45 protein-coding genes (1 of these 45 only partly in view) are annotated in these 47,523 nt (G+C 73.5%); 8 read left to right on the top strand and 37 right to left on the bottom strand.

The annotated features are described in order from the left end of the window. Positions 1 to 393: 393 nt before the first annotated feature. From tyrS to RF647_RS04675, 6 genes are all read right to left on the bottom strand, one after another. Positions 394 to 1,704 carry a tyrosine--tRNA ligase gene (gene tyrS, locus RF647_RS04700; RefSeq protein ID WP_368810707.1) on the bottom strand — a complete coding sequence of 437 codons (1,311 nt, stop codon included), beginning with the start codon at positions 1,702 to 1,704 and terminating at the stop codon, positions 394 to 396. 67 nt (positions 1,705 to 1,771) lie between these two features. Next, positions 1,772 to 4,030 (bottom strand): UvrD-helicase domain-containing protein, encoded by a 2,259-nt coding sequence (locus RF647_RS04695; RefSeq protein WP_368810706.1) that lies wholly within the window; start codon positions 4,028 to 4,030, stop codon positions 1,772 to 1,774. Positions 4,031 to 4,148: 118 nt separating this feature from the next. After that, on the bottom strand, positions 4,149 to 4,685 hold the full coding sequence (locus RF647_RS04690; protein ID WP_031282693.1) for an adenine phosphoribosyltransferase: 537 nt from the start codon (positions 4,683 to 4,685) through the stop codon (positions 4,149 to 4,151). Between the two features lie 24 nt (positions 4,686 to 4,709). Then, on the bottom strand, positions 4,710 to 5,390 hold the full coding sequence (locus RF647_RS04685; RefSeq protein WP_368810705.1) for a DNA-3-methyladenine glycosylase: 681 nt from the start codon (positions 5,388 to 5,390) through the stop codon (positions 4,710 to 4,712). After that, the gene (gene argH / locus RF647_RS04680) at positions 5,387 to 6,835 is read right to left on the bottom strand and encodes an argininosuccinate lyase (protein ID WP_368810704.1); all 1,449 of its coding nucleotides are present in this window, start codon (positions 6,833 to 6,835) and stop codon (positions 5,387 to 5,389) included. The genes RF647_RS04685 and argH overlap by 4 nt, the downstream gene beginning before the upstream one ends. 139 nt (positions 6,836 to 6,974) lie before the next feature. Further along, a complete protein-coding gene (locus tag RF647_RS04675) occupies positions 6,975 to 8,186 on the bottom strand; it encodes an argininosuccinate synthase (RefSeq protein WP_368810703.1) in 1,212 nt (403 codons plus the stop codon). Positions 8,187 to 8,497: 311 nt separating this feature from the next. Between RF647_RS04675 and RF647_RS04670 the strand changes: the two genes are divergently transcribed. Continuing rightward, positions 8,498 to 10,174, top strand: a complete 1,677-nt coding sequence (locus RF647_RS04670) for a catalase (RefSeq protein WP_368810702.1) — start codon at positions 8,498 to 8,500, stop codon at positions 10,172 to 10,174. Between the two features lie 109 nt (positions 10,175 to 10,283). On the opposite strand, the gene RF647_RS04665 is transcribed toward RF647_RS04670, so the two are convergent. Then, complete coding sequence (locus tag RF647_RS04665; protein WP_368810701.1) at positions 10,284 to 11,804, bottom strand: long-chain fatty acid--CoA ligase; 1,521 nt, start codon at positions 11,802 to 11,804, stop codon at positions 10,284 to 10,286. Between the two features lie 194 nt (positions 11,805 to 11,998). Here RF647_RS04665 and RF647_RS04660 point away from each other — a divergent pair, with 194 nt between their 5' ends. Further along, the gene (locus tag RF647_RS04660) at positions 11,999 to 12,442 is read left to right on the top strand and encodes an ankyrin repeat domain-containing protein (protein ID WP_368810700.1); all 444 of its coding nucleotides are present in this window, start codon (positions 11,999 to 12,001) and stop codon (positions 12,440 to 12,442) included. Positions 12,443 to 12,475: 33 nt separating this feature from the next. Here RF647_RS04660 and RF647_RS04655 read toward each other — a convergent pair whose 3' ends face one another. The 7 genes from RF647_RS04655 to argC all read right to left on the bottom strand — a co-directional run bounded on the left by RF647_RS04655 (position 12,476) and on the right by argC (position 20,110). After that, positions 12,476 to 13,981 carry a long-chain fatty acid--CoA ligase gene (locus tag RF647_RS04655; RefSeq protein WP_368810699.1) on the bottom strand — a complete coding sequence of 502 codons (1,506 nt, stop codon included), beginning with the start codon at positions 13,979 to 13,981 and terminating at the stop codon, positions 12,476 to 12,478. Positions 13,982 to 14,095: 114 nt separating this feature from the next. Continuing rightward, on the bottom strand, positions 14,096 to 14,590 hold the full coding sequence (locus tag RF647_RS04650) for an arginine repressor (protein WP_368810698.1): 495 nt from the start codon (positions 14,588 to 14,590) through the stop codon (positions 14,096 to 14,098). Further along, positions 14,587 to 15,567: an ornithine carbamoyltransferase gene (argF, locus tag RF647_RS04645; RefSeq protein ID WP_368810697.1), complete on the bottom strand. Its 981-nt coding sequence runs from the start codon at positions 15,565 to 15,567 to the stop codon at positions 14,587 to 14,589. The genes RF647_RS04650 and argF overlap by 4 nt, the downstream gene beginning before the upstream one ends. Continuing rightward, positions 15,564 to 16,877, bottom strand: a complete 1,314-nt coding sequence (locus RF647_RS04640; RefSeq protein ID WP_368810696.1) for an acetylornithine transaminase — start codon at positions 16,875 to 16,877, stop codon at positions 15,564 to 15,566. The genes argF and RF647_RS04640 overlap by 4 nt, the downstream gene beginning before the upstream one ends. Beyond that, positions 16,874 to 17,803, bottom strand: coding sequence for an acetylglutamate kinase (gene argB, locus RF647_RS04635; protein ID WP_109243429.1), 930 nt, complete (start codon positions 17,801 to 17,803; stop codon positions 16,874 to 16,876). Before argB ends, RF647_RS04640 begins: the two co-directional genes overlap by 4 nt. 46 nt (positions 17,804 to 17,849) lie before the next feature. After that, entirely contained in the window at positions 17,850 to 19,064 is a 1,215-nt protein-coding gene (gene argJ / locus RF647_RS04630) for a bifunctional glutamate N-acetyltransferase/amino-acid acetyltransferase ArgJ (RefSeq protein WP_368810695.1), read from the bottom strand. After that, positions 19,061 to 20,110 (bottom strand): N-acetyl-gamma-glutamyl-phosphate reductase, encoded by a 1,050-nt coding sequence (gene argC / locus RF647_RS04625; protein WP_368810694.1) that lies wholly within the window; start codon positions 20,108 to 20,110, stop codon positions 19,061 to 19,063. Before argC ends, argJ begins: the two co-directional genes overlap by 4 nt. A 332-nt stretch (positions 20,111 to 20,442) precedes the next feature. On the opposite strand from argC, the gene RF647_RS04620 reads away from it, so the two are divergent. Then, positions 20,443 to 21,411 carry a quinone oxidoreductase gene (locus RF647_RS04620; RefSeq protein ID WP_336649996.1) on the top strand — a complete coding sequence of 323 codons (969 nt, stop codon included), beginning with the start codon at positions 20,443 to 20,445 and terminating at the stop codon, positions 21,409 to 21,411. After that, positions 21,408 to 22,775 (top strand): M1 family metallopeptidase, encoded by a 1,368-nt coding sequence (locus RF647_RS04615; protein ID WP_368810693.1) that lies wholly within the window; start codon positions 21,408 to 21,410, stop codon positions 22,773 to 22,775. Before RF647_RS04620 ends, RF647_RS04615 begins: the two co-directional genes overlap by 4 nt. A gap of 87 nt (positions 22,776 to 22,862) precedes the next feature. Here RF647_RS04615 and RF647_RS04610 read toward each other — a convergent pair whose 3' ends face one another. The 3 genes from RF647_RS04610 to pheS all read right to left on the bottom strand — a co-directional run bounded on the left by RF647_RS04610 (position 22,863) and on the right by pheS (position 27,298). Beyond that, entirely contained in the window at positions 22,863 to 23,480 is a 618-nt protein-coding gene (locus tag RF647_RS04610) for a hypothetical protein (RefSeq protein ID WP_368810692.1), read from the bottom strand. Positions 23,481 to 23,671: 191 nt separating this feature from the next. After that, entirely contained in the window at positions 23,672 to 26,224 is a 2,553-nt protein-coding gene (pheT, locus tag RF647_RS04605; protein ID WP_368810691.1) for a phenylalanine--tRNA ligase subunit beta, read from the bottom strand. Positions 26,225 to 26,227: 3 nt separating this feature from the next. Then, positions 26,228 to 27,298, bottom strand: coding sequence for a phenylalanine--tRNA ligase subunit alpha (gene pheS / locus RF647_RS04600; protein WP_368810690.1), 1,071 nt, complete (start codon positions 27,296 to 27,298; stop codon positions 26,228 to 26,230). 302 nt (positions 27,299 to 27,600) lie between these two features. Here pheS and RF647_RS04595 point away from each other — a divergent pair, with 302 nt between their 5' ends. Continuing rightward, the gene (locus tag RF647_RS04595; protein WP_368810689.1) at positions 27,601 to 28,029 is read left to right on the top strand and encodes a DUF4157 domain-containing protein; all 429 of its coding nucleotides are present in this window, start codon (positions 27,601 to 27,603) and stop codon (positions 28,027 to 28,029) included. Positions 28,030 to 28,125: 96 nt separating this feature from the next. Here RF647_RS04595 and RF647_RS04590 read toward each other — a convergent pair whose 3' ends face one another. The 6 genes from RF647_RS04590 to RF647_RS04565 all read right to left on the bottom strand — a co-directional run bounded on the left by RF647_RS04590 (position 28,126) and on the right by RF647_RS04565 (position 31,942). Further along, on the bottom strand, positions 28,126 to 28,578 hold the full coding sequence (locus tag RF647_RS04590; RefSeq protein ID WP_368810688.1) for a (deoxy)nucleoside triphosphate pyrophosphohydrolase: 453 nt from the start codon (positions 28,576 to 28,578) through the stop codon (positions 28,126 to 28,128). A gap of 4 nt (positions 28,579 to 28,582) precedes the next feature. Then, on the bottom strand, positions 28,583 to 29,497 hold the full coding sequence (locus tag RF647_RS04585; RefSeq protein WP_368810687.1) for a TrmH family RNA methyltransferase: 915 nt from the start codon (positions 29,495 to 29,497) through the stop codon (positions 28,583 to 28,585). A gap of 14 nt (positions 29,498 to 29,511) precedes the next feature. Then, complete coding sequence (rplT, locus tag RF647_RS04580) at positions 29,512 to 29,901, bottom strand: 50S ribosomal protein L20 (RefSeq protein WP_031282709.1); 390 nt, start codon at positions 29,899 to 29,901, stop codon at positions 29,512 to 29,514. A gap of 94 nt (positions 29,902 to 29,995) precedes the next feature. Beyond that, positions 29,996 to 30,190 carry a 50S ribosomal protein L35 gene (rpmI, locus tag RF647_RS04575; RefSeq protein ID WP_017832891.1) on the bottom strand — a complete coding sequence of 65 codons (195 nt, stop codon included), beginning with the start codon at positions 30,188 to 30,190 and terminating at the stop codon, positions 29,996 to 29,998. Positions 30,191 to 30,346: 156 nt separating this feature from the next. Then, positions 30,347 to 31,294 (bottom strand): translation initiation factor IF-3, encoded by a 948-nt coding sequence (gene infC, locus RF647_RS04570; RefSeq protein ID WP_368810725.1) that lies wholly within the window; start codon positions 31,292 to 31,294, stop codon positions 30,347 to 30,349. Between the two features lie 351 nt (positions 31,295 to 31,645). After that, entirely contained in the window at positions 31,646 to 31,942 is a 297-nt protein-coding gene (locus RF647_RS04565) for a DUF503 domain-containing protein (protein ID WP_017832893.1), read from the bottom strand. 105 nt (positions 31,943 to 32,047) lie between these two features. Between RF647_RS04565 and RF647_RS04560 the strand changes: the two genes are divergently transcribed. Beyond that, positions 32,048 to 32,458 (top strand): DUF1844 domain-containing protein, encoded by a 411-nt coding sequence (locus RF647_RS04560; protein WP_144836326.1) that lies wholly within the window; start codon positions 32,048 to 32,050, stop codon positions 32,456 to 32,458. A gap of 44 nt (positions 32,459 to 32,502) precedes the next feature. On the opposite strand, the gene RF647_RS04555 is transcribed toward RF647_RS04560, so the two are convergent. The 7 genes from RF647_RS04555 to RF647_RS04525 form a co-directional block, all read right to left on the bottom strand. After that, complete coding sequence (locus RF647_RS04555) at positions 32,503 to 33,357, bottom strand: SseB family protein (protein ID WP_368810686.1); 855 nt, start codon at positions 33,355 to 33,357, stop codon at positions 32,503 to 32,505. Further along, on the bottom strand, positions 33,354 to 34,106 hold the full coding sequence (gene priA, locus RF647_RS04550) for a bifunctional 1-(5-phosphoribosyl)-5-((5-phosphoribosylamino)methylideneamino)imidazole-4-carboxamide isomerase/phosphoribosylanthranilate isomerase PriA (protein WP_017832896.1): 753 nt from the start codon (positions 34,104 to 34,106) through the stop codon (positions 33,354 to 33,356). The genes RF647_RS04555 and priA overlap by 4 nt, the downstream gene beginning before the upstream one ends. Before the next feature lie 60 nt (positions 34,107 to 34,166). Further along, positions 34,167 to 34,328 (bottom strand): hypothetical protein, encoded by a 162-nt coding sequence (locus RF647_RS04545; RefSeq protein WP_017832897.1) that lies wholly within the window; start codon positions 34,326 to 34,328, stop codon positions 34,167 to 34,169. Next, the gene (gene hisH, locus RF647_RS04540; protein WP_368810685.1) at positions 34,325 to 35,074 is read right to left on the bottom strand and encodes an imidazole glycerol phosphate synthase subunit HisH; all 750 of its coding nucleotides are present in this window, start codon (positions 35,072 to 35,074) and stop codon (positions 34,325 to 34,327) included. The genes RF647_RS04545 and hisH overlap by 4 nt, the downstream gene beginning before the upstream one ends. After that, positions 35,071 to 35,700 (bottom strand): imidazoleglycerol-phosphate dehydratase HisB, encoded by a 630-nt coding sequence (gene hisB, locus RF647_RS04535; RefSeq protein ID WP_368810684.1) that lies wholly within the window; start codon positions 35,698 to 35,700, stop codon positions 35,071 to 35,073. The genes hisH and hisB overlap by 4 nt, the downstream gene beginning before the upstream one ends. Before the next feature lie 143 nt (positions 35,701 to 35,843). Continuing rightward, positions 35,844 to 36,947: a histidinol-phosphate transaminase gene (locus tag RF647_RS04530; RefSeq protein WP_368810683.1), complete on the bottom strand. Its 1,104-nt coding sequence runs from the start codon at positions 36,945 to 36,947 to the stop codon at positions 35,844 to 35,846. A 62-nt stretch (positions 36,948 to 37,009) separates the two neighbouring features. Continuing rightward, on the bottom strand, positions 37,010 to 37,438 hold the full coding sequence (locus tag RF647_RS04525) for a hypothetical protein (RefSeq protein WP_095651565.1): 429 nt from the start codon (positions 37,436 to 37,438) through the stop codon (positions 37,010 to 37,012). A gap of 344 nt (positions 37,439 to 37,782) precedes the next feature. Between RF647_RS04525 and lexA the strand changes: the two genes are divergently transcribed. Continuing rightward, positions 37,783 to 38,562: a transcriptional repressor LexA gene (lexA, locus tag RF647_RS04520; RefSeq protein WP_368810682.1), complete on the top strand. Its 780-nt coding sequence runs from the start codon at positions 37,783 to 37,785 to the stop codon at positions 38,560 to 38,562. A gap of 146 nt (positions 38,563 to 38,708) precedes the next feature. Here the strand turns inward: lexA and RF647_RS04515 are convergent, their stop codons facing one another. Next, a complete protein-coding gene (locus tag RF647_RS04515; protein WP_368810681.1) occupies positions 38,709 to 40,787 on the bottom strand; it encodes an ATP-dependent DNA helicase in 2,079 nt (692 codons plus the stop codon). 4 nt (positions 40,788 to 40,791) lie between these two features. Further along, a complete protein-coding gene (hflX, locus tag RF647_RS04510; protein WP_368810680.1) occupies positions 40,792 to 42,420 on the bottom strand; it encodes a GTPase HflX in 1,629 nt (542 codons plus the stop codon). A gap of 140 nt (positions 42,421 to 42,560) precedes the next feature. Here hflX and RF647_RS04505 point away from each other — a divergent pair, with 140 nt between their 5' ends. Continuing rightward, positions 42,561 to 43,223 (top strand): class I SAM-dependent methyltransferase, encoded by a 663-nt coding sequence (locus RF647_RS04505; RefSeq protein WP_368810679.1) that lies wholly within the window; start codon positions 42,561 to 42,563, stop codon positions 43,221 to 43,223. A 64-nt stretch (positions 43,224 to 43,287) separates the two neighbouring features. Here RF647_RS04505 and dapF read toward each other — a convergent pair whose 3' ends face one another. The 5 genes in view from dapF to recA are tightly spaced (at most 50 nt apart) and all read right to left on the bottom strand, a layout consistent with a single transcriptional unit that may run on beyond the window. After that, complete coding sequence (gene dapF, locus RF647_RS04500; RefSeq protein ID WP_368810678.1) at positions 43,288 to 44,277, bottom strand: diaminopimelate epimerase; 990 nt, start codon at positions 44,275 to 44,277, stop codon at positions 43,288 to 43,290. 50 nt (positions 44,278 to 44,327) lie between these two features. Continuing rightward, on the bottom strand, positions 44,328 to 45,248 hold the full coding sequence (gene miaA / locus RF647_RS04495) for a tRNA (adenosine(37)-N6)-dimethylallyltransferase MiaA (protein ID WP_368810677.1): 921 nt from the start codon (positions 45,246 to 45,248) through the stop codon (positions 44,328 to 44,330). After that, the gene (gene miaB, locus RF647_RS04490; RefSeq protein WP_368810724.1) at positions 45,245 to 46,774 is read right to left on the bottom strand and encodes a tRNA (N6-isopentenyl adenosine(37)-C2)-methylthiotransferase MiaB; all 1,530 of its coding nucleotides are present in this window, start codon (positions 46,772 to 46,774) and stop codon (positions 45,245 to 45,247) included. The genes miaA and miaB overlap by 4 nt, the downstream gene beginning before the upstream one ends. 29 nt (positions 46,775 to 46,803) lie before the next feature. Further along, positions 46,804 to 47,436: a regulatory protein RecX gene (locus RF647_RS04485; protein ID WP_368810676.1), complete on the bottom strand. Its 633-nt coding sequence runs from the start codon at positions 47,434 to 47,436 to the stop codon at positions 46,804 to 46,806. Positions 47,437 to 47,444: 8 nt separating this feature from the next. Continuing rightward, positions 47,445 to 47,523, bottom strand: the end of a protein-coding gene (recA, locus tag RF647_RS04480; RefSeq protein ID WP_017832910.1) for a recombinase RecA. Its footprint extends 1,034 nt past the window's final position; the window shows 79 of its 1,113 coding nt (coding positions 1,035-1,113); the start codon falls outside the window, past its right edge — the gene reads right to left on this strand; the stop codon is at positions 47,445 to 47,447.

The raw sequence follows: 47,523 nt of genomic DNA, 5'->3' as shown, positions 1-47,523 counted from the left end.
AACCAATCAACCGAATAAAACATCCGGTATCAACAAACATGGCACACTATTGAGTTCTCAAACAACAGACCAGCAACCAGGCACCACACCCGGAAACCGTGTTGGAATTTTCGGTGCCCTCCGCGTCGGAACTTCGTTCCCCGCCTCAGGCAGCTCGACCATCATACGCAGTCCGTTCTCGGCGTGTCAACTTGCGTTGTTCCGGGTATGGACCGACCTGGACGGTCGCTCCCGCATGAACTAGGCAGCACCTGTCGGTCCTGCTGCTCTTTGCGGTGTCGTCGCCCGCCGGCCTCTCGGCCCTGCCTGACGACTCGATGAACACTACACCCCCGCCCAGGGGCCTGCAAGCTCGGCTCACGGACGGGGGTGGTGGGCGGATCGGAGCCCGGATCAGGCCTCCACGGTGACGGCGGCGAGGTGCTTCTTGCCGCGGCGCAGCAGCGCCCACCGGCCGTGCAGGAGCTGGTCGGGCGCGAGCTCTGCGTCCTCCCCGACGACCTTCTCGTTGTTGACGTACGCCCCGCCCTCCTTGAGGGTCCGGCGCGCGGCGGACTTCGACTCGGACAGCCCGGTGGCCACGAGGAGGTCGGCGACCTGCAGCGCTCCGGAGGACACGCTCGCACCGGGCAGCTCCCGGGCGACCGAGTCCAGGGTCTCGGCGTCGAGCTCCGTGAGCTCGCCCCGTCCGAAGACGGCGGCCGAGGCCGCGATCGCCTTCTCGGTCGCTTCCTCCCCGTGCACCAGCGAGTTGACCTCCCAGGCGAGGACCTTCTGGGCCTGCCTCTTGTAGGGCTCCTCCTCGACGGAGCGCGCCAGCTCCTCGATCTCCGCCCGGGTCTTGAAGGTGAAGACCTTGAGCCGGTCGACCACGTCCGCGTCGGCCGTGTTGAGCCAGAACTGGTAGAAGGCGTAGGGCGAGGTGAGCTCCGGGTCCAGCCACACGGCGTTGCCCTCGGACTTGCCGAACTTCGTACCGTCCGAGTTGGTGATCAGGGGCGTGCCGACGGCGTGCACGGACACGCCCTCGACCTTGCGGATCAGGTCGGTCCCGGAGGTCAGGTTCCCCCACTGGTCGGAGCCCCCGGTCTGCAGGGTGCACCCGTGGTCGCGGTAGAGGTTCAGGTAGTCCAGTCCCTGCAGGATCTGGTAGCTGAACTCGGTGTAGGAGATGCCCTCCTCCGAGTTCAGCCGCTTGGCCACGATGTCCTTCTTGATCATCGTGCCGACACGGAAATGCTTGCCGATGTCCCGCAGGAAGTCGATGGCGGAGAGCTGGGAGGTCCAGTCCAGGTTGTTGACCATGACGGCCCGGTTCTCGCCCTCGAAGGAGAGGAAGCGCTCGACCTGGGCGCGCAGCAGGTCCACCCACTGCGCGACGGTTTCCCGGGAGTTTAGGACCCGCTCGGAGCTCTGCCGCGGGTCCCCGATCAAACCGGTGGACCCGCCCACGAGCCCGATCGGGTGGTGGCCGGCGAGCTGGAGCCGACGCATGAGCAGCAGCTGCACCAGGTGCCCGAGGTGCAGGGACGCCGCGGTGGGGTCGAAGCCGCAGTAGTAAGTGACCTTCTCCTCCGCGAGCGACCGCTCAAGGGCCGCCTCGTCGGTCGACACGTGCACGAGGCCGCGCCACTGCAGCTCCTGCCAGACGTTGGCGAAGGACGGATCGTTGTGCTGGAGGTCCAGATCTATTGCGTTCGACACGGCTTCCAAGGTACCAGGACGCGGAGGGGGTTCCCCTCCGCGTCCCGGTGCCCCCGGCGGCCCGGGGTCAGAACCGGTCGAGGCCGGCCGGCAGCGGCCGGGCGGCGACGATGCGCAGCCGCTGGGTGGGCCGGGTCATGGCCACGTACAGGTTGCCGACCCCGCCGCCGACCTCCTCGACGAGCGCCTGCGGCTCGACGACCACCACCGAGTCGAACTCCAGTCCCTTGGCGTCCCACGCGGAGATCACCACGACCTGCCGGTCCAGCCGGCGGACCCCGGCACCCACGAGCCCGGGCAGGGCCCCGGCGAGCGCCGTGCCGATCTCCTGCACGCGGTCCTCGGGCACGATCACGGCCACGAGCCCGCCGCTGACCAGCTCGAGCTCCGTGCGCACCTGGTCGAGGACGCCCTCGACCACGTCCGCGGCGCCGACCCGCTGCACGATCGGCGGCTCGCCCTCCCGGACGGCCCGCGGGGCGGAGATGTCCAGGCCGGCGGCCCGGGCGACATCGACCGCGGCCTCGGCGATCTCGGCGGGGGTGCGGTAGTTGACCGTGAGCTCGTCGAGGACGAACCGCTCCCCCACGAAGGGCTCGAGGGCGTCCTGCCAGCTGCGGGCGGCGGTGGCCGAGCCCGCCTGGGCGATGTCGCCGACCACGGTGAACGACTTCATGGGGCACCGGCGCATGAGCACGCGCCACTGCATCGGCGAGAGCTCCTGGGCCTCGTCGACCACGACGTGCCCGTAGGCCCATGTGCGGTCCGCGGTCGCGGCCTCGGCGGCGGTCATCCGGTGCTGGGTGACCGCGTTGAAGTCCGTGAGCTGGGCCGCGGTCACGATGCCGTCCGCGCCGACGTCCTCGAGGCTCTGGTGCATGTTCGCCAGCGCGTGCTCGGCGTTGTCCGTGGCCTTGCGGTGCTCCCGGTCCGCCTCGGCCCGCCGGCGCACCCCGGCCTCGTCGAGGTCGCCCAGCAGCTCGGCGGCCTCGTCCAGCAGCGGCACGTCGGCCACGGTGAAGGGGTCGTCGGCCGGGCGCAGCAGGGCCTCGACCTGGGCGGCGCTCAGGTGCGGGGCTGCGGACTCGAGGTAGTGCCTCTTGCTGAACAGCTGCGCGACGAGGGTCTGGGGCGACAGCGGCATCCACGCGAGGTTGAGCGCGATCCGCACGTCCCGGGACTGCCGGATGTCCTCCGCGAGGTAGGAGCGGTCCATGACGTTGCCGCTGGTGGTGTTGAGGTGCTCGCCGAGCTGCTCGGTGAGCTCGCGCAGGGCGATCTTCACGAACGTGTTGCGCGCCTCGTTGTGCGGCTTCCCCGTGGCACGGGCCTTGTCCCGGGCACGCTTGACGGTGCGCGGGGTCAGCGTCACGCGGTGGGAGTCGACGCGCAGGACCTGGTCCGCCGCCGGGACCTTCTGCCGGTCCCGCACGGCGCGGGCCACGACCTCGGCCATGTCGAGGCCGGACTTGAGGCGGGCGGTCTGGGGATCGCGCTCCGGAACGGCCGCCACGCCGGGGAACAGCTCGGACAGGGAGGACATCACGACGCCGGTCTCCCCGAGCGCCGGCAGCACCCGTTCGATGTACCACATGAACGACGACGACGGGCCGACGATCAGCACTCCCGCCTTGCGCAGCCGCTCCCGGTGCTCGTAGAGCAGGTACGCCGCCCGGTGCAGCGCCACGGCGGTCTTGCCGGTGCCGGGCCCGCCCTGGACCACGCGGACGCCGGGCAGCGGGGCGCGGATGATCTTGTCCTGCTCGGCCTGGATGGTCGCGACGATGTCCGACATCCGTCCGGTGCGCTTCTGGTTCAGCGCCGCGAGCAGGGCCCCCTCGCCGTGGAGCACGCCCTCGTCCTCGAGCATGTCCGGGTCGAGGACGTCGTCCTCGAGGGCGGCGACGTCGCGGTCCTCCAGGATGAGGTGGCGGCGGCGCCGGATGCCCATGGGGTTCTGCGCGGTGGCCTGGTAGAAGGCCGCGGCCTCGCGGGCGCGCCAGTCCACCATGAGCCGCTGGTGGTCCGCGGTGGCCAGACCGATGCGCCCGACGTAGCGGCGGTCTCCGTCCTGGCCGTCCAGGCGGCCGAAGACGAGCCGGTGGTCCACGGCCTCGAGCTGGGCGAGCCGGTCCTCGTAGTGGGAGGCGAACGCGTCACGCTCCGCGCGGTTCTGGTGGTTGCCGAAGGACTCGCTGCGGCGCACGGCCGCGAGCTCGGCGGTCTTCTCGGCCCGCAGCTCGTCGAGCCGGTCGTAGAGCATCGCGACGTACGCGCGTTCGACAGCAAGTTGCTCGGCCGCCATCGTGGCGACGGTCTCTGCCATGGGTGGACACCTCGTTCCGGATCGAACAGACCATCGATTCTACCGGTCCGCGGGCGTTCCGACAGCGATCCGGCGGCGCGGTGCGTCACAGTGCTTCGCCGGGGTGCTTCGCTCCTGGTCAGACCCGGTACAGTGCCCGCACCCGGTGGCCGCCGAGCTGGCTGCGGCCCCGCAGGTCGGTGAGCTCCATGATCAGCCCGAACCCGGCGACGTGCAGCCCGGCCCGGTGCAGCAGCTGCGCCGTGGCCCCGAGGGTGCCGCCGGTCGCGAGGATGTCGTCGAGCACGAGCACGCGGGCCCCGCGCGGGACGTCGTCGGTGTGGATCTCCAGCACCGCCGAGCCGTACTCCAGGACGTACTCCTCGCGGAAGGTCTCCCGGGGCAGCTTCCCGGCCTTGCGCACCGGGATGAGGCCCACGCCCGTCGCGTAGGCCACGGCCCCCGCCATGAGGAAGCCCCGGGCCTCTACGCCGGCCACGTGGTCGAACTGGCCGCGGAAGGCGTCGGCCAGGGCGTCGACGGTCCGCCGGAAGCCGGGACCGTCCGCGAACAGGGGCGTCAGGTCGCGGAAGAGGACCCCCGGCTCCGGGTAGTCGGGGATCTTCACGCACAGGCGCTCGATCATCTGCTCAACGGATTCAGTCACACCGCTCATGCTATCCGCCCGGATCCCGCGGACTCAGCGGCGCCGGCGCGGGACCGCGGCGCGGTACGGGGAGACGGAGGCCTCGCCGGGCAGCCACCAGCGCCAGGGGAACTCAGGGGTCCCGCCGGGTCCGGACACCCCCGTGCGCGGCCCGCGGCCGGCGGCGGGGGCGTCCCCCGGGCCGGGCAGCCGCAGGAATAAGCCCGGTGCCGCGGCGTCCCCCGCGGTGAGCGGTGCGCCGTCGTGGGTCAGGTCGATGCCCAGGGCCTTGGCGAGGTTGCCCGGGCCGCGGGCCAGCGCGGCGTCGGGCACCGGGCCGGAGCGTCCGGCGGCCCGGCGGGCGCGGGCCAGCGGCACGCCCTCGACGACCTCGCCGGCGCGGAGCAGGCACCCGCCGGCGGTGCCCTCGGGACGGCAGACCAGGTTCACGGCGTGGTGCATGCCGTAGGTGAAGTACACGTAGACGTGGCCCGGCGGACCGAACATCGAGGCGTTGCGCGCCGTCCGCCCGCGCCACGTGTGCGCCCCCGGGTCCGGCAGGTCGGAGCCGTCCGGCCCGCCGTAGGCCTCGACCTCCGTGATCCGCAGGACCACGGAGCCCTCGGCGGTCCGGTGGCCGAACAGGCTTCCGAGCAGCCGGGGGGCCACCTCGGGAGCCGGCCGGGACAGCAGCTCGAGCAGCGCCGGCCCGGTGGCGGGCCCGTTCCCGCTCATCCCTCGACGATCGGCGCCCGCCGCGAGAACTCCGCGGCCTCGGCCACCTGGCGCTCGAGCTCGCCGATCTGCGCGGCCACGGCCGACGGCGCCGTGCCGCCCTGGGCGCTGCGCGAGGCCAGCGAACCCGCCACGGTGAGCACCTCGCGCACGCCGGGGGTGAGCCGGTCGGAGATCGCGGCGAAGTCCTCGTCGGAGAGGTCCCACAGCTCGATCCCGCGCTGCTCGCAGACGCGCACCGCGTCCCCGGCGACCTCGTGCGCGTCCCGGAAGGGCACGCCCTGGCGCACGAGCCACTCGGCCACGTCCGTGGCGAGGGCGAAGCCCTGCGGGGCGAGCTCGGCCATCCGCCCGGTGTTGAAGTCGAGGGTGGCGATCATCCCCGCGACCGCGGGCAGCAGCACCTCGAGCTGGTCGATCGCGTCGAAGACGGGCTCCTTGTCCTCCTGGAGGTCCCGGTTGTAGGCCAGCGGCAGGCCCTTGAGCGTGGCCAGCAGCCCGGTGAGGTCGCCGATCAGCCGGCCGGCCTTGCCGCGGGCGAGCTCGGCGATGTCCGGGTTCTTCTTCTGCGGCATGATCGAGGACCCGGTGGAGAAGGCGTCGTCGAGGGTGACGAAGGAGAACTCCTTGGTGGCCCACGTGGTGATTTCCTCGGAGATCCGGGACATGTCCACGGCGATCATCGCGGTGACCCAGGAGAACTCGGCGTAGACGTCCCGGGCCGCGGTGCCGTCGATGGAGTTGTGCACGGCGGAGTCGAAGCCCAGCTCGGCGGCGACGGCCCCCGGGTCCAGTCCGAGCGAGGACCCGGCGAGCGCCCCCGAGCCGTACGGGGAGACCGCGGCGCGGGCGTCCCAGTCCACGAGGCGCTGCACGTCCCGCAGCATCGCCCAGGCGTGGGCGAGCAGGTGGTGGGACAGCAGCACCGGCTGGGCGTGCTGGAGGTGGGTGCGCCCGGGCATCGGGGCCTCCGGGTGGGCCTTCGCCTGGTCCAGGAGGGCCTGCACGACGTCGAGCACGTTGCGGGCGATGATCGCGGCGTGGTCGCGCAGGTACATCCGCCCGAGGGTGGCGATCTGGTCGTTGCGGGACCGGCCGGCGCGCAGCTTGCCGCCGAGCTCGGGCCCGGCCCGCTCGATGAGGCCCTTCTCGAGGGAGCCGTGGACGTCCTCGTCGGAGGGGGCGGGCGCGTAGGCCCCGGAGCGGACGTCGGCCTCGAGCCGGTCGAGGGCGTCGAGCATGCCCCCGAGCTCGTCGTCGGTCAGCAGCTCCGCGGTGCGCAGGACCCGGGCGTGGGCCCGGGAGCCCGCGATGTCGTAGGGGGCCAGGCGCCAGTCGAAGTGCGTCGACCGGCTCAGCGCCGCGAGGGCGTCGGCCGGTCCCCCGGCGAAGCGCCCGCCCCAGAGCGCGCCCTCGTTGGTGCCGTGCTTGTCCTGCTGCGCCATGTCTCTCCTCGTGGGTTCCGCCGGGGCCGGGGCCGCCGGGGTCGGGTCGGCCGGGCGTGGACGGAGGGCCCCACCGCCGGGATGGGGCCCTCCGTCGTTGTGCCCGTTCCTGCTGGGGACGAGCCTACGTGCTCCGGGGCTACTTGCCCTCGGCCGCGATCCGCTGCTCGCGGGACGCCGCGACCTTCGAGGACATGCCGAACAGCTCGATGAACCCGCGGGCCTGGGACTGGTCGAACGCGTCGCCCTCGTCGTAGGTGGCGAGGTTGAAGTCGTACAGGGAGGTGTTCGAGCGGCGGCCGGTGACCGTGGCCTGGCCGGCGTGTAGGGTCATCCGGATGTCGCCGTCCACGTACTTCTGGGTGTCCTGGATGAACGCGTCGAGGGACTGCTTCAGCGGGGAGAACCACTGGCCGTCGTAGACGAGCTCGGTCCAGCGCTGGGTGGCCATCCGCTTGAAGCGGGCCTGCTCGCGCTCGACCGTCACGTTCTCCAGCTCACGGTGCGCGGCGATCAGGGCCATGGCGCCGGGGGCCTCGTAGACCTCGCGGGACTTGATGCCCACGAGCCGGTCCTCGACGATGTCGATCCGGCCCACGCCCTGGGCGCCGGCGCGGCGGTTCATCTCCTGGATCGCCTCCAGCGGGGTGACGGGCTGGCCGTCGAGGGCCACGGGGATGCCGCCCTCGAAGCTGATCACGACCTCGTCGGCCGGCGGCGGGAACGTGGGATCGTCCGTGTAGTCGTAGACGTCCTTGGTGGGGGCGTTCCAGATGTCCTCGAGGAACCCGGTCTCCACGGCGCGGCCCCAGACGTTCTGGTCGATCGAGAAGGGGTTCTTCTTGGTCGTGGCGATCGGCAGGTGGTGCTTCTCGGCGTAGTTGATGGCCTTGTCGCGGGTCAGGGCGAGGTCGCGGACCGGGGCGATGCACTTGAGCTCGGGGCCCAGCGTCTGGATGCCCACCTCGAAGCGGACCTGGTCGTTGCCCTTGCCCGTGCAGCCGTGGGCCACGGTGGAGGCGCCGAAGCGCTTGGCGGCGGCCACGAGGTGCTTGACGATGACCGGGCGGGACAGCGCGGAGACCACGGGGTAGGCGTCCATGTAGAGGGCGTTCGCCTGCAGCGCCGGCATGCAGTACTCCGCGGCGAACTCGTCGCGGGCGTCGGCCACGTAGGCCTCGACGGCCCCGCAGTCGAGGGCGCGCCGGCGGATGGTCTCGAGGTCCTCGCCGCCCTGCCCCACGTCGACGGCGACGGCGATGACCTCGGCCCCCGTCGCCTCGCCGATCCAGCCGATGGCCACGGAGGTGTCGAGACCCCCGGAGTAGGCCAGCACAACACGCTCGGTCACGGTGTTCTCCTTCGTCGGTGGTCCGGGCGCCACGGCGTGGCCCCGCCTTCTGTGCATGACTATACACGTCGACTTGTATTTATGCATACTCTGCGGACCGCCCGCGCACTCCCCCGCCGGGCCGCGCCCGCCCTCCGACCTGCGGGGGTGCCGTGCGCCACTCCGCAATTATGAATAGCTAGCAATAGCCCGGCCCTTCCGACATACTGGGGACCAGGTGTGATCCAGACCGAACGACCGCACCCCACAACGGCGGGGGCCACGCGCCCCGGCCGTCCTGCACACCCGGTCCCTACCCCGAGAGGAACCCCATGACGAACGTTCCCGAGCAGACCCTCACCACGCGTCAGGGCCACCCGGTCCACGACAACCAGAACACCCGCACCGTCGGCTCGCGCGGGCCCGCGACCCTAGAGAACTACGCGTTCCTCGAGAAGATGAGCCACTTCGACCGCGAGCGCATCCCCGAGCGCGTGGTGCACGCCCGCGGCACCACCGCCTTCGGCTACTTCGAGGCCTACGGCGCCTACGGCGACGAGCCCATCGCGAAGTTCACCCGCGCCAAGGTCTTCGCCGAGGCCGGCAAGCGCACCGACGTGGCCGTGCGGTTCTCCACCGTGGCCGGCGGCCGGGACTCCTCCGAGGTGGCCCGCGACCCGCGCGGCTTCGCCGTGAAGATGTACACGGAGGAGGGCAACTGGGACCTCGTCGGCAACAACCTCGGCGTGTTCTTCATCCGGGACGCCATCAAGTTCCCCGACTTCATCCACTCCCAGAAGCCGGACCCCGTGAACTTCGAGGCCGGCGTGGCCAACCGCGCCTTCGACTTCTTCAGCCAGTCGCCCGAGGCGATGCACATGATCACGATCCTGTTCTCCCCGCGCGGGATCCCGGCGGACTACCGCCACCAGCAGGGCTTCGGCGTGAACACCTACAAGTGGGTCAACGCCGCCGGCGAGTCCCTCCTGGTGAAGTACCACTGGATCCCGAAGCAGGGCGTGAAGTCCCTCACCTCGGCCGACGCCGCGAACATCCAGGCCCAGACCCTCGGCTCGCACACCAAGGACCTCTACGACGCGATCGAGGCCGGCGACTACCCCGAGTGGGAGCTGCAGGTCCAGGTCATGGAGGACCACGACCACCCCGAGCTGGACTTCGACCCGCTGGACGACACCAAGGTCTGGCCGGAGGAGCTGTTCCCGCCGAAGCCGGTCGGCCGCATGGTCCTGAACCGCAACCCGCAGAACTTCTTCGCGGAGAACGAGCAGATCGCCTTCGGCACCGGCGTGCTGGTGGACGGCCTCGACTTCTCCGACGACAAGATGCTCGTGGGCCGCACCTTCTCCTACTCGGACACCCAGCGCTACCGGGTGGGCCCGAACTACCTGCAGCTGCCGGTCAACGCGCCGAAGGCGCCGGTGGCCACGAACCAGCGCGACGGCCAGATGGCCTACGCCGTGGACCACGCCCCGGGCCAGAACCCGCACGTGAACTACGAGCCGTCCATCACCGGCGGCGTCCAGGAGACCCCGAAGGGCGAGGACTACCAGGCCGAGGTCGGCCCGGAGATCAGCGCGCGCCTGACCCGCGCCCGGATCGAGCGGACCAACGACTACAAGCAGGCCGGCGAGCGCTTCCAGCTCCAGGAGGAGTGGGAGAAGGAGGAGCTCATCGCCAACCTGGTCGACGCGCTCTCCCAGTGCGACCGCCCGATCCAGGAGCGCATGGTCTGGCACTTCTACATGGTCGAGGACGAGATGGGCCGCCGCGTGGGCGACGGCATCGGCGTCTCCCTCGAGGACGTCAAGGACCTGGGCCCTCTGGCCACCCAGCGTCTCTCCGAGGAGGAGCTGCAGCGCGTGGCCAACCTCGGCAACAACGGCCCGCGCAGCGTGGCGGGTCTCACCATGACCCACTGCGTGCCCAACGAGCACGTCGCCGTGGAGCGCGAGCCCCAGCAGGCGAGCCCCGCGATGATGTCCAACTGACCCGTCCGGGAGGCGCCCCGCCCGGGGCGTCTCCCCCGGTGTCCCGGCGGACCCACCGTGCAGGAAGGGGCCGGCCGCGTCCAGCGGCCGGCCCCTTCCGTGTGCGGGCTCAGCCGCGGTACCCGGCGCCCGCGAGGTCGAGGGAGCGCTTGAGGATCTTGCCGGTCGGGCCCTTCGGCAGCTCGTCGACCACCTTGTAGTAGCGCGGGTGCTTGTACTTGGCCACGCGCTCGCGGACGAAGGCGTCCAGCTCGTCGACCTTCGCGTCCCGCTCCGCCTCGGGCACGTCGCGGAAGGCGACGACGGCGGCGACCTCCTCGCCCATCGCCTCGTCCGGCACGCCGACCACCGCGGCCTCGGCGATGCCGGGGAACTGGTAGATCACTTCCTCGACCTCGCGGGGGTAGACGTTGTAGCCGCCGCGCAGGACCATGTCCTTCTTGCGGTCCACGATGTAGTAGAAGCCGTCCTCGTCCACCCGGGCGAGGTCCCCCGTCGCGAACCAGCCGTCACGGATCGCGGCCTCCGTGGCCTCGGGATTGCGCCAGTAGCCGGCCATCACGTACTCCCCGGCCACCACGAGCTCGCCGATCTCCCCGACGGGGACCTCCGCGCCGAGGTCGTCCACGACCTTCAGCTGCGCGCCCCGCACCACCGTGCCGATCGAGCCCGGGCGGCGTCCCCGGTCCTTCTGGTTGAAGCACACCACCGGGGAGGTCTCGGACAGGCCGTAACCCTCGTAGATGGGGGCGCCGAAGACCTTCTCGAAGCGCTCCAGGACCTCGACCGGCAGCGGGGACCCGCCCGAGACCCCGGCCCGCAGGTGCGGCAGCTCGACCGTCCCGCCGTCCGCGGCGGCGAGCAGCGCCACGTACATGCTCGGCACCCCGGCGAAGACCGTGACCTCGTCCCGGGCCAGGATCTCCAGCGCCTTGGCCGGGTCGAAGCGCGGCAGCAGCGTGACGGTCGCCCCCGCGTGGACGACGCCGTTGAGCGCCACGGTCTGGCCGAAGACGTGGAAGAACGGCAGGGCCCCGAACATGACGTCCCCGGGCGCCAGGTCGAAGAGACCCGCGGACAGCGCCGCGTTGGCCCGGAGGTTGTGGTGCGTCAGGACGGCGCCCTTGGGCCGTCCCGTGGTCCCGGAGGTGTAGAGCAGGACGGCGGGCTCGTCGTCGTCGCGCTCGGCGACCCCGGGGCGCGGCGGGACGTCCGCGAGCGCCTGCAGCGTTCCGGCGGCCGAGACCTCGACCACCCGGACGTCCCGGTCCAGGTCCGCGACCGCGGCGCGGGTCGCCTCGGCCATGGCCTCCCAGACGAGCACCAGGGACACCTCGGCGTTGTCGAAGTGGTACGCCAGCTCCCGGGGGCTGAGGAGGGGGTTGAGGGGCACGACCACCCCGCCCGCGCGCAGGATCCCGTAGTAGGCGATCGGCATGTGGGGGACGTTGGGCAGGATCAGGGCCACCCGGTCGCCCTGTCCGACGCCGGCGGCGGCGAGCATCGACGCGACCCGCGCGGACAGGTCGTCGAGGGCCCCGTAGGTCAGGACCTTGTCGTCGAGGACCACCGCCCTGGACTCCGGGGAGGCCGCGGCCGTGTCGGTGAGCAGGGTGGCGAGATTCGTCATGGGGGAACTCCGGATCCCCGGTGCACGGGCACCGGCGCGAGGAACGGGCACGAGGTGAGCTGTGTCACATGAGCGTGCCAGTCGGTTACTGCAACGTCAAGACCCGGGTACTTGGGGGTGGTGCGTGTCGCGGCCCCCGCCCCCGATAAACTGGCCGGCAGGAGCAGCATCCGACCGACCGCGAAGGACCACCCGTGACCGAGAACCCCCAGCAGACCGACCAGCCGCAGGACCCCGCGGCCCCCCAGCTGACCGAGGAGGAGATGGCCTACGTGCTCTCCCTGTTCGAGATGGCCCGGACGGGGGACACGGAGAACCTCCTGCCGGCCGTGCGCGCCGGCGTCCCGGTGAACCTCACCAACGGCAAGGGCGACACCCTGCTGGTCCTCGCGGCCTACCACCAGCGCGAGGAGACCGTCGCGGCGCTGCTCGAGGCCGGGGCGGACCCGGACCGGGTCAACGACAACGGTCAGACGGCGCTGATGAGCGCGGTCTTCCGGGGCAACGAGACGATCGTGCGGACCCTGCTCGCGGCCGGGGCCTCGCAGACGGCCGGCGCCCACTCCGCCCTGGACTTCGCCCGGGTCTTCGAGCGCACGGAGCTCGTCACCGTCCTGGAGGAGTACGCGACCCGCTGAGGCCGCAGGACGCACTCCCGGCCTGCGCGCCGCTCAGGCGAGGCGCTCCACCTCGCGCTTGAGGATCTTGCCGGTCGGCCCCTTCGGCAGCGTGTCCACCACCCGGTAGAGCCGCGGGCGCTTGTACGAGGCCACGCGCTCGCGCACCCAGGACCGCAGTTCGGGCACCAGGCGCTCTCCGTCCGGGACGGCCTCGGCCGTCAGCACCACGAACGCCGCGACCTCCTGGCCCTGCACGTCGTCGGGGATCCCGACCACGGCGACCTCGGCGACCGCGGGGTGCTCGTACAGCGCCTCCTCGACCTCCCGGGGGTACACGTTGTAGCCGCCGCGCAGGATCATGTCCTTCTTGCGGTCCACGATGAAGACGCAGCCGTCGTCGTCGATGCGGGCGAGGTCGCCGGTGCGGAACCAGCCGTCCCGGACCACCTCGTCCGTGGCCTCCGGATTGCGCCAGTAGCCGGCCATCACGTAGCGTCCCGCCACGGCCAGCTCCCCCACGTCCCCCGCGGGGGCCTCCGCCCCCGTGTCGTTAAGGACGCGCAGCCGGGCGCCGGGGACGGCCGTGCCGATCGAGCCCGGCCGGACCGGCCCGTCGAGCTGATTGAAGCTGACCACCGGGGACGTCTCCGACAGCCCGTAGCCCTCGTAGAGGCGGACCGCGAACACGTCCTCGAAGCGCCGGAGCACGTCGACCGGCAGCGCGGCCCCGCCCGAGATGGCCGCCCGCAGCGCGGGGAGGGACACCCGGCGGTCCCCGGCCGCCTCCAGCAGGGCGACGTGCATGCTCGGGACCCCGGCGAGGACGGTGACGCGGTCCCGCCGGAGGATCTCCAGCACCGTGCGGGGGGCGAAGCGCGGGAGCAGGGTCACGGCGGCGCCGGCCGCCACCACCGCGTTGAGCGCCACGGTCTGGCCGAAGACGTGGAAGAAGGGCAGGCCGCCGAAGAACACGTCCTCGGGGACGATCCGGAAGAGGTCCACGACCATCTCGGCGTTGCCCAGGAGATTGTCGTGGGTGAGCATCGCCCCCTTCGGCCGTCCCGTGGTGCCGGACGTGTAGAGCAGCACCGCCATGTCCTGCGCCGCGCGATGCTCGATCCCGGGCAGCGGCTCCACGCCCGCGAGCTGCTGGAGGGTGCCGGCGGCCGAGAGCTCGACCACCGGCACCTCGAGGCCCAGCCGCTCGAGCGCCTCGCGGCAGGCCCCGGCCATGGTCTCCCACACCACGACCGCGGAGACCTCGGCGTCCTGGAAGTGGTGCGCGAGCTCGCGGGGGGTCAGCAGTGGGTTGAGCGGGACCACGACGGATCCTGCTCGCAGGATGCCGTAGTACGCGATCGGCATGTGCGGGACGTTCGGCGCGATGAGCGCGACCCGGTCCCCGGGACGGACGCCGGCGCTCCGCAGCACGGTCGCGGCCCGCGCCGAGAGGTCGTCGAGCTCGACGTAGCCGAGGACGGTGTCGTCGAGCACCACGGCGGGGCGCCGCGGGTGCCGGGCGGCCGTGTCGACGAGCAGGGACGCCAGGTTCGGCATGATGATGCTCCTTCCGGGGCGGTCCGCGGGGCCGACCGTGTGGGGAACATTGCACCACACCGGCTCCCGGCGACGGACCGCGCCGGCCCCGGGATCAGGCCGTGGGCCCCTTCCTCACTCGGCGAGCTCCAGGAAGCGGCGGGCCACGGCATCGCCGCCGTCGGCCGCCCGGCACACCACCATGATGGTGTCGTCGCCGGCGATGGTGCCCAGGACGGCGGGGAGCACGGACGTGTCGATGGCGGAGGCGAAGTACTGGGCGGCCCCGGGTGGGGTCCGCAGGACCACGAGGTTCGCGCTCGCCTCGGCGGTGACCAGCAGCTCGCGGCACAGGCTGGCCAGGCGCGCGTCGAGCACCTCCTGGGTGATCCCGGAGGCGGGCGAGCGGTCGGCCCCGGCCTGCGGGACGGCGTAGACGAGGGCGCCGGAGCCCTCGCGCACCCGGACGGCCCCGAGCTCCACGAGGTCGCGGGAGAGCGTGGCCTGGGTGACCTGCACGCCGTCCTCGGCCAGCCGGGCGGCCAGCTCGGCCTGCGAGTGGATCGCCCCTCCGGTCACGAGGGCCACGATCCGGGCCTGCCGGGCGGTCTTGGTGGCGGGGATGCTCATGCGGGGACGGCGGGGGCGTCGGCGGCGCCCAGGTCGTAGCGCCCGGAGCGCGCCATGAGCCAGACGAGCAGGGCCTTCTGGGCGTGCAGCCGGTTCTCCGCCTCGTCCCACACCACGGACTGCGGGCCGTCGATGACCTCGGCCGCGACCTCGGAGCCGCGGAAGGCGGGCAGGCAGTGCAGGAACAGCGCCCCGGGCGCGGCCTGGGCCATCGCCGCGGCGTCCACGGAGTACGCCCGGAAGACCTCCGCCCGCGCCTCGGTCTCCGCCTCCTGGCCCATGGACACCCAGGTGTCGGTGCAGACCACGTCCGCCCCGGCGAGCGCCTCGGCCGGGTCGGTGGTCACGCGCACGGATCCTCCCGTCTGCTCCGCGCGCTCCTCGGCGGCCCGCACCACCGCCGGGTCCGGGAGGTGGCTCGCCGGGCCGGCGACGCGCACGTGCATCCCGGCGGTGGCCCCGCCCAGCAGGTAGGAGTGGGCCATGTTGTTGGCGGCGTCCCCGAGGTAGGCGAAGCTGAGCCCGGCGAGACCGCCCCGGTGCTCCCGGACGGTCAGCAGGTCCGCGAGGATCTGGCAGGGGTGGTAGTCGTCGGAGAGCCCGTTGACGACGGGCACGGTGGCGGCCGCGGCCATCTCCTCCAGCCCGGACTGGGCGTAGGTGCGCCACACGATGGTCGAGGCCATGCGGGAGAAGACGCGCGCGGTGTCCGCCACGCTCTCCTTGCCCAGCTGCGACTCGCCCGGGTTGATCATCAGCGGGTTGCCGCCGAGATCGGCGATCCCGGCGGAGAAGGAGACCCGGGTGCGGGTCGACGTCTTGTCGAAGATCACGGCCACGGTCTGGGGCCCCGCGTAGGGCCGGTGGGCCCAGCGGTCGGCCTTGAGGCGGGCGGCGAGCTCGAGCACCTCGGTCTGCTCCTCCTGGGAGAGGTCGGTGTCGACGAGGAAGTGGCGGGGGGTCATGGACGGGTTCATGCTTCTTTCGGCGGGGTGTCGGGCGCGGTCGCGGCGGGGGCCGCGACCGCGGCGGCGGCGGTGCGCAGGATCTCGGGGAGCGCGTCGAGGAAGGTGCGCGCCTGCTCGGGGGTCAGGATCAGGGGCGGGGCCAGGCGCAGGGTCCCGGGGCCGGTCGCGTTGACGATGAACCCGGCGTCCCGGGCGGCCTCGACCACGGCGGGGCCGAACGGGGCGGTGGCGCCCTCGGGGATCTCGAGGTCGGCGCCGATCAGCAGTCCGTGCTGGCGCACGTCGCCGATCCCGGGGACCGCGCGCAACCCCTCGCCGAGCACGGCGCCCACGGTGCGCGCGTGCGCGAGCAGGCCGTCCTCCTCGATGACGGTGACGGTGGCGAGGCCCGCTGCGGTGGCCGGCGGGTTGCCGCCGAACGTGGTGCCGTGCTGGCCGGCCCCGAGCAGCGCGGAGACCTCCGGGCCGACGGTCAGCATCGCGCCGATCGGGAAGCCGCCGCCGAGCCCCTTGGCCAGGGTGATCGCGTCCGGCAGGTCGTCACCGGTGAGCTCGGCGGAGGAGGCGAACCAGCGGCCGGTGCGGCCCATCCCGGTCTGCACCTCGTCCACGACCAGCAGCGCGCCGTGCCGGCGGGTCAGCTCCCGGGCGCGCCGGAGGTAGCCCTCGGGCAGCTCGCGCACGCCGGCCTCGCCCTGCACGGGTTCCACGATCAGGGCCGCGACCGTCCCGTCGAGGTGCTCCTCGAGGGCCTGGACGGTCGCGGGGATGTGCCGGACCCCGCCCGGGAGGGGCTCGAAGGGCGCCCGGTAGGCCTCCTTGGCGGTCAGGGCGAGCGCGCCCATGGTGCGGCCGTGGAAGGCGGACTCGAGGGCGAGGACGGTGCCGCGGGGCCGGCCGTCCTGGCCGGGGTGCTCGTGGCCGTGGCGGCGGGCGAGCTTGAACGCGGCCTCGTTGGCCTCGGTGCCGGAGTTCGCGAAGAAGACGTGGGAGCCCGCGGGCGCGCCGGCCAGGGACAGGAGCTTCCCGGCGAGGGCGATCTGCTGGGGGGAGGTGAAGAAGTTGGAGACGTGCCCGAGGGTGGCGAGCTGGCGGGAGACGATCTCCACCCAGCGCGGGTGGGCGTGGCCGAGGGCGTTGACGGCGATGCCCGCGAGCAGGTCGAGGTAGTCCCGGCCGTCGGCGTCGGTGACCACGGCGCCCTTGCCGTGGGTGAGCACGAGGGACGGGCTGCCGAAGACGCCGAGCAGCGAGTCGGCGTACTCGCCGAGCAGGGCGGTCTGGGCCGAGTAGCGGGAGGCGGTGTGCTGGGCGGTCATGACGATGCTCCGTGGTCGGGGACGAGCTGGGTACCGATGCCGGTGTCGGTGAAGATCTCGAGCAGGCATGTGTGCGGGCTGCGCCCGTCGACGATGGACGCCCGGCGCGCCCCGCCCTCCACGGCCCGCAGGGCCGCCTCCATCTTGGGGATCATCCCGGCCTGCAGGCTCGGGAGCATCGCACGCAGCTCCGAGGCAGAGAGGGACGCGATGAGGGAGTCCTTGTCGGGCCAGTTCGCGTAGAGCCCCTCGACGTCGGTGAGGGCCACGAACTTCTCGGCGCGCAGGGCCACCGCCACAGCGGCGGCGGCGGTGTCCGCGTTGACGTTGAGGATCTCCCCCGTGGGACGGCCGTGCGCGTCGACCTCCGGCGCCACGGAGGAGATGACCGGGATCCGCCCGGCCTCGAGGAGCTGGGTGACGGGCTCGGGGTTGACGCCGACGACCTCGCCCACGTGGCCGAGGTCCACCTCCTCGCCGTCCACGACGGTGCCCCGGCGGACCGCGCGGAACAGCTCGGCGTCCTCCCCCGAGAGCCCGACGGCGTACGGGCCGGTGGCGTTGAGCAGGGAGACGAGCTCCCGCTGGACCTGCCCGGTCAGCACCATGCGGATGGCGTCCACGGCCTCCTTGGAGGTGACGCGCAGCCCGCCGCGGAACTCGGACTCGATGCCCAGCCGCTCCAGCATGCGGTTGATCTGGGGCCCTCCGCCGTGCACCACGACCGGCTTGATCCCGACGTGGCGCAGGAACACCATGTCCTCCGCGAAGGCCTGCCGCAGCGGCTCGGACACCATGGCGTTGCCGCCGTACTTGAAGACCATCACGGACCCGGAGTAGCGCTGGATCCAGGGCAGGGCCTCCATCAGGGTGCCCGCCTTCAGCTGGGCGGTCTCGTAGCGGGTCGGGTCACTCGGGTCGGTCATGGTTCTCCTGCGCCGTGGGTCGGTGCTGTGCTGGTGGGCGGGCGGGTCAGCTGGAGTAGGCGCTGTTCTCCTCGACGTAGTCGTGGGTCAGGTCGTTGGTCCAGACGGTGGCGTCGGCGTCCCCGGCCTTGAGGTCGATCAGGACGGTGACCCTGCGGTCGGCAGCCAGGTCCACGCCCTCGCGCGGGTCCCCGATCATGCCGTTGCGGCAGACCACGACGCCGTTGATGGCGACGTCGAGCTGGTCGGGGTCGAACGCGGCGTCGGTGGTGCCGACCGCGGACAGGACGCGGCCCCAGTTGGGGTCGTTGCCGTAGATCGCGGCCTTGAAGAGGTTGGAGCGGGCCACGGAGCGGCTCACGTCCTCCGCCTGTCGCTCGGTCGCGGCGTTGACGGTGGTGATCTCGATGTCGTGGGACGCGCCCTCGGCGTCCGTGATGAGCTGCTGGGCCAGCGAGTGGCACACCGCGGTCACGGCCTGGCTGAACTCGAACTCGTCCGGCGTGATCCCGGAGGCGCCCGAGCCGAGCAGCACCACGGTGTCGTTGGTCGACATGCAGCCGTCGGAGTCGGTGCGGTTGAACGTGACCTTCACCGCGTCCTCGAGCGCCCACTGCAGGGCGTCGGAGGAGAGCTCCGCGTCGGTCGTGAGCACCACGAGCATCGTGGCCAGGCCCGGGGCGAGCATGCCCGCGCCCTTGGCCATGCCGCCGACCGTCCACCCGTCGCGGACGTAGGCGGCCTGCTTGGAGACGGAGTCGGTGGTCATGATGGCCCGGGCCGCGGCGGCCCCGGCGGCGTCGTCGTCCCCGAGGGCCTCGACGACCCCGGGGAGGCCGCGCTCCATGACGTCCATGGGCAGCTGGATGCCGATCAGCCCGGTGGAGCACACCACCACGTCGCCGGCCCCGACCCCGAGCGCCTCGCCGACGAGCTCGGCGGTCCGGTGGGAGGCCTGGAAGCCCTGCGGTCCGGTGCAGGCGTTGGCGCCGCCGGAGTTGAGGACCACGGCGGCGGCCCGGCCGTCCGCGGTCGCGGCCTTGGACCACTGGACGGGCGCGGCGGTGATCCGGTTGGTCGTGTACACGGCCCCCACGTGGTGCTGGGGCCCGTCGTTGACGACGAGGGCGAGGTCCGGTCCGCCGGAGTCCTTGAAGCCCGCCTCGGTGCCGGCGGCGCGGAAGCCCTGGGCGGCGGCCACGCCGCGGGCGGTGTCGACCTGCAGGGTGCCGGCGGGCTGCTGGGAGGGGTACGTTCTCACGGTGCGACTCCTTGGAGTGTCAGGCCGGTGTCCTCCGGCAGGCCGAGGGCGAGGTTCATGGACTGGACGGCACCGCCGGCGGTGCCCTTGACGAGGTTGTCGATCACGCACGTGACGATGACGCGCCCCGCCCGGGCGTCGTGGGCGAGCTGGAGCTGGGCGTGGTTGGAGCCGGCCACCGACTTCGTCGAGGGCCACCGTCCCTCGGGCAGGACGGTGACGAACGGCTCGGCCGCGTAGGCGGTCTCCCAGGCCTCCCGCAGCTGCGCGGCGGTCACGCCCCCGGGGACCCGCGCGGTGGCGGTGGTGAGGATGCCCCGCGGCATGGGGGCGAGCGTCGGGGTGAAGGAGATCCGCACGCGGCGCCCTGCGGCCTTCGAGAGGCCCTGCTCGATCTCGGGGGTGTGCCGGTGGGCGCCGCCCACCCCGTACGGGCTCATCGAGCCCATGACCTCCGAGCCCAGCAGGTGCGCCTTGACGGCCTTGCCGGCCCCGGAGGTGCCCGAGGCCGCGACGATCACGACGTCCTCCGGCTCCAGGAGACCGGCCGCGAAGCCGGGGCCCAGGGCGAGCAGGGCACTGGTCGGGTAGCACCCCGGCACCGCGATGCGCGTGGCGCCGCGGAGCTGCTCGCGCTGGCGGGTGCCCTCGGCGTCCACGACGAGCTCGGGCAGCCCGTACGGCCAGGTCCCGGCGTGCGGGGACCCGTAGAACTGGTCCCACTCCTCGGCGGAGTCGAGCCGGTGGTCGGCACCGGCGTCGATCACCACGGTCTCCGCCGGCAGCTGCGCGGCGATCGCGGCCGAGGCGCCGTGCGGCAGGGCGAGGAAGACGACGTCGTGGCCGGCGAGGTTCTCCACCGTGGTGTCGACGAGCACCCGGTCGGCGAGGGAGTGCAGGTGCGGCTGCAGCTCCCCCAGCCGCTGGCCCGCGTTGGAATGGGCCCCCACGGCCCCGATCTCGATTTGCGGGTGACCGGCGAGGATCCTCAGGACCTCGCCACCGGCGTAGCCGGATGCCCCCGACACTGCTGCGCTGAACGTCATAGATTCCACTCTAGCTCAAAGTTATGCATGGTCTTCAATATTTATGCACGCTACGGGGGAAGGGCCGGCGGAGCGGGGCGCGGGTGCGCCTCGTCGGAGCACATCAGGATCCCCCCGCTCGGATCGACCACGGCCGCTCTCGCGCTCCCCCCGGAACGGCTCTGCCCCCGAATCTACGCTTCCCGTCTGCAAATCTCGATGATTACGGGGGCTTTTCCGTGCCCCCTCTTGTGCACACGCTACCCCTGGGCGACCCCCGCGGGGAGGGCGCGGCGGGACTCCGTGCCTACCATGGCAGGGTTCCCGTCCGCGATGTCCAGGAGGTACCCGTCATGGTCCGTTGCGTCATGGTCGAGCGAGCCGGAGGCCCCGAGGTCCTGACCCTCGGCGAGCGTCCGGACCTCGAACCCGGTCCGCGCCAGCTGCTCGTCGAGACCCGCGCGGCGGGGGTGAACTTCATCGAGGTGTACCAGCGCGAGGGCGTCTACCCCGTGGAGCACCCCTTCACCCCGGGCTCCGAGGGCATGGGCGTGGTGACGGGCGTGGGCTCCGAGGTGCGCCACTTCGCCCTGGGCGACCGGATCACCACCTCGCAGGCGTCCCGGACCTACGCCGACGCCTTCCTCGTGGACGCCGACAAGGCCCTGCGCGTGCCCTCCGGCGTGTCCGACGAGGTCGCCGCGGCCGTCCCGCTGCAGGGTCTCACCGCGCACTACTTGGTCCGCTCGACGTACCCGGTCCAGGAAGGCGACGTCGCCGTCGTCACCGCGGGCGCGGGCGGGGTCGGAGGTCTCGCCGTGCAGCTGCTGAAGTCGCTCGGGGCCACGGTGGTCGCCCTGGTGGGCTCGCAGGCCAAGGCGGAGACCGCGCGCTCCCTGGGGGCCGACTTCGCCCTGGTGGGCTACGAGGGCTTCGCCGAGCACGTCCGTGAGGTCACCGGCGGCCGCGGCGCCGACGTCGTCTACGACTCGGTGGGCAAGGACACCTTCGACGAGTCGCTCCGGGCGCTGCGCCGGCGCGGGATGCTGGTGCTCTTCGGCGGCTCCTCCGGCCAGGTGCCCCCGCTCGACCCGCAGCGGCTCGCCCAGCACGGCTCCCTGTTCCTCACCCGCCCCACCCTCAACGACTACCTGCTCGACGAGAAGGAGCGGAACTGGCGCGCGGGCGAGTTGTTCGACGCGGTGCTCGACGGGTCGCTGACCCTCCGCGTGGCCGAGACGTTCCCGCTCGACCGGGCACGGCAGGCCCACGAGCTGCTCCAGTCCCGCGCCGCCCAGGGCAAGCTGCTGCTGGTCCCGTGAGCGCCGCGCCGATGCACCGCTTCCTCGGCGCCGACGGCGCACGGGACCCCTACACCCCGTTCGTGGGGTGCTGCGCGGCCACCGTGGAGCACTACGACCTGGACCTCGACTACGACGTGGAGGACAACGGCCTCGAGGCGCGCGCCACCCTGTCCTGCCGCGCGCTGCACGACACGGACCGGATCGAGCTGGACCTCACCGAGCTCGCCGTGACCGACGTCAGGTTCGGCACCGGCGGACTCGGCGGTCTGCTCGGCGGCCGCCGCGTCCGCGCCGACCACCGCGGGAGCCGCCTCGTGCTGACCCTGCCGCGCGTCGTCGCCGCCGGGGAGGCGTTCACGCTCACCGTGGCCTACGAGGGGTACCCCGAGTCCCTGGACGGGCCCTGGGGCGAGATCGGCTGGGCCGAGCTCGACGACGGCGTGCTCGTCGCCGGGCAGCCCACCGGTTCGTCCACCTGGTTCCCGTGCGTGGACCACCCCTCCCACAAGGCCACCTACCGGGTCGCCGTGCACGCGGACGCCGACTACGAGGTGGTGGTCCACGGCGAGCTGGAGTCCGTGGTGGAGCGCGACGGCGAGCGCCACTGGGTGTACACGTCCCGGGTGCCGCTGCCGCCCTACCTGGCCACCGTGCAGATCGGCCCGTACGAGCGGCACGAGCTCTCGGGCTCGCGCGTCCCCCAGTACCTGGTGTGCTCCAGGAAGCGGCGCAAGAAGGCGGAGAAGACCTTCGCGGAGCAGGGCCGGATGATCGAGGTGTTCAACGACTGGTTCGGCCCCTACCCCTTCCCGAGCTACACCGTGGTGGTCGTCGACGAGTCGCTCGAGGACCCGTTCGAGTGCTACGCGTGCTCCGTGTTCGGGAAGAACCAGCTGGGCACGGACTGGGAGGAGCAGCGGCTCGTGGCGCACGAGCTGGCCCACCAGTGGTTCGGCAACAGCCTGGTCCTCTCCGCGTGGCAGGACATCTGGCTCAACGAGGGGTTCGCGTCCTACGCGGAGTGGATCTGGTCCGAGGCCTCCGGCGACAGGCCGGCCCGCTGGCACGCGGAGAAGGCCCACCGGACCCTGTCCAAGATGCGCCAGGACCTCGTCATCGGCGATCCCGGGCAGGTGCGGCTCTTCGACGACGTGGTGTACGTCCGGGGCGCCCTCACCGTCCACGCGATCCGGGAGACCGTGGGCGAGGACGCCTTCCGCGCCCTGCTGCGCGGCTGGGCCACCGCCAACCGGGACGGGTGGGTGAGCACGGAGGGCTTCCGGGAGCACCTGCGGGGCTTCGTGCCCCGGGACCGGTGGGCGGAGGTCGACGGCCTGCTCGACGCGTGGCTGCTCCGCCGGGAGCTGCCCGCCCTGCCCTGACCCGCCCCGGGCACCGACGGGAACGGGCCCCTGCCGGACGGTGTGCGTCCGGCAGGGGCCCGTTGCGCCGCGCGGGCGGCCGGCCGGTCAGTGCTCCCGGCGGTAGAGCCGGCGGGCGAACCAGACCCCGCCCCCGGCCGCGGCGAGACCGGCGAGCAGCAGCAGGGCCGCCTGGACGCGCTGCCACGCGATGGTGCCCGCGGTGACGCCGTCCCCGAACTCGCCCGCCTCGGCCGTCTCGACCACCTGGAGGGTGCCGTCCTCGACGGCGAGCAGCGCGTCGGCCTCCTGGTGGAAGTCGTCCTCGCCGGAGCCCGTCTGCGTGCCGCGGAAGACGATCTCCTCCCCCGCCTCCGGGACGCGCGGGTCGGCGAGGCCCGAGTCGAAGGGCTGCTCGGCGACCGCCTCGTCCGCGGGCAGCACCCCGCGGTAGATGGGGTTATAGGTCTTGGTCTGCAGGTCGTTGGTGAGGTCCTGGTACTGCCCCGAGATCACCCACGACCGGTCCGCGTAGCCGGCCAGCCTGCGGGAGTCGTCCCAGGCGAGGGCCGCGCTCACCGCGAGGACCAGGCCCAGGAGCAGCCCCAGCAGGCCCACGGCCGTCGGCTTCCAGGCGATCGACCGGCGGGCGCGCCCGTCCTGCTCGTCCTGCTCGTCGTCGAAGGCGAAGAACGGCTCCTGGCGGTCGGTGGTCTCCTCGGTCATGCTGCGCTCCTGGAACGGGGTCGGGGAAGGGGGGTCGGTCGCGAACGCCGGGATCGCGGCCGGTGACCCGGTGCCACAGTACCGAAGTCGACGGCGCACTCCCTGGCGTTCGCGAGTGTTACCGCCCGGGCGGGGCGGGGACGACGGACGGCCCGACCCCCGGAGGGGGCGGGCCGTCCGGGCGGGGCCGCTCAGCCGCGGAGCACGGCGCCGTGGCGCTCGGCGGCGACGGCGACGGCCGCCTCGCGGGCGGCGGAGGCCTCGTCCGCGGTCAGCGTGCGGTCCGGGGCCCGGAAGCGCAGCGCGAAGGCGACCGACTTCCGGCCCTCCTCGATGCCGGGGCCCTGGTAGACGTCGAAGACGCGGACGTCCTCGAGCAGCTCCCCGGCGCCCTCCTCGAGCGCGGCCCGCAGCTCGGCGGCCGGCACGGAGGCGTCCACCACGAGCGCGACGTCCTGCGTGGCGGCCGGGTAGCCGGAGATCGGGCGCGCCTGGACGACACCGGACTCGGCCGCGGTGAGCGAGCTGAGGTTCAGCTCCATCGCCACGGTCCGCTCGGGGAGGTCCTGCGCTGCGACGAGCTGCGGGTGCAGCTCGCCCGCGTAGCCCAGCGGGGTGCCGTCGGCGGTGGCGAGCACCGCGGTGCGGCCCGGGTGGAACGCCTGGTGGGTGCCCTGGCGGACGGTCAGCTCGACCCCCAGCACCTCGGCGGCCAGCCGGGCGGTGTCGAGGGCGTCCTGCCAGTCGAACGCGCGCGGCGCGGTCCACGGCCCCTCGGCCGCGTCCCTCCCGGCGAGGACCGCGGCGAGGTGGCGCGGCTGGGCGGGCAGGCCGGCCTCGAGCTCCTCGAGCACCGCCGGGTCCGGGCGCGCCCCCAGCGGCGGGATGCTCCTGCTGCCGAGCTGCTCGCCGGGGCGGAAGACGCGCCCGACCTCGTAGAGCGCCAGGTCGCGGAAGCCGCGGGAGGTGTTGCGCCGCAGCACCTCGAGCAGACCCGGGAGCAGGGACACGCGCAGCATCCCCTGGGCCTCGCTGATCGGGTTGGCCAGCTTCACCGACAGCACGGGGACCCCGGGCTCGGGGGCACCCCACAGCTCGTTGTCCGCCTGCGCGACGAACGGGTAGGCGAGCACCTCGGTCAGCCCGGCGGCCGCGAGCGCGTCGGCCACCCGCTTGCGGGCCTGCTGCTCGGCGGTCAGGCCGCGCCCGGGGGGCGCCACGGGCAGCCGTGAGGGGATCGCGTCGTAGCCCACGAGGCGGGCGATCTCCTCGACCAGGTCCTCCTTCTCGACCAGGTCGGGCCGCCACGACGGGGGCACGACGCGCCAGCCGTCGTCGGTGGCCTCGACCTGCGCGCCGAGCTCGGTGAGGGTCGCGACGACCTGCTCCGCCGTGTACTCCACGCCCGTGCGGCGGCCGGGGTGGTCCCAGGGCAGCTCGATGGGCGCGGGGGCGGTGGTGGCGTCCACGTCGGTGACCCCGGGCCCGGCCGTGCCGCCGGCCAGCTCCACGAGCAGCTCCACGGCGCGCTGGGCGGCCACCGGGGCGATCTGCGGGTCCACGCCGCGCTCGAAGCGCTTGGACGCCTCGGAGGGCAGCCGGTGCCGGCGGGTGGTGCGGGCGATCGAGACCTCGTCGAAGCGGGCCGCCTCCACGAGGACGTCGACGGTGGCGTCCGAGACCTCGGTGGCCGCCCCGCCCATGACCCCGGCCAGGCCGATCGGCCCGGACCCGTCGGTGATCAGCAGGTCCTCGGGGTCCAGGGCGCGCCGCTTGCCGTCCAGGGTGGTCAGGGTCTCGCCCGGCGCCGCCCGGCGGACCCCGATGCCGCCGGTCAGCGTCCCGAGGTCGTAGAAGTGCAGCGGCTGGCCGAGCTCGAGCATCACGTAGTTGGAGACGTCCACCGGCAGGGAGATCGAGCGGATCCCCGCCAGGCGCAGCCGCGCCGACATCCACGGGGGTGTGGGGGCGCTCGCGTCGATGCCGGTCACCGTGCGGGCGACGAAGCGGGTGCACCCGGGGTTGCCGTGGATCGGGGCGTCGTCGTCGACGGCCACGGGGAAGCCGTCCGCGGTGGGGGCGGGCACCCGGGGCGCCACGGTCCCGGCCGGGTCGGTGAAGGGCTCGTGCACGGCGTGGCAGTACTCGCGGGCCACACCGCGGATCGAGAACGCGTAGCCGCGGTCCGGGGTCACGTTGATCTCTGCGGCCTCGTCGTGGAGGCCGAGCAGCTCGAGGGCGTCCGTGCCGAGCTCCGGGTCCAGGCCGAGGGTCGAGAGCACCAGGATGCCGTCGTGGTCCTCGCCGATGCCGAGCTCGCGGACGGAGGCGATCATCCCGGCGGAGGTGTGGCCGTAGGTCCTGCGCGCCGAGATCCTGAAGTCCCCGGGCAGGACGGCGCCGGGCAGGGTCACGACGACCTTGTCCCCGACCTCGAAGTTGTGGGCCCCGCAGATCACGCCCTGCACACCGGAGGGGTCGATGCCCTCGCCGGTCAGGGTCTGCTCCTGGCCCTCGGGGACCACGCGGACGGTGCACCAGTTGACGGTCTTGCCGTTGGAGTGGGTCTCCGGCTCCTTGGACAGCACCTGGCCGACCACGACCGGGCCCTTCAAGTGGTCGGCGGGACGGTGCACGTCCTCCTCTTCGAGGCCCACCGTCACCAGGGCGGCCAGGACGTCCTCGGCGGTGGCGTCCGCCGGGACGGGGGCGTGCTCGCGCAGCCATGACAAAGGAATTCGCATGTCTTAGATCTCCATCCCGAAGTGCTCGCTGAAGCGGACGTCGCCCTCGACCATGTCGCGCATGTCGGGGACGTTGTTGCGGAACATCAGGGTCCGCTCGATGCCCATGCCGAACGCGAAGCCCGAGTGGACCTCGGGGTCGATGCCGGCCGCGCGCAGCACGTTCGGGTGGACCATGCCGCAGCCGCCCCACTCGATCCACTGCGGCCCGCCCTTGGCGTTCGGGTGCCACACGTCCAGCTCGGCGGACGGCTCGGTGAAGGGGAAGTAGTTGGGCCGCAGCCGGATCTTCGCCTCCGGGCCGAACATCTGCCGGGCGAAGTGCTCGAGCGTGCCCTTGAGGTCGGCCATCGACAGCCCCTTGTCCACCGCCAGACCCTCGACCTGGTGGAACACCGGGGTGTGCGTGGCGTCGAGCTCATCGGTGCGGTAGGTGCGCCCCGGGACGACGACGTAGACCGGCAGCTCGCGGCTGAGCAGCGTGCGCATCTGCACCGGCGAGGTGTGCGTGCGCAGCACGAGGTGCGCCCCGGGCGGGTCCACGAAGAACGTGTCCTGCAGCTCCCGGGCGGGGTGGTCCGGCTTGAAGTTGAGGGAGTCGAAGTTGTACCACTCGGACTCGACCTCGGGTCCGTCGGCGACCTCCCAGCCCATGGCCACGAACGTCTCGCCGACGCGCTCCATGAGGTTGGTCAGCGGGTGCCGGCCACCCAGGCGCCGGCGCCGGCCGGCGGCGGTGACGTCCACGGCCTCCTCGACGAGGATCCGGGCGTCCCGCTCCTCCTCCAGCACCGTGGTGCGGGCGGCGACCGCCTGGTTGACGCGGCCGCGGGCCTGGCCGACCAGCTTGCCGGCCGCGGACTTCTGCGACTTGTCCAGGGAGCCGATCTGCCGGTTGGCCAGCGCCAGGGGGGACCGGTCCCCTGCGTGGGCGAGCCGGACCTCCTTGAGCTCGTCGAGGTCCTGGGCGTTTCCGACGGCGGCCAGGGCCGCCTCCACGGCCGCGGCGACCGCGGCCTCGTCGGTCGGGTCGACCGCGCCGCTCGGGGCGGTCTCGGGTGGCAGTTCAGACATCAGCTGGCGACTTCTTCGGCTCGGGGACGGGGTCGTCCGCGCACGCCGTCCCACGGTCCGTGGGACATGGAGCACGGGAAAGCCCGGATCGGCACGGATCGCGGGCGTGTTCCAGTCTATGGCACGGGCCGCAGGGTCCGCCCACCGCTTCTCCGGCACGTCGATGACCCGGTGGTACCGGAGCGCGGCGCCGTCCGGCGCGGAGGAGTGCCGGCACTGCCCCGCTGCGTCCGTGCCCGGGTGATCGCAGGCGTGGCGATCGTCGACCCGGACGGGGTGCCGAGCGGATCTACGCTGGTGCCATGACACCCGAACTGAGCCGGGCGGCGCGCCTGCGCCAGGTGTGGAACATGACGAACCTGTCCACCCCGCTGGGGCTGCTGGTCGCCGCGGCCTCCCGGACGAAGGTGGTCCACGGACCGGAGGGGCTGCTCCTGGGCTTCGGCTACCGGCCCCGGCTGCCGCGGGCCGGGGCGTTCACCGTGGGCAACGTGGTCCTGTTCCGCGCCGGGGTCGACGATGTCGCGGCCCGCCCCCGGCTCGTGGCCCACGAGTCCCGCCACGCGACCCAGTGGGCGCAGTGGCTGGGCCTGCCCTTCCTGCCGGCCTACCTCCTGGCCGCGGGGTGGTCGGTGCTGCGCTGCGGGCACCCGGCGCACCGCAACCCCTTCGAGATCGGGGCCGGTCTCGCCGACGGCGGCTACGCCCCCGTCCCCCGGCACCACGGCTGACCGGCGCGCGCTGCCCCCCCTGACCCGCCACGGCCCGCCCGGCCACCGGAGGACGTGGTCGTGCCGGACCCTGCGGGTCGGCCGGCACGGACCGGCTCAGCCCCGCAGGTGGTCCAGCAGGGCGTGCACGATCGGCAGGTCGGCCGGGATCCAGGGGAGCTCGAGCGCGGCGGCGGGGTCGTCGAGCAGGAGCCACCGCACGGCCAGGTGGTCCTCCCCCACCACGGGCCGGGGGTCGCCGCCGGCGGCCACGGCCGTCCAGACCCGCATCGCCGCGGTGTCCTTGAGCGGCCAGCCCTGGGCGTGCGGTCCTCGCACCTCCGCGAGCAGCCGGACGTCCACGCCGAGCTCCTCGGCGCACTCCCGCACCAGGGCCTGCTCGCAGCTCTCGTCCGGCTCCTGCTTGCCGCCGGGGAACTCCCACAGGCCCCGCAGGGTCTCGGGGTAGGCCCGCTGCGCGGCGAGGAAGGCCGTGGGGCGGCGGGCGTCGTCGAGGAGGGCGGCGCCGACCACCTGGGTGCGGGGGGCGGCGGGCAACGGTGCGGTCACGGGTTCACTGCCCGTCCCAGGCGCCGGGGCGCCGCTGGGCCCGGGCCGAGGCGTAGAGGCACACGGTGGCGGCGGTGCCCACGTTGAGGGACTCCGCCCGGCCGTGCACCGGCACGGCGACGCGGTGGTCGGCCAGCGCCTTCTCCTCCTCGGACAGTCCCCGGGCCTCGTTGCCAAAGAGCCACACGGTGGGGCGGGCCAGGTCGTAGGCGGTGTCGACCCCGTCCGCGCCGGCAGCCCGGGCGGCGGAGGCGTCCTGGAGGCGGTCGAGGTCGACGTCCCCGTGGCCGTCGGCGGCCAGCACACCGCACCCGGCGGCGCGGGCGGCCCCGAGCAGCGCGGGCAGGTCGGCGCCCACGACGACGGGCAGGTGGAAGAGAGAGCCGGCGGTCGAGCGCACGGTCTTGGGGTTGTAGACGTCCACGCTGCCGGCGGTGAGCACCACCGCGTCCGCGCCGGCGGCGTCCGCCGCGCGCAGCACGGTGCCGGCGTTGCCGGGGTCCTGGACCCGGGCGAGCACGGCCACGAGCCGCGGCCGTGCGGCGAGCACGGCCCCGAGGTCCGCGTCGAGGGGGCGGCACACGACGACGACGCCCTGCGGGGTCACCGCGTCGCTCATCGCGGCGAGGACCTCCCTCGTCACGAGGCGCACGAACACGGAGCGGTCCTCGGCCACGCGCTCGAGGAGGGCGGCGATGTCCGGGTGGCGGCCCAGGGCGTCCTCGGTGACGTAGGCGGCGTCCACGCACGGGGACTCCAGGTGCCGGGCGAGGGCCTCGCGGGCGTTCTGCGGGCCCTCTGCGAGGAACAGCCCGCGCTTGGAACGCGCGGAGCGCCCGGCCAGTCCCGCGACGTCCCTGACCCGATCGGCTCGGGGGTTGGACATCGGTTGGGAGGCCAGGCGCTCCGTGAGGTTCACTGCTCCGACTGTGCTCAGGCGGCGGCTTCGCGCGGCGCGGAGGTGTCCTCCGGCAGGGCGTTCTTCGCGATCTCGACCAGACCGGCGAACGCCTGCTGGTCGTTCACGGCCAGCTCGGCGAGCATCCGGCGGTCGACCTCCACCTCGGCGGCCTTGAGGCCCTGGATGAAGCGGTTGTAGGTCAGGCCGTTGGCGCGGGCCGCGGCGTTGATGCGCTGGATCCACAGCCGGCGGAAGTCGCCCTTGCGCTTCCGGCGGTCGTTGTAGCTGTAGACGAACGAGTGGGTGACCTGCTCCTTCGCCTTGCGGTACAGGCGCGAGCGCTGGCCGCGGTAGCCGGAGGCCTGCTCGAGGATTTCCCGGCGCTTCTTGTGGGCGTTGACCGCCCGCTTCACACGTGCCACGTGTGTACTCCTTCACTTCGGTCCCGGCCGCGCGGCCGGGAGGTCAAATCTGTGCGGGGCGGGGAGTCGGACTCCCCGGGGGATGCGGTGGGGACTACTTGCCCAGCATCTTCTTGATGACCTTGGCGTCGCCGGGGGCCACGATCTGGTCGGAGGCCAGGCGGCGGGTCAGCCGCGAGGACTTGTGCTCCAGGTAGTGGCGGCGGTTGGCCTGCTGGCGCTTCACCTTGCCGGTACCGGTGAGCTTGAAGCGCTTCTTCGCCCCGCTGTGGGTCTTCATCTTCGGCATGTGGCCGCTCTCCTTGCGTTTCTTCCGGTGGTGGCCACCGGAGGGCACGGCGACGTCCGCCGCACCTCCATGGTGCCCCCGGGCGCAGCCGGGACCGGCTGCGCGCCGCGGGGCGCTGTCAGTTCTGCTCCGCTCGCGCGGAAGGTCGTGCGCCGCTCAGGCCTGGGGCCCGGGCTTGGCGCCCGGCTTGGGACCGGGCCGGGGGGCCTTCGGCGCCGCGGCCGGGGCCTTGGGCGCCGGGGCCTTCGGGGCCGGCGGCTTCGGGGCGGCCTTCGGCGCCGGGGCCTCGACGACCTCGGGCTCCGGGGTCTCGACGGCCTCGGGCACCTCCGGCTCGGCGACCTCGGGCTCGGGGGTGGCGGCCTGCGCCGTCTCCGGGACCTCGGGGGCCGGTGCCGGCTCCTGGACCTCGGGCTCCGGGGCCGGCTGCTGCACCGGCTCCTCGGCCTGCCCGGCCCGTTCGCGCAGCTCGGCCGGGAACGCGTCCCCGATCGACTGGGTCACGGGCGCCGCGGAGGACGTGTCGATCTTGTCCTTCGCCTTGCGCTCGTTCTCGGCCTTCGCCTCGTCGCGCTGCTTCTGGCGGCGCGCCTCGGCCTTGGCCTCGGCCTTGTTCTTCAGCGGGCCCACGACCATCACCATGTTGCGGCCGTCGACCCGGGGGCTCGACTCGACCGCGCCGACCTCCGCGACGTCGTTCGCGAAGCGCTCGAGCAGGCGGACGCCCATCTCGGGGCGCTGCTGCTCGCGGCCGCGGAACTGGATCATGGCCTTGACCTTGTCGCCGGCCCCGAGGAACCGCTTGGCGTGGCCGACCTTGGTCTCGTAGTCGTGGGTGTCGATCTTGAGCCGGAACCGGACCTCCTTGAGGACCGTGTTCGTCTGGTTCTTGCGCGACTCCCGGGCCTTGACCGCGGCCTCGTACTTGTACTTGCCGAAGTCCATGAGCTTGGCCACCGGCGGCTTGGCGTTGGGCGCCACCTCGACCAGATCGAGATCCGATTCGCGGGCCAGCCTCAGTGCGTCCTCGACGCGGACGATGCCGACCTGCTCGCCTGCGGGTCCGACGAGACGGACTTCGGGGACTCGGATTCTGTCATTGATACGTGGATCGCTAATGCCGTGCTCCTGATGTTCTGCGTGGTCGCCCGGAGGTTTCCGGGGACCTCATGGTTCGGTCCGGTCCGCAACGACAAAAGCCCCCGCTGCGGTCGGCAAGCGGAGGCTCATCGGTGCGCCACCCGGGGGTGGCGCGCTGCGTGACGGCGCGGACGCGGGAACTCCCGGCCGTGCCGTCGTGCGGACGATGTCGTCGCGGACCCGGCGGCCGTGGGCAGGTCGTCCGAGAGGATCGGGGACCGTGGCCGGCGCGGGTGGGAGTCTCCTCCACTTGCACACTGCCGGCTAGTCTAGCCCATGGGCCGCCGGTTCGGGAAACGGCGGGCGTGCGCGCTGTCACTCGTCCTCGGTGCTGTGCAGGGCCCGGCGGGCCGAGAGCAGCTCCGTCTCCGGGCGGGCTGCGACGAAGCGCTCGACGTCGTCGAGGACCTCGACGAGGCGGGCGGCGTCGGCCGCGACCACGGCGGTGCCCACCAGGGCCCGGCGGTGGAGCTCCAGGTGGCCGACCTCGGCCGCGGTCACGGGGAACCGGCGGCGCAGCTCCGCGACGAGGGGCCGCACCACGGAGCGCTTGCCCTTCAGGGAGTGCACGTCCCCCAGGAGCACGTCGAACTCGATCCACCCGATCCACACGGCGTCCCCGCCTCCTCCCGGCCGCACCCCGGCCTCCCCAGCAGGATAGTGCTGGCGGGGCCGGGACGGTCCAGGCCGCGGACAGCGGTGTGGCAGAGTTGGGCCATGACTTCCGAGAACACCTTCCGCTTCGACGACGACGCCGCACGGTCCGGCCAGGAGATCCCGCAGGAGACGGTCAGCGCCGTCGACGAGCAGATGCGCGACATCGCGGAGGTCCCCGCCATTGAGGTCATCACGACCGCGGCCGTGCACCTCATGAGCGCCGCCGCCGTGAAGTGCGGTCTCGCCGCCGGCGAGGACGCGGAGGAGCTCAAGGACCTCGACGAGGCGCGCAAGCTCATCACCGCGCTGGCCGGCTTCGTCACCGCCGCGGCCCCGGAGATCGGCTCGCAGCACGCCGCGCCGCTGCGCGACGGCCTGCGCACCCTGCAGCTCGCGTTCCGGGAGGCCTCGCGCTACCCGGACGCCCCCGGCCAGGGACCCGGCGAGCGGTTTACGGGTCCCGTCAACTGAGGACCGTCACCACGAGTGCCGCGGGCTGATCCGGGTTCCCCGGGTCATCCCGCCGTCGTGAGACGCAGCTGCATCGAGTCCACGTCCTCCGCGAGGGCCGGCTCGACGCTCAGCCGGGCCTGGAAGCGGGCGACGACGTCGTCCAGCTGCGCCCGGTCGAGCCCGGCGCGCAGGGACAGCACCACGGCCAGCTCGGGGCCCGCCCCGCCGCCCCGGACGACCGCCCCGTCCGCGGCGCGCACGGCCACCCCGTCGCCCGGGGCCGTCCCCACGCCGAGAACCCCGGGCAGGTCCTCGGCGCAGCGCCGCACGGCCGCCTCGACCGCCGCGCTGCGGTAGGAGGGCGTCCAGGTCCTGCCCTGGGCCAGCGCCCAGAGGGCCGGGCGGCGCACGACGAACGGGAGCGCCGCGCCCGGGTCGAGCACGAGCAGCTGGGTGCCGTCCTTGACCGCGGCCACGGCCGCCCGGCGGACGTCCGTGGCCACCGGCCGCGCTTGGGCGTGCCAGCCCGCGAGCGCCGCGGTGGACGTGAAGACCGGCAGCACCTGCCGGCCGTCCGCCGCCCGCAGGGACACGAGCGCCATGTCGGCCTCCTTGTCGGCCACCAGACCGGCCTCGGTCACGGTCGAGGCCGAGACCTCGGCCACGACGGGCACGAACACCCGGGTCCCGGCCAGCGCGGCGACCACCGCGGACTCGTCCCCCCTCCCCGCGCGCAGGTCCTCGAGGGCCTGCAGCACGGCCGGGGCGGCGGCGCCGTCGTCGTCGGGGAAGCGGTGGGTGTGGCTGGTGCCCTCCCCCAGGTCGCGCCCGGCCCAGGCCTGGCCGCCGGTGTCCGCCGTGCCGCCCGCGCCCGCGAGCTGGGCGGCGATGTGGGCCGGGAGGGGCCGCTCCGTCACCGCGCTCCCGGCCGGCCCGCCACGTCGAGGGCCTCCTCGAGGGTGAAGCGGCCCGCGTAGAGGGCCTTGCCCACGATCGCGCCCTCGACGCCGGAGGGCACCAGGGTGCGCAGGGCGGCGAGGTCCTCGAGGGATGAGATCCCCCCGGAGGCGACCACGGGCTTGTCGGTGCGGGTCGCGACCTCCTGCAGCAGCTCCAGGTTGGGACCCTTGAGGGTGCCGTCCTTGGTGACGTCGGTGACCACGTAGCGGGCGCACCCGTGCTCCTCGAGGCGGTCCAGGACCTCCCAGAGGTCCCCGCCCTCCTCGGTCCAGCCGCGGGCGGCGAGGACGGTGCCCCGCACGTCGAGGCCCACCGCGATGACGTCGCCGTGCTCGGCGATGACCTTCTGCGTCCACTCGGGGTTCTCCAGGGCCGCCGTGCCCAGGTTGATCCGCGCGGGGTCCAGGGACAGCGCCCGCTCCAGCGAGGCGTCGTCGCGGATGCCCCCGGACATCTCGACCTTCAGCTCCAGCTCGGCGGCCACGCGGCGGAGGACGTCGATGTTGTCACCGCGGCCGAAGGCGGCGTCGAGGTCCACGAGGTGGATCCACTCGGCGCCGGCCTCCTGCCACGCGAGGGCGGCCTCGAGCGGGTCGCCGTAGCCGGTCTCGGAGCCGGCCTCGCCCTGGACCAGGCGCACGGCCTGGCCGTCCGCGACGTCGACGGCGGGCAGCAGCTGGAGGCGGGGGGTCTCGCTCAGGGACATGGGTTCTCTTCTCTCGGTGCTCGGGTGCGGGTGTGCGGGCGTTCGGGGTGGGCCCGGGGCTCAGCGGCCCTGGAACCAGGCGTACCAGCCGTAGCCGACGAGGGCCGCCGCGACGGCGGCCAGGAGGACGACCGTCCACAGCGGCTTGCGCTGCTGGTGGAACGAGATGGCGCCGCCGGCGACGAACGCCCCGAGCACCATGACGACGACGGCCGCGCTCACGAGGCGCCGTCCTGGCTCTCCAGGGTCGGCCGGCCGGCCAGGGTGTCCCCGCCGAGGGGGTCGCCGGCCTTGAGATGGTCGAGGCGTCCCGTGCGCGGCAGGGTGCCGAGCCAGTTGCGCAGCAGCTGGATGCCCGCCTCGGAGGACTTCTCGGGGTGGAACTGCGTGGCGCACAGGGCCCCGTTCTCCACGGCGGCGATGAAGCGCCCGCCGTGGTCGGACCAGGTGACCTGCGGCGGCCGCATCTTCTGGATGCTCTGCGGGAAGTCCCACTCCTGCACCCCGTAGGAGTGCACGAAGTAGAAGCGCTGGTCCTCGATGCCCCGGAACAGGACGCTGCCCTCGGGCGGCTGGACCGTGTTCCAGCCCATGTGCGGGACGACGTCGGCCTTCAGCCGTTCGACGACGCCGGGCCACTCGCCCATGCCCTCGGTCTCCTGGCCGTGCTCCACCCCGGAGTCGAAGAGGACCTGCAGGCCCACGCAGATGCCCAGCACGGGCCGACCTCCGGCGAGGCGGCGGCCGATCAGGCGCAGCCCGTCCACGGAGCGCAGACCGTCCATGACGGCGGCGAACGCGCCGACGCCGGGGACCACGAGGCCGTCGGCGTCGAGCACCGCCTCGGGGTCGGCGCTGAGCACCACGTCCGCGCCGGCGGCCTCGAGGGCGCGCACGGCCGAGCGCACGTTGCCGGCGCCGTAGTCGAGGACCGTGACGGTGGGCCGGGCGGCGCCGTCGGTGCTCACAGGGCCCCCTTCGTGGACGGGATGCCGCGGACCCGGGGATCGGGCTCCACGGCCTGGCGCAGCGCGCGGGCCAGGGCCTTGAACTGGGCCTCGGCGATGTGGTGCGGGTCCCGGCCGGCCAGCAGGGTGACGTGCAGGCAGATCCCGGCGTGGTAGGCCAGGGACTCGAAGACGTGCTGGACCATGGAGCCGGTGAAGTGCCCGCCGATGAGGTGGTACTGCTGGCCCTCCGGCTCGCCGGTGTGCACCACGTAGGGCCGGCCGGAGATGTCGACCACGGCGTTGGCCAGGGCCTCGTCCAGCGGGACGGTGGCCTCGCCGAAGCGGCGGATCCCGGCCTTCTCGCCCAGCGCCTGGCGCAGGGCGTCCCCGAGGACGATCGCGGTGTCCTCGACCGTGTGGTGGACGTCGATGTGGGTGTCCCCGGTCGCCCGGATCCGCATGTCGATCAGGGAGTGCTTCGACAGCGCGGTCAGCATGTGGTCGTAGAAGGGCACAGAGGTGTCGATGTCGTTCTCGCCGGTGCCGTCGAGGTCGATCTCGACGGACACCGTGGACTCGCTCGTGCGCCGCTCCAGGGCGGCGCGGCGGGGCGCACGGGGGCCGGTGGTGGTCTGGTCGCTCATTCGGTGGGAACTCCTCGCGGGCGCGGCACGGCCGTCGGTGGGCTGCGGGTGGTCCGGGCCGGGACGCGCGGCGGCGCCCCGGGCCCGGTGGTGGTGGTCTGCCTCCATGCTATCCGGGTCGGGCGGACCCGGCCCCGGGGCTCTCAGCCGCCGGAGACGATCCGCTCCATGCTGGTCAGGAACGCGGTGGTCTCCTCCTCGGTGCCGGCGGTGACGCGCAGGTGGCCGGGGATCCCGACGTCCCGCACGAGCACCCCGTCCTCGAGCAGCTCCCCCCACACGGCCCGGGAGTCCTCCATGCCGCCGAAGAACACGAAGTTGGAGTCCGACTCGGCCGGCTCCAGCCCGATCCGCTTGAGCTCGTCGACGATCCGGTCGCGCTGGACCTTGATGTCCTCCACGTTGGCCAGCAACGACGCCGAGTGGCGCAGGGCCGCCAGGGCCGTGGCCTGGGTGACGGCGGAGAGGTGGTACGGCAGCCGGACCAGGCGCACGGCGTCGGCGACCTCCGGCGCCGCCGCGAAGTAGCCGAGGCGGGCGCCGGCGAGCGCGAACGCCTTGCTCATGGTGCGGGAGACGATCAGCCGGGGCCGGCCCTCGAGCAGCGTGAGCGCGGTGGGGGTGCCGCCGTGGGAGAACTCCGCGTACGCCTCGTCGACCACTACGACCGTGCGGAACTCCTCCCCCGCCTCGTACACGGCGGTGACCACGTCCGAGCCCAGCGCGGTGCCGGTCGGGTTGTTGGGCGAGCAGAGGAAGACCACGTCGGGGCGGTGCCGGCGCACCTGCTCGGCCGCGGACTCCGCGGACAGGCCGAAGTCCGCCGCCCGCTCCCCGGCGACGAAGCCGGTGTGCGTGCCGGAGGCCAGCAGCGGGTACATCGAGTAGGTGGGGACGAAGCTGAGCAGGGTGCGGCCGGGGCCGCCGAAGGCCTGCAGGATCTGCTGCAGGATCTCGTTGGACCCGTTGGCCGCCCACAGGTTCCCGGGCCCGAGCCCGTGGCCGAGGTACGCGGCGAGCTCCTCGCGCAGGGCGGTGAACTCGCGGTCCGGGTACCGGTTGAGGGTCCAGGCCGCCTCGGTGACCTCCCGGACGATCGCCGCGTGCACGTCCGCCGGGACCGGATGGGTGTTCTCGTTGGTGTTGAGCGCCACGGCGACGTCGAGCTGCGGGGCGCCGTACGGCGTCTTGCCGCGCAGGTCGTCGCGGAGCGGGAGGGCGTTGAGTCGGTCCAGGTTCTGCGTCACCCGGACAGTTTAGTGCTCCGCCCGGCGCGTGCAGATCGGGGCGTGCTGATCGGGCGGGCGGCTCAGGCGGCCGGGACCTCGAGGAGCTGGCCGGCCACGAGCACGGAGCTGTCCAAGTCGTTGAGCTCCACGATCTCGTCCATGACCTCCCGCGGGTCCCGGTCCGGGTCGGCCGCCACGGCGAGCTCCCACAGGCTCTGCCCGGGGAACACGGTGGTCTGCTCGGTCCCGGAGCCCGGGACGGGCGCGCTCGTGGCCGTGGCCGTCGAGGGGACGAGGAAGATCACGGCGAGCACCACCAGGGCGGCGGAGCCGGCCAGGACGGGCAGCCCCAGGAACACCAGGCGGCCGCGGCGGGTCAGGGTCAGCGGGGTGCGGGACGCGGAGCGGGCGGGACGGGCCCGCCGGAGCGCACGGCCGAGGCCCCGGGCGGATCCTGCGGACTCGCGGCGGCGGGCGACGACGGCGGTGAGGGTGGCACTGGCACTCATGACATGAACTCCTTGACGTTCCCGCACGGAGCGGGCGATCTCGAACACCGGTCCGGTCGACGACCCTCGCGGGCCTCCATTCGATCGAACATACTTTCGAATACCGATGACCCATGTCTAGCACGTGTCTGCGAATGCTGTCGACAGCGGGTCGTACATATGTTTGAACACACACGGCGTGTCGCCTAGGCTGAGGACAGGTTCGGGCCCCCGGCCGGCGCGCGCTGCGGACCCCCTGCGCCTGCCGACCGGGACCCATCGAACCACCCGGGTCCGACATCGGAACCGGGACCGCGCAGACCGGCTGCGGCACCTGCAGCCGGACGGGAAAGGACGACGCTCCCATGGCCCAGCCCCCCACCCCTGAGGAGCCCCGCGCCCGGGGCGCCCGCCCCGGGGCACGCTCGCGCAGCCGCGGGCTCACCGTGCGCCAGCGCACCATCCTCGAGGCCATCCAGCGCTCCATCGCCGAGCACGGCTATCCGCCGTCCATGCGGGAGATCGGGGACCTCGTGGGCCTGGCCTCGCTCTCCAGCGTCACCCACCAGCTCGCCCAGCTCGAGAAGCTCGGCTATCTGCGCCGCGACCCCAAGCGCCCGCGGGCCATGGAGGTGCTCACTCCCCTGCAGCTGCGCGGGACCGCCGGGGCGGAGTCCGCCGAGCCGTCGCAGGAGGCCCCGGCGGCACCGGCCGGCCGGACCGCTCGTCCCGCCGCCCAGAACGCCGTGGCCGAGCTGTCCACCTCGGCGGACGTGACGATGGTCCCCCTGGTCGGCCACATCGCCGCCGGCGGGCCGATCACGGCCGAGCAGTCCGTGGAGGACGTCCTCGCCCTGCCCCGCCAGCTGGTCGGGCACGGCGAGCTTTTCATGCTGCGCGTCAAGGGCGACTCGATGATCGACGCCGCGATCTGCGACGGCGACTGGGTGGTGGTGCGCCGGCAGAGCGCCGCCGACAACGGTGACATCGTGGCCGCCCTGCTCGACGACGAGGCCACGGTCAAGACCTTCCGCCAGCGGGACGGCCACACCTGGCTGCTGCCGCAGAACACTCGCTACGAGCCGATCCTCGGCGACCACGCCACCGTGATGGGCAAGGTCGTCTCGGTGCTGCGCAGCCTCTGAGCGGCCGCACGCCCCCGGCACCCGGGCCCTCCGCCGCCGGCGGGGGGCCCGTTGCCGTCCGGGCCGGCTACCGACCGGACCATCTGCGGACCCCGTGCGAGCCCGGCGCGGTCCGGGGAGACCCCGGGGGCGTCCGCCGGACGTGCTCAGCCCACGGAGAGCCGCTGCAGGGCGCCGAGCACCACCTGGCGGTCCGTGGTGGTCCACAGCGGCGGCAGGGACCCGCGGAGGAAGCCGCCGTAGCGGGCGGTCGCGATCCGGGAGTCCAGGATCGCCACGACGCCCCGGTCACCGCCCGCGCGGATGAGCCGCCCGGCCCCCTGGGCGAGCCGCACGGCCGCGTGCGTCGCGGACACGGACATGAAACCGTTGCCGCCGGCCCGTTCCGCGGCGCGGCTGCGGGCGCTCGCCAGCGGGTCGTCCGGGCGCGGGAAGGGAATGCGGTCGATCATCACGAGCCGGCACGAGGCCCCCGGGACGTCAACGCCCTGCCACAGGCTCATGGTGCCGAACAGGCTCGTGGACGGGTCGTCGGTGAACTCCTGGACGAGTCCCGCGAGCGAGGACTCCCCCTGGCACAGGATCGGCAGCTCCGTGCGCCCGCGCAGCGCCTCGGCCGCCTCCTCCGCCGCCCGGCGGGAGGAGAAGAGTCCGAGGGCCCCGCCCCTGGAGGCCTCCAGCAGGGCCAGCATCTCGTCCAGCTGGGCCTCCGTGAGCCGGCGGCCGGGCTTCTCCAGGTGCTTGGCGAGGTAGAGAATGCCCTGCTTCGGGTAGTCGAACGGGCTGCCGACGTCCACGCCCTCCCAGTGCGGGGCGCCCTCGCCCCGCAGGCCGAGGGCGCCGGCGGCGGAGTCGAAGGACGAGCCGACGGACAGGGTGGCGGAGGTGAGGACCACGGTGCGCCCGTCGAACAGCCCCTCCCGGAGGGTGCCGGCCACGCTGAGCGGGGCCACGTGCAGGGTCGCCGGGTCGGTGTCCTCCGCGGGCACGTAGCCGCGACCCGGCTCCCAGCCGCCCTGCCGCGAGATCCACAGCACCTCGCGGTGCTCCTCGGCGGCGAGGATCCGCTCCGCCAGCTCGAGGACGTCGCTCACCCGGGAGCGGGCCATCTGCCGGCCGGCGTCCCCGTCCTTCTCCCCGGGACCGGCCTTGGACTCGGTCATCACGGTGCGGGCGGCGTCCCGGATCTGGGCCACGGCCGCCGACTGGGCGTCCCCGAGGCCGCGGTGCAGCAGCTCGGCGGGGGCGCCCATCAGGGCGGCTTCGAGGTTGGCGGCCCCGGCGGTGAGCGAGTCGGGGCTCGCGGAGGTGTGCTTGCGCGCGGACGCGGCGGCCGAGCGGACCATCGCCGCGGAGAGCTGTCCGGTGACGGCGCCCGTCACCCGGTCCTGGAGCTCGTGTGCCTCGTCGATGACCACGACGTCGTGCTCGGGCAGCACCGTGATGCCCTCGAACGCGTTGATCGCGAGCAGGGCGTGGTTGGTGATGACGATGTCGGCCTCACCGGCCCGCTGCTTGGCGAGCTCCGCGAAGCAGTCCTCGACCAGGGGACAGCTGCGGCCCAGGCACTCCTTCGCCGTGACCGACACCTGGCGCCAGGCGCGGTCGCTGACCCCGGGGAGCACCTCGTCCCGGTCGCCGGTCCCGGTCTCGCGGGCCCACTCGCGCAGGCGCTGGACCTCCTGGCCCAGCCGCCCGGGGTTCTCGGCGGCCTCGGGCTGCGGCGGGCCGGGGTGCGGGGGGGCGTCGGGCAGCGCGAAGAGCGCGCCGGGCTCGTCGTCGGACGGGTAGCCGCCCTCGATCTTGTGCAGGCACGCGTAGTTGCTGCGGCCCTTGAGCAGGGCCACGTCCACGTCCCGCTCGAGCTCGCCCTCGAGGGCGGCCAGCAGGCGCGGCACGTCCCGGCCGACGATCTGCGACTGCAGCGCGAGCGTCGCGGTGGCCACGACCACCGGCTTGTCCGCGCGCTGGGCGTGCTCCACGAGCGGGGCCAGGTACGCGAGGGACTTGCCGGTGCCGGTCCCCGCCTGGACCAGCAGGTGCCGGCCCCGGTCCAGGGCCTCGGCCACCTTGGCGGTCATCAGCCGCTGCCCGTCCCGGACCTGCCCGCCCATCGCGGTCACGGCGGTGTCCAGCAGGGCCAGGGAGTCCTTGGCCCCGGGCAGGGTCTCCGGGCGCACGCCCGAGACGTCGTGCCCGGACTCGTCCACGAATGCGGCGGCCACGCGCTCAGGCGCTCTCGGCGCCGAAGCCGGGAGCGCGCTCGGGGGCGAACTCCGCGAGCTCGGCCGCGAGGTCCTCGCGGACCTTCACGAGCAGGTGGGTGCCCTCGGGCAGGTGCTCGGTGCGCAGGATCTCCGCGTCCCAGTCGTGCAGCCGGCTGACCACGTCGCCGCGCTGGTAGGGCACGAGCAGGTCCAGCACCGTCTCGGGCCGCGGGATGGACTCGCTGATCCGCTGCCGGAGCTCCTCGATGCCCTCCCCGGTGCGGGCCGAGACCACCACCACGTTGCGCTCGCGCTGCTTGATCCGCTCGACCACGAACGGGTCGGCGGCATCCACCTTGTTCAGGGCGATGATCTCGGGGATGTTCTGCGCGTCGATGTCCGTGAAGACCTGGCGCACCGCGCGGATCTGGCCCTCCGGGTCCGGGTGGGAGGCGTCCACCACGTGCAGGATGAGGTCGGAGTCGGCGACCTCCTCCAGGGTGGAGCGGAACGCCTCGACGAGCTGCGTGGGCAGCGACCGGACGAAGCCGACCGTGTCCGAGAGCGTGTAGCCGATGCCGTCCGGTGTCTGCGCGCGGCGGACCGTGGGGTCCAGGGTGGCGAACAGGGCGTTCTCCACGAGCACACCCGCGTCCGTGAGCCGGTTCAGCAGCGAGGACTTGCCCGCGTTGGTGTAGCCGGCGATCGCCACCGAGGGCACGGAGTGGCGGCGGCGGTTGAGCCGCTTGGTCTCGCGCGCCGGCTTCATCGCGGCGATCTCGCGCCGCAGCTTGGCCATGCGGGTGCGGATGCGCCGGCGGTCCAGCTCGATCTTGGTCTCACCGGGGCCGCGGGAGCCGATGCCCTCACCGGCGGCGGCGCGACCGCCGGCCTGGCGGGACAGTGACTCGCCCCAGCCGCGCAGGCGCGGGAGCAGGTACTCGAGCTGGGCGAGCTCGACCTGGGCCTTGCCTTCCTTGGACTTGGCGTGCTGGGCGAAGATGTCGAGGATCAGACCCGTGCGGTCGATGACCTTGACCTTCACGACGTCCTCCAGCCCGCGCCGCTGCGAGGGGGCGAGCTCGGAGTCGACGACGACGGTGTCCGCGCCGGTCGCGGCGACGATGTCCCGCAGCTCCTTGGCCTTGCCCGAGCCCAGGTACGTGGCCGGGTCCGGCTTGAGCCGGCGCTGGACGATGCCGTCCAGCACCTCGGAGCCCGCCGTCTCGGCGAGCGCGGCCAGCTCGCGCAGGGAGTTCTCGGCCTCCGCGAGCGTGCCCTCCGTCCACAGTCCGGCCAGCACCACGCGCTCCAGGCGCAGCTGGCGGTACTCGAGCTCGGTGACGTCCTCGAGCTCGGTGGACAGACCTGCGACGCGACGCAGGGCGCGGCGCTCCTCGAGGTCCTGCTGGTCGCCGTCGTGGACGGTGTGCCCGTCCTCGGCGTCGGCCAGCTCTCGGGCCCGGCCGGAGAACCGGCCCGGCGCGGTGGAGTCGTCCTCGGGGGCGGTGTCCTGCCCGGCGGCCTGCTCCCGGGCCCGGGCCCGGGACAGCACGCGCTCGACGACGTCCTCCAGGTCCTGCCGGCTCAGGCCGTTCTCGGGCTCCGCGGCGTCGCGGGACTCGGCAGGGGTTTCACGGGGGTGGGTCATGGTTCCTTTCGGACGGGATGCTGATCAGTACATTCTAGTGGCGGAGCCGGACATCCCGGCGTCGGAGCCGGGCGTCCCGGCGGGGTCCGCGCCGGTTCCCGGTGCGTGCGGGGCGGGCGCTGTCGGTAGCATGGGGCGCTATGGCACCGCCTCCCGACTCCCCCGATCCCGTGGCCGGCCCGGCGACCCCCAACCCGGGGACCGAGCACTACTTCTCCGAGGACCCCTCGGTCCCCGAGGTGCGGCGGTCCGTGGCCGTGCGGCTGCGGGGGCGGGAGGTTTCGCTGCAGACCTCCAACGGGGTGTTCAGCCCGCGGGGTCTCGACAAGGGAACGTCCGTGCTGCTGGAAAATGTTCCCGACCCCGTAGGGGCGGAGCTCCTGGACATCGGCTGCGGGTGGGGTCCGATCGCGCTGAGCCTGGCCGGGGCCGCCCCGGGGGCCCGGGTCACGGCCGTGGACGTCAACGAGCGCTCGCTCGGGCTCACCCGGGACAACGCGGCGGCCCTGGGCCTGACCGGCGTGGAGGCGCTGCTGCCAGAGCAGGTGCCCGCGGAGCGGCGCTTCGACACCATCTGGTCCAATCCGCCCATCCGGATCGGCAAGCAGCAGCTGCACGAGTTGCTCCTCCAGTGGCTGCCGCGGCTGGCCGAGGGCGGCACGGCGTGGCTGGTGGTGCAGAAGAACCTCGGGGCGGACTCGCTGCAGAAGTGGCTCGGCACCGCGCTGGGCGGCGGCTTCCGGGTCTCCCGGCACACGACCGACAAGGGGTTCCGGGTCCTGCTCGTCGAACGGCGGGACTGAGCGACCGGCACCGGGCCGGGTCCCACCCCACGAACCTCGGTCCGCAGGCCTCAGGCCTGAGGCCTCAGACGAAGGTGCCCTCGGCCACCAGTACGGCCGGTCCGGCCAGCACCACGTGCTCGGCACCGTCGGGCGCGGGGACGAACGTCACGGAGACGATCCCGCCGGGCACCTGCACGAGCCACTGGTCGGGGGCCGTGGCGCCGCCCCAGAAGCGGGTCGCGGCCGCCGCGGCGCACGCGCCCGTCCCGCAGGACTGCGTCTCGCCCACGCCGCGCTCGTGCACGCGCATCCGCACCCGGCCCACGCCGTCGTCGTCGCCGTCGGCGGGGACCACGAACTCGACGTTGGTCCCGTCCACGGGCTCCGGGCGCACGACGGGAGCGGTGTGCAGCCCGAGCTGGTCGAGCTTCTCCCCCTCCGCGAGCGCCACGACGGTGTGCGGATTGCCCATGCCGATCGACAGCGCGGGGCGGGGCACCTTGAGCCCCTCGGCGGTCACGACGGCGTCCGAGCCGCGGGACCGGGCCGCGTCCCCGTCGAGGAAGGTCCACGGCCCCATGTCCACGGCGTAGCCGGAGGCGGTGCGGGCCACGGTCTTCACCCCGGCGCGGGTGCCGATGCGCAGCACGTCCCCCTCGGGGACCGCGGCGAGGCCCCGCTGGAGCAGGTAGTGGACGAAGACCCGGACCCCGTTGCCGCACATCTCGGCGACGGAGCCGTCGTTGTTGCGGTAGTCCATGAACCACTCGGCGTCCGGCGCCGCCTCGAGGACGGCCCGTCCCTCGGGGATCGCCTCGGAGCGCACGGCGCGGATCAGCCCGTCCCCCCCGATGCCGCGGTGGCGGTCGCACACCAGGGTCACTAGCTCGGCGTCCAGGGCCAACTCCGCGTGCGGGTCGGTCAGCAGCACGAAGTCGTTGCCCGTGCCGTGGCCCTTGGCGAAGTCGCGGCCCCGGAGCTCCCCCCAGGGACCGGCGTCGGCGCCGGGGGCGGTGTCCTGGGCGGGGCGGGTGTCCTCGTGCTGGGCGGTGGGGCTCTGGGCGGAAGTCACCCGGCCATGATACGCGGCCCCGGCCGCCGGCCCGCGGCCGGGTCCGCGGTTCAGCCCTCGGCCGCGACCCGCTCGACGACGTCCACGGCGCGCTCCGCGAGGCCGGGCGCGGCCGGGTCCAGCCAGTGCACCCGGGGGTCCGCACGAAACCAGGTCCGCTGGCGGCGGGCGAAGCGGCGGGTGGCCACCACGGTGGCCTCGACCGCCTCCGCCACGGTGGCGCGGCCGTCCACCACGTCCAGGAACTGGCCGTAGCCCAGGGCCCGGGAGGCCGTGCGCCCCTCGCGCAGCCCGCGGGCCGCCAGGGCGCGCACCTCGGTCTCCAGACCGGCCTCGACCATGGTCCCCACCCGGCGGGCGAGCCGGTCGTGCAGCACGGCACGCTCGAGGTCCAGGCCGATCTGCACCGTGGGCTCCACGTGCTCGCGGCGGGGCATGAAGGACGTGAACGGGCGGCCGGTGAGCTCCCACACCTCCAGGGCGCGCACCAGCCGCCGCTCGTCCTGCAGCCGGGCGGCGGACGCCGGGTCCACCTGGCGCAGCCGCTCCCGCAGGGCGCCGGGGCCCCGCGCCGCGAGCTCGTCCTCGATCCGGGCCCGCACCGCGGGGTCGGTGCCGGGCAGCTCGAGCACGTCCAGGGCCGCGCGCACGTAGAGCCCCGAACCGCCCACCAGGACGGGGACTCGGCCGCGGGCGCGGATCTGCGCGAATCGGGTCCGGGCGGCGCGCTGGAAGTCCGCGACCGAGGCCTCCTCAGTGACGTCGAGGACGTCGAGGAGGTGGTGGGGCACCCCGCGCCGCTCCTCCGCTGTCGCCTTGGCGGTGCCGATGTCCATCCCGCGGTAGAACTGCATGGAGTCGGCGTTGACGACCTCCCCGCCCAGCTGCAGGGCGAGCTCGACGCCCAGGGCGGTCTTGCCGGTGCCCGTGGGACCGACGACGGCGACGACCGGCAGGTCCGTGCGGGTCACCGGACGGGAAGGCCCGGCATGCCCAGGCTCACGGGCCCGGGCCCGGCGGCGCCCGGGGCGGCGGGGACCCCGCAGGACGCGGCCTGGCGGCGGTCCCAGGCGTCCCCGGCCCGCGAGCGCCGCAGCGCGTAGTCCCGAGGGGACCGGGGGTCGGCGACGAGGTGGTAGGCGGCGGCGCCGGTGACGACGACCGTCACGAAGTCTCCGGGCCGCGGGACCTCGGCGCCCTCCGGGACGGAGAAGTGGACGAGCCGCTGGTCCCGCGCGCGGCCCGAGAGCCGGTGGGTCTGCTCGGACTTCTTGCCGGCCTCCGCGGTGACGAGCAGCTCGACCTGCCGGCCGACCACCGTTCGGTTCTCCTCCGCGGCGATCCGGTCCTGCAGGGCCACGAGCCGCTCGAAGCGCTCCTGAACCACGGCCTTCGGCACCTGGTCCGCCATCTCCCCTGCGGGGGTGCCGGGCCGGACGGAGTACTGGAACGTGTACGCCGAGGAGAAGCGGGAGGCCGCCACGACGTCGAGGGTGGCCTGGAAGTCCTCCTCGGTCTCCCCCGGGAAGCCCACGATGATGTCCGTGGTGATCGCGGCCTCGGGGATGCGCTCGCGGACCGTGTCCAGGATCCCGAGGAACCGCTTCGAGCGGTAGGAGCGGCGCATCTCCTTGAGGATCCGGTCGGAGCCGGACTGCAGGGGCATGTGCAGCTGCGGCATGACGTTGGGGGTCTCCGCCATGGCGTCGATGACGTCGTCGGTGAACGCGGCCGGGTGCGGGCTGGTGAAGCGCACGCGCTCCAGGCCCTCGATCCGTCCGCACGCCCGCAGCAGCTTGGCGAACGCCCCGCGGTCCCCGAACTCCACGCCGTAGGAGTTCACGTTCTGCCCCAGGAGCGTGACCTCGACCGCCCCGTCGTCGACGAGGGCCTGCACCTCGGCGAGGACCTCCCCGGGCCGCCGGTCCTTCTCCTTGCCGCGCAGGGACGGGACGATGCAGAACGTGCAGGTGTTGTTGCAGCCCACGGAGATCGAGACCCATCCCGAGTACGCGCTGTCCCGCTTGGTGGGCAGCGTCGAGGGGAAAACCTCGAGGGCGTCGAGGATCTCCAGCTGCGCCTCGGCGTTGTGCCGCGAGCGCTCCAGCAGGGTGGGCAGGGAGCCGATGTTGTGGGTGCCGAAGACGACGTCCACCCAGGGAGCCCGCTCAAGGATGGTGTCCTGGTCCTTCTGCGCGAGGCAGCCGCCGACGGCGATCTGCAGGTCCTTGTTGCGCTTCTTGGCGGGCACGAGCTGGCCGAGGTTGCCGTAGAGCTTGTTGTCGGCGTTCTCGCGCACGGCGCACGTGTTGAACACCACGAGGTCCGGCTCGCCGCCGGCGGCGGGGACGTAGCCGGCGGCCTCGAGCAGACCCGTGATCCGCTCGGAGTCGTGGACGTTCATCTGGCACCCGAACGTGCGCACCTCGTAGGAGCGCGGTGCGGGTGCGCCGGAGGACGCGGTCGGGTCCGGGGAAAGGGCTGCGGGGGTCGACATCACCGGACAATTGTACGGGGCGGTCCCGGTCACGGGGTCTCCGGGTGTTCCTCGCCCATCTCGTCGTCCTGGACCGCGGCACCGGAGCGCGCCTCGAGCTCCTCCTTCACCACGGCGAAGGCCAGCCCGGGCGGGTAGCCCTTGCGCCCGAGCATCCCGACCAGCCGCCGCACGGCCCTGTCCCGCTCGGCGCGGTCGGTGAGCTCGGCCCCGGCGGGGAGCTTGCGGCGCACCAGCTCGGCGGCGTCCTCCCGCTCGTCCTCATCGGTGCGCTGCTCGAGCGCCGACTCGGCGATCTCCCCCGTGACGCCGCGGGTGGCCAGCTCTCGCCGGATCGCGGACCGGGAGAGCTTGCGGGAGCCGGCCCGCGAGCGGACGTAGAGCTCCGCGAACTGGGCGTCGTCGACGAGGTCGACCTCCTCGAACCGGTCCAGCACCTCCCGGGCGACGTCCTCGGGGACGTTGCGGTCGGCGAGCTTGTCCTCGAGCTGCTTGCGGCTCTTCGCCGAGGCGGTGAGCTGGCGCAGGACGATCGCCCGGGCCACCTCCCGGGCGTCCGGCTCGGGATCCTGGGCCGGGGGTGACGACGCCGCCGGGCCCTCCGGCCCGCGGTGGCGGGCGGAGGACCGGCGGCGCCGGCGGTCGTACGGGCTCTCGGTCACGGACCCGCTCAGAAGGCCGGGCCGGCGACCTCGGTGGGCAGCCCGGTCACGGGCTGCTCCTCCGCGGTCTCCTCGGCGGTCTCCGGC

This window comes from Kocuria sp. CPCC 205263 (assembly GCF_040981075.1).
GTDB classification, from domain to species: Bacteria; Actinomycetota; Actinomycetes; order Actinomycetales; family Micrococcaceae; genus Kocuria; species Kocuria rosea.
Note: the sequence above shows the minus strand (reverse complement) of the source record. Positions and strands in the feature narration are given on the sequence as shown.

Bases quoted from the DNA above. Each gene is read 5' to 3' on its own strand.
- RF647_RS04695 (WP_368810706.1), bottom strand. From the start codon at position 4,030: ATGGCAGAGACCGTCGCCACGATGGCGGCCGAGCAACTTGCTGTCGAA.
- RF647_RS04690 (WP_031282693.1), bottom strand. From the start codon at position 4,685: ATGAGCGGTGTGACTGAATCCGTTGAGCAGATGATCGAGCGCCTGTGC.
- RF647_RS04685 (WP_368810705.1), bottom strand. From the start codon at position 5,390: ATGAGCGGGAACGGGCCCGCCACCGGGCCGGCGCTGCTCGAGCTGCTG.
- argH (WP_368810704.1), bottom strand. From the start codon at position 6,835: ATGGCGCAGCAGGACAAGCACGGCACCAACGAGGGCGCGCTCTGGGGC.
- RF647_RS04670 (WP_368810702.1), top strand. From the start codon at position 8,498: ATGACGAACGTTCCCGAGCAGACCCTCACCACGCGTCAGGGCCACCCG.
- RF647_RS04665 (WP_368810701.1), bottom strand. From the start codon at position 11,804: ATGACGAATCTCGCCACCCTGCTCACCGACACGGCCGCGGCCTCCCCG.
- RF647_RS04655 (WP_368810699.1), bottom strand. From the start codon at position 13,981: ATGCCGAACCTGGCGTCCCTGCTCGTCGACACGGCCGCCCGGCACCCG.
- RF647_RS04650 (WP_368810698.1), bottom strand. From the start codon at position 14,590: ATGAGCATCCCCGCCACCAAGACCGCCCGGCAGGCCCGGATCGTGGCC.
- argF (WP_368810697.1), bottom strand. From the start codon at position 15,567: ATGAACCCGTCCATGACCCCCCGCCACTTCCTCGTCGACACCGACCTC.
- RF647_RS04640 (WP_368810696.1), bottom strand. From the start codon at position 16,877: ATGACCGCCCAGCACACCGCCTCCCGCTACTCGGCCCAGACCGCCCTG.
- argB (WP_109243429.1), bottom strand. From the start codon at position 17,803: ATGACCGACCCGAGTGACCCGACCCGCTACGAGACCGCCCAGCTGAAG.
- argC (WP_368810694.1), bottom strand. From the start codon at position 20,110: ATGACGTTCAGCGCAGCAGTGTCGGGGGCATCCGGCTACGCCGGTGGC.
- RF647_RS04620 (WP_336649996.1), top strand. From the start codon at position 20,443: ATGGTCCGTTGCGTCATGGTCGAGCGAGCCGGAGGCCCCGAGGTCCTG.
- RF647_RS04610 (WP_368810692.1), bottom strand. From the start codon at position 23,480: ATGACCGAGGAGACCACCGACCGCCAGGAGCCGTTCTTCGCCTTCGAC.
- pheT (WP_368810691.1), bottom strand. From the start codon at position 26,224: ATGCGAATTCCTTTGTCATGGCTGCGCGAGCACGCCCCCGTCCCGGCG.
- pheS (WP_368810690.1), bottom strand. From the start codon at position 27,298: ATGTCTGAACTGCCACCCGAGACCGCCCCGAGCGGCGCGGTCGACCCG.
- RF647_RS04595 (WP_368810689.1), top strand. From the start codon at position 27,601: ATGACACCCGAACTGAGCCGGGCGGCGCGCCTGCGCCAGGTGTGGAAC.
- rpmI (WP_017832891.1), bottom strand. From the start codon at position 30,190: ATGCCGAAGATGAAGACCCACAGCGGGGCGAAGAAGCGCTTCAAGCTC.
- RF647_RS04560 (WP_144836326.1), top strand. From the start codon at position 32,048: ATGACTTCCGAGAACACCTTCCGCTTCGACGACGACGCCGCACGGTCC.
- priA (WP_017832896.1), bottom strand. From the start codon at position 34,106: ATGTCCCTGAGCGAGACCCCCCGCCTCCAGCTGCTGCCCGCCGTCGAC.
- hisB (WP_368810684.1), bottom strand. From the start codon at position 35,700: ATGAGCGACCAGACCACCACCGGCCCCCGTGCGCCCCGCCGCGCCGCC.
- RF647_RS04525 (WP_095651565.1), bottom strand. From the start codon at position 37,438: ATGAGTGCCAGTGCCACCCTCACCGCCGTCGTCGCCCGCCGCCGCGAG.
- lexA (WP_368810682.1), top strand. From the start codon at position 37,783: ATGGCCCAGCCCCCCACCCCTGAGGAGCCCCGCGCCCGGGGCGCCCGC.
- hflX (WP_368810680.1), bottom strand. From the start codon at position 42,420: ATGACCCACCCCCGTGAAACCCCTGCCGAGTCCCGCGACGCCGCGGAG.
- RF647_RS04505 (WP_368810679.1), top strand. From the start codon at position 42,561: ATGGCACCGCCTCCCGACTCCCCCGATCCCGTGGCCGGCCCGGCGACC.
- miaB (WP_368810724.1), bottom strand. From the start codon at position 46,774: ATGTCGACCCCCGCAGCCCTTTCCCCGGACCCGACCGCGTCCTCCGGC.